At 69.6% G+C, this 57,671-nt stretch carries 46 protein-coding genes and 2 pseudogenes (1 of these 48 running past the window's edge); 30 read left to right on the forward strand and 18 right to left on the reverse strand.

Annotated features, from left to right (window positions below; genetic code table 11):
* Nucleotides 1-5,819, reverse strand: a pseudogene (locus OG245_RS37335) (RHS repeat-associated core domain-containing protein); the annotation flags it as partial.
* Nucleotides 5,820-6,678: 859 nt separating this feature from the next.
* Between OG245_RS37335 and OG245_RS37340 the strand changes: the two are divergent.
* Both OG245_RS37340 and OG245_RS37345 read left to right on the forward strand, forming a co-directional pair.
* On the forward strand, nt 6,679-12,819 hold the full coding sequence (locus tag OG245_RS37340) for an RHS repeat-associated core domain-containing protein (protein ID WP_331745235.1): 6,141 nt from the start codon (nt 6,679-6,681) through the stop codon (nt 12,817-12,819).
* Between the two features lie 913 nt (nt 12,820-13,732).
* Nucleotides 13,733-13,957, forward strand: a complete 225-nt coding sequence (locus OG245_RS37345) for a hypothetical protein (protein ID WP_331745240.1) — start codon at nt 13,733-13,735, stop codon at nt 13,955-13,957.
* Nucleotides 13,958-15,035: 1,078 nt separating this feature from the next.
* Here the strand turns inward: OG245_RS37345 and OG245_RS37350 are convergent.
* The 7 genes from OG245_RS37350 to OG245_RS37380 all read right to left on the reverse strand — a co-directional run bounded on the left by OG245_RS37350 (nt 15,036) and on the right by OG245_RS37380 (nt 23,550).
* Nucleotides 15,036-15,212 (reverse strand): hypothetical protein, encoded by a 177-nt coding sequence (locus OG245_RS37350; RefSeq protein ID WP_326621670.1) that lies wholly within the window; start codon nt 15,210-15,212, stop codon nt 15,036-15,038.
* 80 nt (nt 15,213-15,292) lie between these two features.
* Complete coding sequence (locus OG245_RS37355) at nt 15,293-16,003, reverse strand: hypothetical protein (RefSeq protein ID WP_331745247.1); 711 nt, start codon at nt 16,001-16,003, stop codon at nt 15,293-15,295.
* Nucleotides 16,000-16,524 carry a sigma-70 family RNA polymerase sigma factor gene (locus tag OG245_RS37360; protein ID WP_331745250.1) on the reverse strand — a complete coding sequence of 175 codons (525 nt, stop codon included), beginning with the start codon at nt 16,522-16,524 and terminating at the stop codon, nt 16,000-16,002. Before OG245_RS37360 ends, OG245_RS37355 begins: the two co-directional genes overlap by 4 nt.
* A gap of 413 nt (nt 16,525-16,937) precedes the next feature.
* Nucleotides 16,938-17,561, reverse strand: coding sequence for a DUF6461 domain-containing protein (locus tag OG245_RS37365; RefSeq protein WP_331745253.1), 624 nt, complete (start codon nt 17,559-17,561; stop codon nt 16,938-16,940).
* Nucleotides 17,562-17,740: 179 nt separating this feature from the next.
* A complete protein-coding gene (locus tag OG245_RS37370; RefSeq protein ID WP_331745255.1) occupies nt 17,741-18,760 on the reverse strand; it encodes a helix-hairpin-helix domain-containing protein in 1,020 nt (339 codons plus the stop codon).
* Nucleotides 18,757-22,203 carry a DNA polymerase III subunit alpha gene (locus tag OG245_RS37375; protein ID WP_331745258.1) on the reverse strand — a complete coding sequence of 1,149 codons (3,447 nt, stop codon included), beginning with the start codon at nt 22,201-22,203 and terminating at the stop codon, nt 18,757-18,759. The genes OG245_RS37370 and OG245_RS37375 overlap by 4 nt, the downstream gene beginning before the upstream one ends.
* A gap of 529 nt (nt 22,204-22,732) precedes the next feature.
* A protein-coding gene (locus OG245_RS37380; RefSeq protein ID WP_331745261.1) for an IS5 family transposase occupies nt 22,733-23,550 on the reverse strand; the annotation gives its coding sequence in 2 pieces (ribosomal slippage) (nt 22,733-23,208 and nt 23,208-23,550; 819 coding nt in all).
* A gap of 246 nt (nt 23,551-23,796) precedes the next feature.
* Between OG245_RS37380 and OG245_RS37385 the strand changes: the two genes are divergently transcribed.
* The 4 genes from OG245_RS37385 (at nt 23,797) to OG245_RS37400 (ending at nt 25,633) form a co-directional block, all read left to right on the forward strand.
* On the forward strand, nt 23,797-24,300 hold the full coding sequence (locus OG245_RS37385; protein ID WP_331745263.1) for a hypothetical protein: 504 nt from the start codon (nt 23,797-23,799) through the stop codon (nt 24,298-24,300).
* A 61-nt stretch (nt 24,301-24,361) separates the two neighbouring features.
* On the forward strand, nt 24,362-24,769 hold the full coding sequence (locus OG245_RS37390; protein WP_331745265.1) for a DUF393 domain-containing protein: 408 nt from the start codon (nt 24,362-24,364) through the stop codon (nt 24,767-24,769).
* A gap of 17 nt (nt 24,770-24,786) precedes the next feature.
* A complete protein-coding gene (locus tag OG245_RS37395; protein WP_331745268.1) occupies nt 24,787-25,230 on the forward strand; it encodes a serine hydrolase domain-containing protein in 444 nt (147 codons plus the stop codon).
* Nucleotides 25,175-25,633: a serine hydrolase gene (locus tag OG245_RS37400; protein ID WP_331745442.1), complete on the forward strand. Its 459-nt coding sequence runs from the start codon at nt 25,175-25,177 to the stop codon at nt 25,631-25,633. The genes OG245_RS37395 and OG245_RS37400 overlap by 56 nt, the downstream gene beginning before the upstream one ends.
* Before the next feature lie 447 nt (nt 25,634-26,080).
* On the opposite strand, the gene OG245_RS37405 is transcribed toward OG245_RS37400, so the two are convergent.
* The 4 genes from OG245_RS37405 to OG245_RS37420 all read right to left on the reverse strand — a co-directional run bounded on the left by OG245_RS37405 (nt 26,081) and on the right by OG245_RS37420 (nt 31,441).
* Nucleotides 26,081-26,959: a hypothetical protein gene (locus OG245_RS37405; protein WP_331745270.1), complete on the reverse strand. Its 879-nt coding sequence runs from the start codon at nt 26,957-26,959 to the stop codon at nt 26,081-26,083.
* A 130-nt stretch (nt 26,960-27,089) separates the two neighbouring features.
* Nucleotides 27,090-27,929 (reverse strand): DUF721 domain-containing protein, encoded by an 840-nt coding sequence (locus tag OG245_RS37410; protein WP_331745273.1) that lies wholly within the window; start codon nt 27,927-27,929, stop codon nt 27,090-27,092.
* Nucleotides 27,926-30,568, reverse strand: a complete 2,643-nt coding sequence (locus OG245_RS37415; protein ID WP_331745276.1) for a hypothetical protein — start codon at nt 30,566-30,568, stop codon at nt 27,926-27,928. The genes OG245_RS37410 and OG245_RS37415 overlap by 4 nt, the downstream gene beginning before the upstream one ends.
* 567 nt (nt 30,569-31,135) lie before the next feature.
* Nucleotides 31,136-31,441: a helix-turn-helix transcriptional regulator gene (locus OG245_RS37420; protein WP_124266601.1), complete on the reverse strand. Its 306-nt coding sequence runs from the start codon at nt 31,439-31,441 to the stop codon at nt 31,136-31,138.
* A gap of 114 nt (nt 31,442-31,555) precedes the next feature.
* Between OG245_RS37420 and OG245_RS37425 the strand changes: the two genes are divergently transcribed.
* The 3 genes from OG245_RS37425 (at nt 31,556) to OG245_RS37435 (ending at nt 34,108) form a co-directional block, all read left to right on the forward strand.
* Nucleotides 31,556-32,206, forward strand: coding sequence for an HAD family hydrolase (locus tag OG245_RS37425; protein WP_124266602.1), 651 nt, complete (start codon nt 31,556-31,558; stop codon nt 32,204-32,206).
* Nucleotides 32,207-32,210: 4 nt separating this feature from the next.
* Nucleotides 32,211-33,062, forward strand: a complete 852-nt coding sequence (locus OG245_RS37430) for a DUF1932 domain-containing protein (RefSeq protein WP_331745280.1) — start codon at nt 32,211-32,213, stop codon at nt 33,060-33,062.
* A gap of 92 nt (nt 33,063-33,154) precedes the next feature.
* On the forward strand, nt 33,155-34,108 hold the full coding sequence (locus OG245_RS37435; protein WP_331745282.1) for an IS481 family transposase: 954 nt from the start codon (nt 33,155-33,157) through the stop codon (nt 34,106-34,108).
* 27 nt (nt 34,109-34,135) lie between these two features.
* Here OG245_RS37435 and OG245_RS37440 read toward each other — a convergent pair whose 3' ends face one another.
* The 3 genes from OG245_RS37440 to OG245_RS37450 form a co-directional block, all read right to left on the reverse strand.
* The gene (locus tag OG245_RS37440) at nt 34,136-34,705 is read right to left on the reverse strand and encodes a guanylate kinase (RefSeq protein ID WP_030593796.1); all 570 of its coding nucleotides are present in this window, start codon (nt 34,703-34,705) and stop codon (nt 34,136-34,138) included.
* Complete coding sequence (locus OG245_RS37445; RefSeq protein ID WP_030593794.1) at nt 34,702-35,739, reverse strand: AAA family ATPase; 1,038 nt, start codon at nt 35,737-35,739, stop codon at nt 34,702-34,704. Before OG245_RS37445 ends, OG245_RS37440 begins: the two co-directional genes overlap by 4 nt.
* Before the next feature lie 182 nt (nt 35,740-35,921).
* Nucleotides 35,922-36,674 (reverse strand): GntR family transcriptional regulator, encoded by a 753-nt coding sequence (locus tag OG245_RS37450; RefSeq protein ID WP_030593793.1) that lies wholly within the window; start codon nt 36,672-36,674, stop codon nt 35,922-35,924.
* 261 nt (nt 36,675-36,935) lie between these two features.
* On the opposite strand from OG245_RS37450, the gene OG245_RS37455 reads away from it, so the two are divergent.
* From OG245_RS37455 to OG245_RS37535, 17 genes are all read left to right on the forward strand, one after another.
* Complete coding sequence (locus OG245_RS37455) at nt 36,936-37,319, forward strand: hypothetical protein (RefSeq protein ID WP_331745288.1); 384 nt, start codon at nt 36,936-36,938, stop codon at nt 37,317-37,319.
* Between the two features lie 316 nt (nt 37,320-37,635).
* The gene (locus OG245_RS37460; RefSeq protein WP_371628107.1) at nt 37,636-38,430 is read left to right on the forward strand and encodes a hypothetical protein; all 795 of its coding nucleotides are present in this window, start codon (nt 37,636-37,638) and stop codon (nt 38,428-38,430) included.
* Between the two features lie 169 nt (nt 38,431-38,599).
* Nucleotides 38,600-39,109: a hypothetical protein gene (locus OG245_RS37465; protein WP_371628108.1), complete on the forward strand. Its 510-nt coding sequence runs from the start codon at nt 38,600-38,602 to the stop codon at nt 39,107-39,109.
* A gap of 2 nt (nt 39,110-39,111) precedes the next feature.
* Nucleotides 39,112-39,339, forward strand: a complete 228-nt coding sequence (locus tag OG245_RS37470; protein ID WP_371628109.1) for a hypothetical protein — start codon at nt 39,112-39,114, stop codon at nt 39,337-39,339.
* Nucleotides 39,339-39,659: a WhiB family transcriptional regulator gene (locus tag OG245_RS37475; RefSeq protein ID WP_331745294.1), complete on the forward strand. Its 321-nt coding sequence runs from the start codon at nt 39,339-39,341 to the stop codon at nt 39,657-39,659. Before OG245_RS37470 ends, OG245_RS37475 begins: the two co-directional genes overlap by 1 nt.
* 38 nt (nt 39,660-39,697) lie before the next feature.
* Nucleotides 39,698-39,853 carry a hypothetical protein gene (locus OG245_RS37480; RefSeq protein WP_371628110.1) on the forward strand — a complete coding sequence of 52 codons (156 nt, stop codon included), beginning with the start codon at nt 39,698-39,700 and terminating at the stop codon, nt 39,851-39,853.
* The gene (locus tag OG245_RS37485; RefSeq protein ID WP_331745299.1) at nt 39,850-40,155 is read left to right on the forward strand and encodes a hypothetical protein; all 306 of its coding nucleotides are present in this window, start codon (nt 39,850-39,852) and stop codon (nt 40,153-40,155) included. The genes OG245_RS37480 and OG245_RS37485 overlap by 4 nt, the downstream gene beginning before the upstream one ends.
* 127 nt (nt 40,156-40,282) lie before the next feature.
* On the forward strand, nt 40,283-40,615 hold the full coding sequence (locus OG245_RS37490; protein ID WP_331745301.1) for a hypothetical protein: 333 nt from the start codon (nt 40,283-40,285) through the stop codon (nt 40,613-40,615).
* A 118-nt stretch (nt 40,616-40,733) separates the two neighbouring features.
* Entirely contained in the window at nt 40,734-41,273 is a 540-nt protein-coding gene (locus OG245_RS37495; RefSeq protein WP_331745303.1) for a hypothetical protein, read from the forward strand.
* 87 nt (nt 41,274-41,360) lie between these two features.
* Nucleotides 41,361-43,589 carry a hypothetical protein gene (locus OG245_RS37500; protein ID WP_371628111.1) on the forward strand — a complete coding sequence of 743 codons (2,229 nt, stop codon included), beginning with the start codon at nt 41,361-41,363 and terminating at the stop codon, nt 43,587-43,589.
* A gap of 22 nt (nt 43,590-43,611) precedes the next feature.
* Nucleotides 43,612-43,773, forward strand: coding sequence for a hypothetical protein (locus tag OG245_RS37505; RefSeq protein WP_331745307.1), 162 nt, complete (start codon nt 43,612-43,614; stop codon nt 43,771-43,773).
* A gap of 285 nt (nt 43,774-44,058) precedes the next feature.
* On the forward strand, nt 44,059-44,574 hold the full coding sequence (locus tag OG245_RS37510) for a hypothetical protein (RefSeq protein ID WP_371628112.1): 516 nt from the start codon (nt 44,059-44,061) through the stop codon (nt 44,572-44,574).
* 124 nt (nt 44,575-44,698) lie between these two features.
* Entirely contained in the window at nt 44,699-45,220 is a 522-nt protein-coding gene (locus OG245_RS37515) for a hypothetical protein (protein WP_371628113.1), read from the forward strand.
* Between the two features lie 1,332 nt (nt 45,221-46,552).
* Entirely contained in the window at nt 46,553-47,266 is a 714-nt protein-coding gene (locus OG245_RS37520; protein ID WP_371628114.1) for a hypothetical protein, read from the forward strand.
* Between the two features lie 20 nt (nt 47,267-47,286).
* Nucleotides 47,287-47,667, forward strand: coding sequence for a hypothetical protein (locus tag OG245_RS37525; RefSeq protein WP_331745316.1), 381 nt, complete (start codon nt 47,287-47,289; stop codon nt 47,665-47,667).
* A 97-nt stretch (nt 47,668-47,764) separates the two neighbouring features.
* Complete coding sequence (locus OG245_RS37530) at nt 47,765-50,104, forward strand: hypothetical protein (protein WP_331745318.1); 2,340 nt, start codon at nt 47,765-47,767, stop codon at nt 50,102-50,104.
* 1,110 nt (nt 50,105-51,214) lie between these two features.
* Nucleotides 51,215-51,409 carry a hypothetical protein gene (locus OG245_RS37535; RefSeq protein WP_371628127.1) on the forward strand — a complete coding sequence of 65 codons (195 nt, stop codon included), beginning with the start codon at nt 51,215-51,217 and terminating at the stop codon, nt 51,407-51,409.
* Here the strand turns inward: OG245_RS37535 and OG245_RS37540 are convergent.
* Nucleotides 51,369-52,103, reverse strand: coding sequence for a DUF6193 family natural product biosynthesis protein (locus OG245_RS37540; RefSeq protein WP_331745322.1), 735 nt, complete (start codon nt 52,101-52,103; stop codon nt 51,369-51,371). The genes OG245_RS37535 and OG245_RS37540 overlap by 41 nt on opposite strands.
* A gap of 333 nt (nt 52,104-52,436) precedes the next feature.
* On the opposite strand from OG245_RS37540, the pseudogene OG245_RS37545 reads away from it, so the two are divergent.
* The 3 genes and pseudogenes from OG245_RS37545 to OG245_RS37555 form a co-directional block, all read left to right on the forward strand.
* A pseudogene (locus tag OG245_RS37545) lies at nt 52,437-52,820 on the forward strand (hypothetical protein); the annotation flags it as partial.
* Between the two features lie 537 nt (nt 52,821-53,357).
* Nucleotides 53,358-53,906: a hypothetical protein gene (locus OG245_RS37550; RefSeq protein WP_331745326.1), complete on the forward strand. Its 549-nt coding sequence runs from the start codon at nt 53,358-53,360 to the stop codon at nt 53,904-53,906.
* A 2-nt stretch (nt 53,907-53,908) separates the two neighbouring features.
* Nucleotides 53,909-54,193 carry a hypothetical protein gene (locus OG245_RS37555; RefSeq protein ID WP_371628115.1) on the forward strand — a complete coding sequence of 95 codons (285 nt, stop codon included), beginning with the start codon at nt 53,909-53,911 and terminating at the stop codon, nt 54,191-54,193.
* Between the two features lie 647 nt (nt 54,194-54,840).
* On the opposite strand, the gene OG245_RS37560 is transcribed toward OG245_RS37555, so the two are convergent.
* Nucleotides 54,841-55,323, reverse strand: coding sequence for an Imm21 family immunity protein (locus OG245_RS37560; protein WP_097963367.1), 483 nt, complete (start codon nt 55,321-55,323; stop codon nt 54,841-54,843).
* Nucleotides 55,324-55,418: 95 nt separating this feature from the next.
* On the opposite strand from OG245_RS37560, the gene OG245_RS37565 reads away from it, so the two are divergent.
* Entirely contained in the window at nt 55,419-55,895 is a 477-nt protein-coding gene (locus OG245_RS37565) for a hypothetical protein (RefSeq protein ID WP_266429966.1), read from the forward strand.
* On the opposite strand, the gene OG245_RS37570 is transcribed toward OG245_RS37565, so the two are convergent.
* Nucleotides 55,882-57,671: the 3' portion of a tyrosine-type recombinase/integrase gene (locus OG245_RS37570; protein WP_371628116.1), read on the reverse strand. 265 nt of this gene lie beyond the right edge of the window; 1,790 of the gene's 2,055 nt are visible here — the last part of the coding sequence; its start codon lies off the right edge, out of view; the stop codon is at nt 55,882-55,884. The two genes, OG245_RS37565 and OG245_RS37570, sit on opposite strands and share 14 nt — an antisense overlap.

Raw genomic sequence — 57,671 nt, forward strand, 5'->3', positions numbered from 1 at the left:
TCGTCCGTCGAGGTCGTATTTGTTGAGGGGGTCGGCGGTGACGTATTCGTAGGCGTTGGCGTTGCCTCCGTATACGGGGTCGATGCTGAGGAAGCGTCCGGTGGTGGGGTTGTAGAGGCGGACGCCCATGAGTGTGAGGTTGTTGGGTGTTTCGGTGGAGCGTTGTTTGGCGCCGAGCCAGTTGTAGCGGGTGGGGGTTTGGCCGGTGCGGGGGTTTCCGTATTCGTCGCTGTCGAGTGCGACGGGGGGGTTGTTGATGTCCAGCGGGAGTTGCAGGGCGATGTCGCCGTGGATGGTTGTGAGGTGGAGGACGGTGTCGCCGGTTTTGGTGGTGGTGGCGGCGAGGTCTCCGGAGGTGGATTCGATGTTGCGGGTGAGGGTGCCGGTGGTGTCCTCGGTGATCCAGCGGGGGCTGTCGCTGTCGCTGTCGTAGTGGTTGGTCTTGGCTCCGGTCTGGGTCCAGGTGGTGCCGGTGGCGGTTTCGGTCGTCCAGGAGCGGAAGCGCAGTGCGGCGTCGAGCTGCCAGGTCTGGCGTTCGGTGCTGGTGGTGACCTGGTGGGCGAGGTCGTTGGCGTAGTAGCCGACGGTGCTGCCGGGCAGTGCGGTGGTACGGCCGAGGTTGTCGTAGGTGTAGCCGGTGTCGACGAGCCGGTCGGCGCTGTCGTAGGTGTGGGTGGTGGTGGTGCCGCCGGTGGTGGGGCAGGCCTCGGTGGGCTCGCCGGTGGCGGTGGTCAGGCCGGTGCGGTTGGTGCGTTTGTCGAAGGTGTAGGTGCGGCGGGTGCAGGTCTCGCCGGCGGTGTCGTGGACGTTGGTGAGGCGGCCGGCCTTGTCGTACTTGTAGTTCTGGGCGGACCAGCCCTGGTGGCTGGTGACCTGGCCGTGGGCGGACTCGGTGACGGTGTCGGTGTAGAGGCTCGTGCCGTCACTGTCGCGGGTGTAGGCCCGTGAGACAGCGGCTCCGGTCGGGTCCTCGGTGGCGGTCATGGTGTATCCGCCGGGCAGTTTCTCTGTGGCCAGGGATCCGTCGGCGTCGTAGGACGGGACGAAGTCACCGGCGACGGAGTCGCTGATCTTGGTGGTCAGGCCGCGGGGCTCGAGGTTGTGGTTGTAGGTGTAGGTGGTGGTCGAGGGGACCGTGTCGGACAGCTTGACGGGCCGGTCGAGCAGGTCGTACTCGGTCGTGGTCTTCCCCCGTCGGCGTCGGTGTAGGTCGCCTGGCGGCCGAGCTTGTCGTAGGTCTTGGTGATGGTGCCCGCGGTCGGGGAGGTGATCTTGGTGATCTGGCCGGTGACCGTGTCGTACTCGTTGGTCGTCTCGGGGACGGCCTGGCCCAGGCCGCCGGTGACGGTGGTCTTCAGCGGGCGGGCGGCCGAGTCGTGGGTTGTGGTGGTCGTGCGGGTGGTGCCGTTGGCGGTGTCGGTGGCCTGGGTGACCTGGCCGAAGTACCCGTACTCGGTCGTCGTGTCGGGGAGATTGGCGGGCTGGCTGCCGCCGCCGGTGATGGCGCCTGCGGGACCGGTCCAGCAGGGCTGGTCGGCCCACTCGGGGCGGCCCTTGCACCATCCGGTGCCGTCCGCTGCCCAGTACTCGGTGATCCGGGTGGCGGCGTCGCTTCCGGTGCTGCCGGGCAGCCCCTGGGAGATGACACGGCCCTGGGCGTCGTAGCCGGTGGAGGTTCCCAGGTTCAGGCCTCCGGCGTCCTGGAGGGACAGCACGGGCAGGCCCTTCACCCAGTCGTACTGCGTCTGGGTGACGCGCTTCTCACCCATGAGGGAGTAGTGGTCCCGCACCCGGGCGCCGGTGATTTCCAGGGTGACCTGGTCCTTGACCGTCGCAGTTCCGTTGGTGGGGCGGCCCTCGTCGTATTCCTTGACCGTCCAGGAACGGGCCGGAACCGAGGTGCCGGCCGGAACGACCGTGGTGGTGCCGTCCTTGAGGTCCTCGGCCAGGTCCACACGGTGCAGCGGCCCGAACTCCTCCAGCTCGCGGGTACCTGTCTCGTTGTAGAGCGAGGTGGTCGACAGCACCTGAGCACGCTCGGACGAGGACTGGGCGATGATGCCCAGGTCGGTGAGGGTCTCCTTGTGCGCGTCGGTGGCGCCGAGCGCGAGTTCCCGGTTCCCGGCCGTCAGCTCACGGACGGTGTTGCCGAACCGGTCGTACTCGGTCGTGGTGATGTTCGCACCCGGGCTGAGGCTGTTGACCTGACGGCCGGAGACGTTCAGGTAGTTCACTGCGGCCCGCGCGTAGTTGCCGGGCGCCAGGTCCTCACCGGAGTTCGAGGTGGGAACGACGTCGGCGGGAAAGACGGCGGTGGCGTCGGTCGGGGCGTCGAACTGCCCCCACGCGGCCACGTTGCCGGCGCCCATCGCCACCGGAGCCTTGGCCCCGGTCAGCGGCACGCCGTAGACGACGGTGCTGACAGCGGTGCCTTCAGTCTGGTCGAGCGTGCCCTGCTTGAGTCCGGCACGTGAGACGTTCAGCAGCATGCCGTCGTTGGGGACCGAACCGCTGCCGGCGTTGCCGTAGTCGAAGGAGTAGGGCAGCTGCCCGTCCGATTCGGTCCATGTCACCCGGTCGCCCCAGTAGGCGTACTGGGTCTGGGCCTGCCGGCCTACCCGCGGGTCCCAGGACTGGCGCAGGGCGCCGGTGGAGTCGTAGCGGTAGCCCGCCACCGCGGTCGCCGTCGCGGCGGCGGCGCCGGGCGCGGTCGCCCACAGCTTGATCTGCTTGACCTGTCCGGTGAAGTCACCGAACTGGGCGTCCGAGCCGGTGCCCGTCGCCGTGGTGGCGGTGGCGTACTCGAACTCCAGCACCCGGCAGCCCTTGGTCGCCGGAGCGGTCTCGCAGGCCGCAGTCGTGACCGCGGAGGTCGGGGCGATGACCCGCTTGGGCCGCGCGAGCTTCTTGCCCGCCACGGTCACCGTCTCAGAGACGATCTTCGTGGTGGAATGCGTCAGCCCGTCCACCAGCGTGCTGGAAACCTGCCACGTCGTCGCGGCCGGATCGGGCTTGGTGAACGTGGTCACCGAGCCTTCGGTGTCCGACAGGGTGAACGTGGTGCCTACCGTGCCCTTGAGCGTCAGGCTTTCCAGCCCCGGCTCCGATACCCAGCCGGTCTTGGCGGCGTTGGCGGTGAAGTGGAGCGCGTCGCCCTCGAGCATCACCACGTCGACCGCGGTGTCGGAGACCCTGCGGACGTGGGAGTACTCGGACTCGCTGAGCTCGGCGACCGTGCCAGCCACCCAGTGCTTGCCGAAGATCGGGGCCTGGCCCTCCTGCTTGGCCGCCTTGTCCGGCACCCGCGAGGACGCCGTACGCGTGACCGACATCTCGAAGGCGGAGGCGTCCGTCTCGGAGAGGGTGTAGTCACCGGTCAGCAGGTTCAGAGAGCCGGGTCCGACCTCGGTCGTGGCCGCACCGTCGGCGTTGCGGTCCACCACCAGGTTCAGGGCGGGAGACGCGCTGGCCGCCGAGTTGGGGCCGGTGAAGTCGGCCTTCAGCTGGATGCTGCCGTCAGGGTTGACGGTGTCGGTGGTGTTCCACACCAGCGGAGCGTTCTTCCCGTTGACCAGCGGAACCGGCCAGGCCGTCAGCGCGGTGCCTCCGGAGGTGACGTCACCTGCGGGGATCTTCACCCACGGGTCGGCCTCCGAGCGGCGCCAGGAGAAGGACACCTGGTTGTATTTGCCCGCTTCGGCCTCGGCCACCAGCGGCAGACGCCGCGCGGTGCGTTCTCCCTCCGAGGGCTGGGAGAACCCGCCCGAACCGGCGTGGAAGATGTACTCGCGGGCCTCGGACTTGTTGTCCGCCTTGTCGGCCGACCGCACCTGCAGGGTGTGGGTGCCGTTACGGGGCGGGGTCACGCTGATCGCCTTCGCCGCGGACGAGCCGCCGGTGACGACCTTCGTCCAGGTCACCCCGTCCAGCGACCACTCCAGCCAGTTGTGATCAGCGGCCGGCGGCGTCACCGTGAACGTGCCCGGCTGGCCCGCGCCCTTGACCCACTGCCCGGAGGGGTAGTCGGTGGAGGTGATCTGCGTCGGCGCCGACGGTGCGGAGGTATCGACCGTGAACGTCTTCCACGCCGACCAGCCGGTGTTGTAGTGCGCCCCGTCGTAGGGGCTGGTGCGGAACTTGTAGGTCTTCCCGTTGACCAGCACGCCGGCGGGGACCGTCACGGACGCGGCCTGGCCCGATGCCACGTACTTCGAGACGATCGGACTGCCGACCTGCGTGTTGGTGACGTTGTCGTAGACCTGGAAGGTCCCGTTGACCTTGTCACCGTTCGCGTCGACGAACGTGTCCCGCAGCGTCGGTGTGAGGGTGTTCACGACGTAGTTGCCGGCGTAGGAGAAGAACGGAGGACCGGCCTCCTGCTTGGTACCCGTGCGCGGCCGGTGGTTGTAGGTCACCGACAGCTTCGGCGGGTTCTTCGCCGCGTTGGCGGAGTTCACCCGCTTCCACTGGGCCGTCACCGTCTCGCTGGTGGCCCGCAGACCCGTGTGCCCGCGGGTCGCCTTGGCACTGGCCCACTCCTGCGCCAGCGCCGTCACATCGGCGTTGATCCAGCCGTCCGTGACCGAGCCGCAGGCAGGGTTGCCCTTTGTCTCAGTGGAGGTGGCCTTCTTCGCCGTCCAGGCCGGCTGCGCGGTCCAGCGCGACGAGGTGGCCGGAGCCCCGGTGGACCACACCTCCCACGGATACGCCTTGCAGTCGGTGTTCGCAGAGTGGAAGTTCCACAGGCTCAGCTTCGCGCTGGAGACCAGCGAGTCCGCGATCGGCGCCGTGTTCCAGGTGATGAAGGAACGGGCCGTCCGGGGTGTCCCGTTCGCGTTCGTCGTGCCCGGGTTGCCGAGGTCGAGCTCGGTATCGGTGGACAGATCGGTCGTCTCACCCTGCTGCACATAGGTGTCGAACAGGTTCCCCAGCGCCGAGGTCGAAGGATCGACCGTGACCGGGTACTGCGTCTTCGGGTCCGCCAGGAACTCGGCGTCTGGCGTGACCACCAGGTCCACACCGCCCGGCGACTTCACGACCTTCATCGCGACGGGAGAACGCCGGGTGTGCTCGCCGGAGGCCTTGTCGACGCTCGCGTCCCACATCACCGGCGCCGGCATCACGGCCGTCTTCTTCGACTTCTTGTCCGTGAAGAGGACGCTGCCGTCCTTCTGCTGCTTGACCTTCAGACCCTTGGTCCTCAGCGGAAGCGTGTAGGAGAAACCCGCGGCAGGCGGGTTCTTCAGCTCGACAAACTGCTCGAACCCGGTACGGGTTGCCTCGACAATCACGTCGGCACCGGGCACCGCGTTGACATACGTGGCACGCGTCCCGTCAAGCTCGGGCGCCGGCAGACCGCCTCGCCACTGCAGCGTGATCTGCCCGTCACCCTCGCCCAGGGTCACCAGGTCAGTAGCGGGCGCCGCCTGAGAAGCCTTCAGCGACGAAGCTCTCTTCCCAGTCTTCCCTGACAGCCGCAGCCCTTCCGGATGAGCATGCGGGGCGACCGACCCGTCGGGCAATGCCTCCAGATCCACATTCACATCGCGCCACTGATCGGAATCATCCCTGAACCGGACAGGGCCAGCCGCGATCTCCGTCGTGAGGGAACCGTCCTTATTCACCCACGTCGTGGAGGAATCGGTCCTCTCCGACAGAGCTTCCACCCGTTTGCCCGACAAGCGGGCAAGGACACGGGCCGACGAAAGATCCCCTGCCTCCGTCGCGTACTTCCGCGATTCCTTGTCCGCAGGCTGGGCACTCTGCCCGGCAGGACCGGCAATCGCCGTCTCCGCCCCCTGCAGCACCGTAACCGCCATGGTCAGCGCGATGGACGTGGCAACCCCACGCTTCCACGCACCAGGCGCAGGCCGGGCAACACGGTGCCAGGCCGTAAACCGTTGATTCATCGAGAGAAACCCCCCAAGAAAAGCTGCCTTTTGGCAGCAAGGGGAAACTAACCAACGTCAAAAGATGGCAAAGAGGGCTAACTGACCACAAAGGAGATCTTCACACAACGGTCACGAAAAACTTGTCTGGAAACAGCTCCACTCACAGGGAACTCTGAAACCAGACAACAAGCACGAAACGAACCTCCCCAAGCGGCACCCCCACCTCAACAAAACCCCACGAATGCAGGATCTGGAGTGCCGCGCGAAGCGACCGTCACGCGCATCCCCTCCCTCACACGGCCGGACCCTTTGCTTGCAAACCAAAGGTCCCGCCTACAACTGAGGGGCATCAACTTCCTTCACTCAAATGAGAGTTGACCTGGGCATGACGCTTCGGTTCGCAAGGCATCCGCGCCTCCCGCGTCGCGGGGACCCCTCGTCGCGGCTTGAGGCAAGGCCGAGCCTGCGAGCTACCTCGTGGGGTTTTGTTGAGGTGGGGGTGCCGCTTGGGGAGGTTCGTTTCGTGCTTGTTGTCTGGTTTCAGAGTTCCCTGTGAGTGGAGCTGTTTCCAGACAAGTTTTTCGTGACCGTTGTGTGAAGATCTCCTTTGTGGTCAGTTAGCCCTCTTTGCCATCTTTTGACGTTGGTTAGTTTCCCTTGCTGCCAAAAGGCAGCTTTTCTTGGGGGGTTTCTCTCGATGAATCAACGGTTTACGGCCTGGCACCGTGTTGCCCGGCCTGCGCCTGGTGCGTGGAAGCGTGGGGTTGCCACGTCCATCGCGCTGACCATGGCGGTTACGGTGCTGCAGGGGGCGGAGACGGCGATTGCCGGTCCTGCCGGGCAGAGTGCCCAGCCTGCGGACAAGGAATCGCGGAAGTACGCGACGGAGGCAGGGGATCTTTCGTCGGCCCGTGTCCTTGCCCGCTTGTCGGGCAAACGGGTGGAAGCTCTGTCGGAGAGGACCGATTCCTCCACGACGTGGGTGAATAAGGACGGTTCCCTCACGACGGAGATCGCGGCTGGCCCTGTCCGGTTCAGGGATGATTCCGATCAGTGGCGCGATGTGAATGTGGATCTGGAGGCATTGCCCGACGGGTCGGTCGCCCCGCATGCTCATCCGGAAGGGCTGCGGCTGTCAGGGAAGACTGGGAAGAGAGCTTCGTCGCTGAAGGCTTCTCAGGCGGCGCCCGCTACTGACCTGGTGACCCTGGGCGAGGGTGACGGGCAGATCACGCTGCAGTGGCGAGGCGGTCTGCCGGCGCCCGAGCTTGACGGGACGCGTGCCACGTATGTCAACGCGGTGCCCGGTGCCGACGTGATTGTCGAGGCAACCCGTACCGGGTTCGAGCAGTTTGTCGAGCTGAAGAACCCGCCTGCCGCGGGTTTCTCCTACACGCTTCCGCTGAGGACCAAGGGTCTGAAGGTCAAGCAGCAGAAGGACGGCAGCGTCCTCTTCACGGACAAGAAGTCGAAGAAGACGGCCGTGATGCCGGCGCCGGTGATGTGGGACGCGAGCGTCGACAAGGCCTCCGGCGAGCACACCCGGCGTTCTCCCGTCGCGATGAAGGTCGTGAAGTCGCCGGGCGGTGTGGACCTGGTGGTCACGCCAGACGCCGAGTTCCTGGCGGACCCGAAGACGCAGTACCCGGTCACGGTCGATCCTTCGACCTCGGCGCTGGGGAACCTGTTCGACACCTATGTGCAGCAGGGTGAGACGACCGATCTGTCCACCGATACCGAGCTCGACCTCGGCAACCCGGGCACGACGAACGCGAACGGGACACCCCGGACGGCCCGTTCCTTCATCACCTGGAACACGGCGCCGATCGCGGACTCGCTGGTCTCCAGCGCGAAGCTGAGCCTGTGGAACTTCCACTCTGCGAACACCGACTGCAAGGCGTATCCGTGGGAGGTGTGGTCCACCGGGGCTCCGGCCACCTCGTCGCGCTGGACCGCGCAGCCGGCCTGGACGGCGAAGAAGGCCACCTCCACTGAGACAAAGGGCAACCCTGCCTGCGGCTCGGTCACGGACGGCTGGATCAACGCCGATGTGACGGCGCTGGCGCAGGAGTGGGCCAGTGCCAAGGCGACCCGCGGGCACACGGGTCTGCGGGCCACCAGCGAGACGGTGACGGCCCAGTGGAAGCGGGTGAACTCCGCCAACGCGGCGAAGAACCCGCCGAAGCTGTCGGTGACCTACAACCACCGGCCGCGCACGGGTACCAAGCAGGAGGCCGGTCCTCCGTTCTTCTCCTACGCCGGCAACTACGTCGTGAACACCCTCACACCGACGCTGCGGGACACGTTCGTCGACGCGAACGGTGACAAGGTCAACGGGACCTTCCAGGTCTACGACAACGTCACCAACACGCAGGTCGGCAGTCCGATCGTCTCGAAGTACGTGGCATCGGGCCAGGCCGCGTCCGTGACGGTCCCCGCCGGCGTGCTGGTCAACGGGAAGACCTACAAGTTCCGCACCAGCCCCTACGACGGGGCGCACTACAACACCGGCTGGTCGGCGTGGAAGACGTTCACGGTCGATACCTCCGCACCGTCGGCGCCGACGCAGATCACCTCCACCGACTACCCCTCCGGGCAGTGGGTCAAGGGCGCGGGCCAGCCGGGCACGTTCACGGTGACGCCGCCGGCCGCTGATCACAACTGGCTGGAGTGGTCGCTGGACGGGGTGACCTGGACGAAGGTCGTCACCGGCGGCTCGTCCGCGGCGAAGGCGATCAGCGTGACCCCGCCCCGTAACGGCACCCACACCCTGCAGGTGCGGTCGGCCGACAAGGCGGACAACAAGTCCGAGGCCCGCGAGTACATCTTCCACGCCGGTTCGGGCGGGTTCTCCCAGCCCTCGGAGGGAGAACGCACCGCGCGGCGTCTGCCGCTGGTGGCCGAGGCCGAAGCGGGCAAATACAACCAGGTGTCCTTCTCCTGGCGCCGCTCGGAGGCCGACCCGTGGGTGAAGATCCCCGCAGGTGACGTCACCTCCGGAGGCACCGCGCTGACGGCCTGGCCGGTTCCGCTGGTCAACGGGAAGAACGCTCCGCTGGTGTGGAACACCACCGACACCGTCAACCCTGACGGCAGCATCCAGCTGAAGGCCGACTTCACCGGCCCCAACTCGGCGGCCAGCGCGTCTCCCGCCCTGAACCTGGTGGTGGACCGCAACGCCGACGGTGCGGCCACGACCGAGGTCGGACCCGGCTCTCTGAACCTGCTGACCGGTGACTACACCCTCTCCGAGACGGACGCCTCCGCCTTCGAGATGTCGGTCACGCGTACGGCGTCCTCGCGGGTGCCGGACAAGGCGGCCAAGCAGGAGGGCCAGGCCCCGATCTTCGGCAAGCACTGGGTGGCTGGCACGGTCGCCGAGCTCAGCGAGTCCGAGTACTCCCACGTCCGCAGGGTCTCCGACACCGCGGTCGACGTGGTGATGCTCGAGGGCGACGCGCTCCACTTCACCGCCAACGCCGCCAAGACCGGCTGGGTATCGGAGCCGGGGCTGGAAAGCCTGACGCTCAAGGGCACGGTAGGCACCACGTTCACCCTGTCGGACACCGAAGGCTCGGTGACCACGTTCACCAAGCCCGATCCGGCCGCGACGACGTGGCAGGTTTCCAGCACGCTGGTGGACGGGCTGACGCATTCCACCACGAAGATCGTCTCTGAGACGGTGACCGTGGCGGGCAAGAAGCTCGCGCGGCCCAAGCGGGTCATCGCCCCGACCTCCGCGGTCACGACTGCGGCCTGCGAGACCGCTCCGGCGACCAAGGGCTGCCGGGTGCTGGAGTTCGAGTACGCCACCGCCACCACGGCGACGGGCACCGGCTCGGACGCCCAGTTCGGTGACTTCACCGGACAGGTCAAGCAGATCAAGCTGTGGGCGACCGCGCCCGGCGCCGCCGCCGCGACGGCGACCGCGGTGGCGGGCTACCGCTACGACTCCACCGGCGCCCTGCGCCAGTCCTGGGACCCGCGGGTAGGCCGGCAGGCCCAGACCCAGTACGCCTACTGGGGCGACCGGGTGACATGGACCGAATCGGACGGGCAGCTGCCCTACTCCTTCGACTACGGCAACGCCGGCAGCGGTTCGGTCCCCAACGACGGCATGCTGCTGAACGTCTCACGTGCCGGACTCAAGCAGGGCACGCTCGACCAGACTGAAGGCACCGCTGTCAGCACCGTCGTCTACGGCGTGCCGCTGACCGGGGCCAAGGCTCCGGTGGCGATGGGCGCCGGCAACGTGGCCGCGTGGGGGCAGTTCGACGCCCCGACCGACGCCACCGCCGTCTTTCCCGCCGACGTCGTTCCCACCTCGAACTCCGGTGAGGACCTGGCGCCCGGCAACTACGCGCGGGCCGCAGTGAACTACCTGAACGTCTCCGGCCGTCAGGTCAACAGCCTCAGCCCGGGTGCGAACATCACCACGACCGAGTACGACCGGTTCGGCAACACCGTCCGTGAGCTGACGGCCGGGAACCGGGAACTCGCGCTCGGCGCCACCGACGCGCACAAGGAGACCCTCACCGACCTGGGCATCATCGCCCAGTCCTCGTCCGAGCGTGCTCAGGTGCTGTCGACCACCTCGCTCTACAACGAGACAGGTACCCGCGAGCTGGAGGAGTTCGGGCCGCTGCACCGTGTGGACCTGGCCGAGGACCTCAAGGACGGCACCACCACGGTCGTTCCGGCCGGCACCTCGGTTCCGGCCCGTTCCTGGACGGTCAAGGAATACGACGAGGGCCGCCCCACCAACGGAACTGCGACGGTCAAGGACCAGGTCACCCTGGAAATCACCGGCGCCCGGGTGCGGGACCACTACTCCCTCATGGGTGAGAAGCGCGTCACCCAGACGCAGTACGACTGGGTGAAGGGCCTGCCCGTGCTGTCCCTCCAGGACGCCGGAGGCCTGAACCTGGGAACCTCCACCGGCTACGACGCCCAGGGCCGTGTCATCTCCCAGGGGCTGCCCGGCAGCACCGGAAGCGACGCCGCCACCCGGATCACCGAGTACTGGGCAGCGGACGGCACCGGATGGTGCAAGGGCCGCCCCGAGTGGGCCGACCAGCCCTGCTGGACCGGTCCCGCAGGCGCCATCACCGGCGGCGGCAGCCAGCCCGCCAATCTCCCCGACACGACGACCGAGTACGGGTACTTCGGCCAGGTCACCCAGGCCACCGACACCGCCAACGGCACCACCCGCACGACCACCACAACCCACGACTCGGCCGCCCGCCCGCTGAAGACCACCGTCACCGGCGGCCTGGGCCAGGCCGTCCCCGAGACGACCAACGAGTACGACACGGTCACCGGCCAGATCACCAAGATCACCTCCCCGACCGCGGGCACCATCACCAAGACCTACGACAAGCTCGGCCGCCAGGCGACCTACACCGACGCCGACGGGGGGAAGACCACGACCGAGTACGACCTGCTCGACCGGCCCGTCAAGCTGTCCGACACGGTCCCCTCGACCACCACCTACACCTACAACCACAACCTCGAGCCCCGCGGCCTGACCACCAAGATCAGCGACTCCGTCGCCGGTGACTTCGTCCCGTCCTACGACGCCGACGGATCCCTGGCCACAGAGAAACTGCCCGGCGGATACACCATGACCGCCACCGAGGACCCGACCGGAGCCGCTGTCTCACGGGCCTACACCCGCGACAGTGACGGCACGAGCCTCTACACCGACACCGTCACCGAGTCCGCCCACGGCCAGGTCACCAGCCACCAGGGCTGGTCCGCCCAGAACTACAAGTACGACAAGGCCGGCCGCCTCACCAACGTCCACGACACCGCCGGCGAGACCTGCACCCGCCGCACCTACACCTTCGACAAACGCACCAACCGCACCGGCCTGACCACCGCCACCGGCGAGCCCACCGAGGCCTGCCCCACCACCGGCGGCACCACCACCACCCACACCTACGACAGCGCCGACCGGCTCGTCGACACCGGCTACACCTACGACAACCTCGGCCGTACCACCGCACTGCCCGGCAGCACCGTCGGCTACTACGCCAACGACCTCGCCCACCAGGTCACCACCAGCACCGAACGCCAGACCTGGCAGCTCGACGCCGCACTGCGCTTCCGCTCCTGGACGACCGAAACCGCCACCGGCACCACCTGGACCCAGACCGGAGCCAAGACCAACCACTACGACAGCGACAGCGACAGCCCCCGCTGGATCACCGAGGACACCACCGGCACCCTCACCCGCAACATCGAATCCACCTCCGGAGACCTCGCCGCCACCACCACCAAAACCGGCGACACCGTCCTCCACCTCACAACCATCCACGGCGACATCGCCCTGCAACTCCCGCTGGACATCAACAACCCCCCCGTCGCACTCGACAGCGACGAATACGGAAACCCCCGCACCGGCCAAACCCCCACCCGCTACAACTGGCTCGGCGCCAAACAACGCTCCACCGAAACACCCAACAACCTCACACTCATGGGCGTCCGCCTCTACAACCCCACCACCGGACGCTTCCTCAGCATCGACCCCGTATACGGAGGCAACGCCAACGCCTACGAATACGTCACCGCCGACCCCCTCAACAAATACGACCTCGACGGACGACGTTGGGGATGGATCAGTCGCGGCTGGAACGCTGCCAAGCGGTACGGTTCCCGGGCCTGGAACAGCAAGCCAAGAAAGTGGGGATGGAAGAACAGGTGGCGTGCGGTCGACTACGGCCGTAAGTACGCCAGCCGAGGAGCCTTCGTCGGATTCGGCGCCGGCCTGGGCTACTGCGCCTACAAGAGGGCCTGGAACAGCTGCGGAAGCTACGCTCTTCAAGGTGCAGCAGCTGGTGGATTCTGGGGGTCAGGGTACGGATTCGCGCGAGGAGGATGGCGCGGCATCAAGCGTACCTACAGGTGGTACAAAAGCAGAAGATAGACCCGGCGGACACGTTTAGCTTTCAGGTGAAGTAAGTCCGCAACGCGGTGAGGGGGAGAGGCAGTCAGGCCTCTCCCCCTCACTTGTTTTGATCTCCTAAAGCCTACCTTTCGGTAGTCACGCGAGCGAATCAGGAACGCCCGGATCCTTGGTGTCGGCTACTATCCTCGCCATCTGAATAAAGTGCTCGACTTCCGACATTCTGCCTGACACCCTTACGAGGTATGAATTTTCCGTAAACTTGAAAATCTCGCGTCGAATGACTTTGGATACGCCTCGATCGTAAGTGTTGAGTATCTCGAAGAACTTCCTTTTGGCTTCCGCTTCGTCGCATTCTAGATTGGCAAGATTTCGGACTCTTGTCGACTCGGCATCCAGTACTGTTGCAACGACTATCCAACGAGGCAAGACATCTCCTTATGTGATTTCGGTATATCGGGTGGGCGCGTGCTGGCATCATTATTGTGCAGCCGAACCCGGGCCGTCACTGCGTCAGTCAGGGTCTTGCCTGCTGGGTCTACCAGGAGACTGGCCACCGCGCCAGCAAAACTGGCAGTCACTGGGGTGGACGAGCCGCAGGAACAAACGTCCGCTGCACACCGACGCGGATGATCGTCGGCGGCCCCGACCTCGGCGCCGGCCCCGCCGCCCCCGGCGGCCCGTTCAGCGTGAACGTCTCCACGGAGCGGCTGGTGCCCCCAACTGATCACCGGCGAGCAGCACAAGGGCGCCCAGCACCTCGTCGAAGTCGCCGTCCGGCGGGCCCGCGCACTGCTCGATCGGTACGCGGACAACGCCGCTGCCGTCGTAGCGCACGTCGGCTGACGGGCGGGGCCCGAGACCGGACAGAACGCGCTGCGGTGGGGCACTGGTCCGACTCGCGTGTCGAACTGGAGCGGGCCAGGCTGGAGGCGTGACCCGTGCGCCGATCGTCGTGCACCGGCCCTCTGTCTCGGGTGGTCAGCGGGTCGCCGTGCACGGCAGAGGCCGGGACGAGATCCTCGGTACCGCATACGGTGACCACGACCTGGTCGTGTTCCTCGAAGGTGCCGGCGTTGCCGAACCGGAAGAGATTCTGGACGGCCCGCAGTGGGTGGTGTGGCGCGACGGCCCCGCCCACGTGTTCAGTGCTGCGTGAGCTCAGCAGGGACGCTACCGGGCCGGATGGTGGACGAGACAGGATGAGGTGGCGGTGGTGCGGTGGAACACCCATCGGAAGCTCGTGAAGCGGGTGCAGGCGACGGTCCGGGATCTCCGGATCCCTCCCCTGGACCCTACGGATCCGCTCGGGGACTTGGTCGCCGTGTTCGAGGAGCGCCTGGGCTACTCCATCACCGTGGTGACCACGGAGAACGACAGCATCATCAACGGGGCGCTGGAGTCCCGGCCCGGCGGCGGCACCGCGATCGTCGTCCCGGCCGGCACCACAACCCCCAACCGGCGCCGTCATCTCGTGTGCCGGGGCCTGGCCCGCTGCCTGTACCGCCAGCCCGGTCAGCACCGGCCGCATCGACTACTCCACCACCACCGAGCAGGAGATCGAGTACACGGCCCTCTTCCTCGGACGCCACGTCCACACCGCCCAGCAGTGACGCCGCGGCGCCCCGGAGGACAGCTCCGGGGCGCCGCGGCGGTCGTTCAGGAGGCGGTGACGCCCCATCCGGGGTCCTGGCTCTGTCGGGCAGTGTGCGGGGTCGGCATGGTGGTCATGTCCCGCAGAGCACGTCCGCGCCTCCCTCCAAGGACACCCGTCTGCGTTCACTCTCGAACGCCCGCACGGAAGGGTGGGCGCATACGCTCGCTCGTAGACCGCACCGACATGGAGTGTGTGGAGTAGGGCTGGTGCCTTACAGGCTTGGTCCTGGGATGGAGTACGACCGGTCCGCGGCGGCCCCGGCAGTCCACTGGACCGCCGGGGCTTTCCCGTAGCGCGCCGAAAGCGAGCGCGGCCGCCGATCGGGTCGGCGTCCAGCTCGCCGAGCGGTGCCGAGTCCAGAAACGCCCGCCGGGCGCGCTCGATATCGGCCGCCGGCGAGGCCCGGACATCGGCGGCGGCGGCATCGATGTCGGCCTGGTGGGGAGGTCGGCCGACCACCGGCCATCCTCCCGACCAGCAGGAGGCCCTCACCGATCGCGGTGAGGGCCTCCTGCTGGTCAGAGTGCGAGGGTGAAGCCCCAGCCCGCGGTGGTCCGCCGGGCCCCGGTGCCAGCAGGGGTTACAGGTTCTGCTGGATCAGCCAGAAGCCGAGTCCGACGATGCCTGCTCCGGTGGCGTAGGCGGCGCCGCGGAGGGCGCTGGAGAGCAGGGCGTGGCGGCGGCGGGCGAGCCAGGTGGGTTCGGGACGTTTCTGCGGGGGCTCGTCCGCGGGTTCGGATCGGCGGTTAGTGTGCATGGTGGTGCTCCGTTCTTCGGGTGCTTGCGGAGTTCGGCGGGGTTGGGCGGCTAGGAACCTTCGGCCCCGTCGGGCTCTGGTCAGGGGCGGCCGACGAGTGTGTGGATGTGGTCGGCGATGCGGGCGTCGGGGCGGCAGACGAGGCCGTCGGTGTAGCGGTCGACGACGCGCTCGACGTCGGCCTCCAGGTGCCCGGTGGTGATGGCCCGGCAGGTGGGGTTGCGGACGAAGTACCCGGTCAGGGAGTCCAGGGCCTTGAGGAACTCCTCCGGGTCGGGGGTTCGGCTCGGGCCGGAGGAGAACAGGGTCGTGGTGACCTGCTTCTTCCAGAACCGGGCTTCGCGTTCTTCGCCGAGGCCGAGGTGGTCCAGGTAGAGGCAGTACGCGGCGCCGTTGTGCCCGGCGCCGGCCGCGAACCTCCACCAGAACCTGGCGCTCTCGGGATGGCGGGCGAGGTAGAGCGTGCACGCGAAGACCTGCACGCCGTCGATGTCGACGCCATTGGTCCAGCCGTCGAACTCGGTGACGCTGTCCTCGTTCTCGTCGGGGCCCAGGAGCGCGGTCAGCTTTTCCACGTGGGCGGCCGCCCCGGCCTGGGTGACGGCGCACCGGGCCATGGCGCCGAGGCGGCGGCGGGCGTTGGGGCTCGCGGGCGCGACGGGGGTGGGGGGCACGTAGCCGATGTCGTGGGCGAGGCGCCGGAGTCCGGCGCCGACGTCGAAGGGGCGGCGGGGTTCACGGACGCGGGCGTCGGCGTCCGCGAAGAGCTTCTCCCAGGGGTTGGCGGTCACAGGGTGTCCCTTCGCTTCATCGGCCGCGTGGCGCGGCGGTGGATGGGGGCCAGGCGCTCCAGGGCCTTGCGGCAGTGGTGGCGGACCGTGCTGGGGGTGAGCCCCATGTACCAGGCGATGTGCTTGGTGTCGTACTTGCCGATGAACTTGAGCACCACCACGTCGAACTGACGCGAGGGCAGCTTGCAGAGCGCCGGGTACAGGCCGATGCCGCTGTCCATGGCCGTCATGTTCTCGCGCAGCGTGCCGAGGAGTTCGTCGATGACGACCCTGCGCATGATGTTCCAGGCCTGCTCGGGGAGGTCGGGCTCGGTGAGCAGGTCGTCCCAGTGCCGCAGGAGTTCCCGGAAGGCGCGGTGCACGGCCTTCTCCGCGAGGTCGTTCGTCCCGAGGACGAACAGGGCGAACTCGTGGAACGCCTCCTGGTTGGTGAGGTAGTAGGCCTCGAACTCCAGCGGGAGCGGGAGCGGGGCTTCGGCCACGGGAGTGCGGCCGTCCTCCTCGCATACGTCGTCGGTCATGGATCCTCTTCGTTGAGGCTGGATGGTTCCGGCTTTGAGGTGCCGTCACGGATCACTCAACCGGCCGAATCCGCCGAACGCGCATGCGCACCCGCACGAATATTACGTTCAGAGATCAACGAACCCCGGAGCGTAGTGATGTTACGTGTGGTGTGCGGGTTCTGACCTGGGGTAACGGTGGGCTTCGTGTGGCATGTCATCGACAGGGTGACCCGTGGGCGTGATGATCCTCACGTTTCCTTCGCTGCCTGCTGGGCGGCCTGCCGTCACGAACGAGTGAAAACGGCCAACCCGGTTGCGGCGTAACCCCGCTGACGGGCAGCCGGGCGCCCGCAGTGCCCCCACGTCGGGCCCAACCGGCCATGGCGCGCGCCTTCGGCCTGGGCGCGGACCCTCCGCCCTCCGGGCGCGGCCTACGCGAAGGCGGCGGTGGAAAGCGGGGCCCGGAAGTCCTCCCACGAGACATGGATTCCGTGCTCGCGTTCGAGGAAGCGGAGGAAGGCGACGTCGGGTGGTTCCTCGCCGGAATACTCGAACCCCGGCACCCCTGGCTCGCCGTCGGCACTTCCCGGATGGCGCACGTGGGGCTGGTAGTAGGCCAGTACCCGGCCGTCGACGGCGTAGCCGACCTCGTGTTCGCCGTTCACGCTGCGGAAGACGGTGTACGCGCGAGTGCCTTGCGACAGTGCCGCCAGGTGGGCAGGGGCACGGCTGGTGATGTTCTCGATCGCGTAGGCCCAGCCAGGAACCGCGCCCGCGCGAACGAGTACCCCCGGATGCGAGAGAAACCCAGCCTCCGTCAGACGGGCCACCAGGCTCTCGTCCTCGCAGTCGAGAAAGTCCAGGTCACTCAGATGTCCGTCCTCCGGCCGCATCTGGAGATCGGCCACCACATCATCGGCCAGCTCGTGGAGGTGATGCGGCTCCGCGCCCATCCGCACCAGCAGATCCTGCGGCCCGATCCCTTCGCACAGCGTGAAGGTGTAACCCAAGTCGTATGCGGTCGATATCCACCGCAACCCGTTCGCCACGTCCACCCCTCCTCGCACCCGCCAACTCACCTGGCAACGTAGCCCAGTCACCGCGTGGCGACAGCAGGTTCTCGCTCTGATCGGTGAGGCGAGGCCCTTGTCGTGTAGCCCGGCGCGGCCCATCGGTGAGGCGAGGCCCCTGTCATGTAGCCCGGCGCGGCCCACTGCTCGGAGGAGACTGCAGTTCACCCGGCCCGGGGGAAGGTCGATGCGGCTCCGGTGATGCCGGGGCCGTAGCGGGCTGCGGCCCTGTCGAGGGCCGTCTCAAGGCGGCGGAGCTTGTGATCCCGGTCGTCGAAGGTGAGCTGGTGGACTGTGTGCTCGGCGGGGCGGAGGCGTTCTGCTCGTAGGGCGAGTGTGCGGACGCGGGCGCGTTGGAGGCCGAGGCACGTGAGGAGTTCGCGGGCGGTGGTGGCCAGGGCGGGGGTGTGGGCGGTCGCCTCGGTGAGGGTGCGGCTGCGGGTGGTCTGGGTGCGGTCGGCGTAGGTGACGGTGAGCGTGAGCGCCGGGGTGATCTCGCCGCTGGTGCGCAGCCGGGCGCCGAGCTCCTGGACGAGGCGGAGGACGGTTCGGTGGTGCTGGTCGGGGTCGAGTTCGTCGCGGTCGAAGCGGTGGCCGGCGCTCATGGTCTTGGGTGCGGCGCCCGGGACGACGGGGCGCTCGTCGATGCCATGGGCGAGGTCGTGGGCCTGGCGTGCGGCCGCGGTCCCGAGGATGCGCTGGAGTGTGGGGAGTTGGGTGTCGGCGATGTCGCCGATGGTGGTGATGCCGTAGCGGGCCAGCGTCCGGGCGGTCTTGGGGCCGATGCCCGGCAGGGCGGCGGTCGGCTTGGTGCGGAGGAACGCGGCGATCTCGTACGGGTCGTCGCGGACCACCGTGGTGCAGCCGGGCGGGGTGACGTCCGCGGCCATGGCCGCGACGGAACGGGTGGGGCCGGCGCCGGCTGAGCTCTGGACGCCGTGGAGCGCGAGCAGGCGCAGGCGGAGCACGGAGACGAGCCCCTCGACGTCCTGGCCCCAGTAGGTGAGGGCGCCGGTGAGGTCGACGTAGGCGGACCAGTCGGCGGGCAGGGGTTCGACGCGGGAGCTGATGCCGTCGACGACGGTGAGCAGCTGTCCGTACAGTTCTTCGCTCCGCTCGGCGGGGTGGAAGTGGATCCGCAGGATCGCGCGGGTCCGTCGCGGGGAGGCGGGGTTCGCGGTCATCCGGCGCTCCCTGGGCTCTTGTGTCCGAAGCGGGTGAGGTCGGCCGAGCGGGTCCCGGCGGGCTGGAGGTCGCTCCAGGGGTGCAGGCGGGCGCCCGCGGTGCCGTCGGGGATCGTCCGCCCGGGTGCGGGCTGGGCGGGTGTGGGCGCGGGGGCCTGGCCGAGGAGGTCGAGGACGGCCTGGGGTCCGTGGGTGGCGCGGGCGGTGGCGAGGTGGTCGAGGTCCCAGGCCATCTCGCCGACCACGGTGCGCCGGGGTCCGCGGGCTTCGATGGTGCCGCGGACGAGGAGCAGGCCGTGGTGGAAGACGGTGTGGGCGCACCGTTCGTGGGAGTTCTCGAAGAAGGCGAGGTCGACGAGGCCGGAGCCGTCTTCGAGGGTGACGAAGATGATCCGTTTCCCGGACGCGATGGGCGGGGTCTGGGTGGAGGCGCGGACGCCGGCGACGAGGACGCGTTGTCCGGGGTGCATGGCGCGCAGGTGTTTGGCGTCGGTGGCGCCGATCTCGCGCAGCAGCCGGTGGTGGTCCTCCATGAGGTGCCGGGTGACGTCGATCTTGAGGACGCCGAGCTCGGCATCGAGCCGTTCGCGGGCGGTCATCTCCCGCAGCCCGGACGGCCCGGCGGCGTGGAGATTGGCGGCGAGCGGAATCTGGCCGGGACCTGGGCGGGTGCGGGCCTGGCGGTGGAGCTCGGTCGCCTGCAGCAGCAGGTCCCGCCGCGTCGCCTCCCCCTTGAGCTGGTCGAGGGCGCCGATGCTGATGAGGCGTTCGACGGTGGGGAGCTTGGGGTGGGCGCGGGCGTAGAAGTCCTGCAGGGAGGTGTACGGCTGGCCCTCCGTGATCCGGGCGACCTCTTCGTCGGAGATGCCGTGCACGGTGGACAGGGAGATCCGCACGCCCCACCCGGATCCGGTCTCCTCGACCGCGTAGTGCGCCTTGGAGGTGTTGATGTCGACGGGCAGGACGGGGACGTCGTGGCGGCGGGCGTCGGCGACGATGACCCGGGCCGGCCACATCCCCGGGTCGTGCTCCAGCAGCCCCGCGTACAGGGCGGCCGGGTGGTGGGCCTTGAGCCACGCGGACTGCAGCGCTGGCACCGCGAAAGCGACGGCATGCGCTCTGCAGAATCCATAGCTGCCGAACGAGGCAACGATGTCCCAGACGTCGTCCAGCGCCTTCGGGCTGTATCCGCGGGCACCGGCCAGTTGTCGGAACCATGCCTCGACCTTGGGCAGGCGCTGTTCGTTGCTGAGGGCGCGGCGGGCGACTTCGGCCAGGGCGCGGTCGCAGCCGGTCATGACCGCGAGGATGTCGATGATCTGCTCGTGCCAGATCGTTACCCCGTACGTGTCGCGCAGGACCGGTTCCAGGTCGGGGTGGGGGTAGGTGGGTGCGGCGCCGTGGCGGGCGGCGATGTAGAGGGCGGGCATGCCGCCCTGGACCGGGCCCGGGCGGAAAAGGCTGATGTCGGCGATGACGTCCTGCGGGTCGCGGGGCTGGAGCCGGCCGACCAGGTCCTGCTGGCCGGGCGACTCCAGCTGGAACATGCCGATGGTGTCGGAGTTCTGGATGAGGGTGAAGGCGAAGCGGTCGTCCAGCGGGACGTGGTCGGGGTTGTCGAGGTCGATCGCTCGTCCGGTCGTACGGCGGATCTCGGTGACGGCGTGCGCCATCGCGGACTGCATCCGCACACCGAGCACGTCCAGCTTGAGGAGGCCCAGGTCCTCGACGTCCTCCTTGTCGGCCTGGACCATCGGGTACTCGCCACCGGGGGTGGGCTGGACCGGCAGCCGGTCCAGGAGGGTCGTGTTGGAGAGGATCACTCCGCAGGGGTGCATCGCGATCCCGCGCGGCAGCGCGTCCAGCCCTTCGGCGAGCTCCCACAACGGCCCGAACCGCCCGGCCTCGGCCGCGAGGTCCCTGAGTTCGGGCAGTTCGGTGAGTGCGGAGCGGATGTCGCAGGCCCGGATGTGGGGGAAGGATTTCGCGATCCGGTCCACGGTGGCGGGCGCGATCCCGAGTGCGAGGCCGGTGTCCCGCAGGGCGTGCCGGGCGCGGTAGGTCTCGGGCATGCCGGTGACCGCGACCCGATCCCGCCCGAAGCGGGTGATGATCCGGTCGTAGACCTCCAGGCGCCGCGCGGACTCGACGTCGATGTCGATGTCCGGCAGCGACGACCGGCGCTCGGACAGGAACCGTTCGAAGAGCAGGTGGTGCTCCAGTGGGTTCGCGGTGGCGACGAACAGGCTGTGGTTGACCATGGAGCCGGCTCCGGAGCCGCGGGCGGCGACCCGGATGCCCATGTCCCGCACATCGGCGACGACCTGGGCCACGGCGAGGAAGTACGGCTCATAGCGCAGCCGGCCGATGGTCCCGAGCTCATGGTCGAGCTGGTCCATCGCACTCCGGTCACGGTCGAGACCGCGGGCGGCCATGCCGCTCTCGCACCGCTGCCGCAGCAGCCGCATCGCCCCCTCCGGCCCCGGTTCGGCGCCGACCACGGACGGCTCGGGGAAATGCGGCACCCCGAGACCGAGGTCCCGGACCGGGTCGACCTCGCACGCCTCCGCGACCGCGACTGTGTCGGCGATCAGCTGTACGGCGCGAGACGGGGCGGCCCCGGCGGCGGCCGCCACCCGCCCGGCGATCTCGGTCATCGCGGGCCCGTCCTTGAGCCAGCGCTCCCCGCAGTCCAGCCGGCGCCGGTCGACGGGCCGCATCAGCCGGGCCGCGTCCAGCACGTCCGCGACCCGGTGCTGGGACTGGTCGGCGTACCGCACGGCGTTCGTCAGCACCGCCGGAATGCCGAGACGGTCCGCGAGCGCGAGCGTGTGCGCGGCGAGGCGGACCGAGCCCGGGCCGGTGCCGGACAGGCCCCAGCACACGACCTCCAGCCGCAGCCCGCCACCGACGACCCGCTGCCACGGCGCGAGGAGCCGCTCGGCGATGTCCGCACGACCGGCAGCGAGAGCCCGCAGCGGCTCCGACGCGGGGCCGAGCAGCACCATCAGGCCGTCGTCGGCGTACTGGGCGAGCATCTCCCACGATGCTGCTGGCGGCGCGCTCGCGGGGAAGGCTTCGGCGTGCGCGGCGGACACCATCCGGCAGAGCCGCGCCCAGCCCTGCGCGTTCCGGGCCAGGAACGTCGCCCGGAACGGTGCTTCCGCTACGTGCGCACCGCCGCGCACCGGGGTGCGGCGGCGTACGTCGGTGGGCGGCATGTGGGGGGCGGCGCCCAGATCGACGCCGAACACCGGCTTCACCCCGGCGGCCGCGGCGGCCTTCGCGAAGCGCACCGTGCCGGTGACCATGTCGCGGTCGGTCAGCGCCACCGTCCCGATCCCGCGCTCGGTGGCCCGGGCGATGAGCGCCTGCGGATGCGAGGCACCGTAGCGGGCCGAAAAGCCACTACTGACGTGCAGGTGAGGGACGCTTCCTCGCATGACACCCTCCGCCCAGATACCCCCAAAGTAGTACCAATCGACCCACCTATACCTCGACTGTATCGAACATTAATTCGAACACGCGAGCTCGATGCATCTCATTTCGGCCTGAGGTACACCTCGGGCCCCGCTACCTCCGGCTGGGGACTCCCGCCCTCTCAGCGAGAGCTGGTGGTGCCGGCGGCCCGTTGGCGTTCCGGGGTGCGGGGTCGTCGTGGTTGGTGCCGTAGAGACGAAGCACTGGCGCGGCCGCGTGCGCGTCGTGGGCGGGCCACTAGCGGGACCTGCGGGTCTGGCACCCGTGGCCCCGCGCCGCCCGTACGGCGGTTCGCCTGGCCTCCCTCCCGATCGCGTGGGGAGTGTGGCGGCCCCCGGCGCGACGGCGGCGGCTGTGCTCGTCGTCCTGGCCGTCGCCGCCGCGCTATCCGGGCTGCGGTGGTGGACCGACACCCCTGTGCGGAGCGACGGACAAGCCTATGGGCCCGGCATCTGGGAGGCCGTCCGCCCGTGTCGCGCCTTAGACCGTGTCCTATGTGGTGAGTCGGAGGAGTCGTTTGTAGCAGCAGAGGGTTGCGGCGAGGCCGAGGAAGGCCAGGTAGTTGCGGGGGTGGCGTTCGTAGCGGTGGTTAAGTCTGCGGTATCCGGTCAGCCAGGACATGGTCCGCTCGATCACCCATCTGCGGCGGCCTAGCCGTTCGCTGGACTCAACTCCCTTGCGGGCGATGCGCACGCCGATGTGCTTGCCCCACAGCCATTTCCGCAGGTGAGGAACGTCGTAGGCTTTGTCCGCGTGCAGGCGCTGGGGCTTGAAGTAGCGCCCGCGGTGGGGGTCGTGTCTCGTTTGGTGGCCCTGGACCATGGGCTTCAGCGCGAGGCTGTCGTGGGTGTTCGCAGCGGAGATCCCGACAAGGAGGGGCAGTCCGTTCGCGTCCGACAGGACGTGCATCTTGGAACCCGGCTTGCCCCGGTCCACGGGGCTCGGACCTGTGAGTTCGCCCCCTTTTTAGCCCTCACGTGCGCGGAGTCGAGCACGGCCCGGGACAGATCGAGCAGGCCGGCGTCGTCCAGGCGGTGCAGGATCTCCTCGTGGAGCCGGCCCCACACACCGGCTCTCGACCAGATCAGGAACCTGCGGTGGGCTGTCGACTTCGATATCCCGAAGCACGGCGGCAGTGCCCGCCGGGCGCAACCGCTGACCAGCACGTAGATGATCGCGGCGAACAACGTCTCATCAGGCGTGTCCTGCGTCCCGCCACCCTGCGGCCGCACCTTCGACGGCGGGATCAGCGGCTCCGCGATCTCCCACAACCCATCGGGAACAATCCAACTCCAAGTACCCCGCCCCATGATGAGCCCAACGATCGACTCACCACATAGGACACGGTCTTAGTGTCGGTCCACAGCGCGGGACCGAACGCTGGTTCACCTGACCGCCGAGCGACTCCGGTCGGCGAAGAGGAGCCACCGGCGTTCGGTCTCATCGGACGGCGATCCACCGCCCACGATGAGCCACCCGCGTCCGTGACCGAGAAACGGAGTTGAAGAATGGAAACGCCATCGCCCCAGGACGCCGGGCCCAACCGGCAAGGGTGCATGATCGGCCTGTTCTGGATAGAACAGGACAGGGTGTGCCTGGGCTCGCCTCCGACCGAGGAGGACCCCGGCGTATTCCTCTTCCCGGCCCGGCTCTCGATCGGTGAAGGCGTCCAGCAACAAACATGGCCCTGGACCGATATCGCAGACCTGCAAGTCCTGGATGTTCCGGTCCGTTCATCCGCCGCCCGGTGGGCGACCCGAGTGACGAGCGTCGTCGCCGCAGCACTGAACGCCTGGGGCCCCGGCGGCCCGTCGATGATGACCGCAGTGGTGTGCGCCCGGGACGACCAGCGCGTCGAAACGCCGGTCTTCTCCGGCGCGGCCACCGCGTACACCCAGCGAGAGGTCGACCTCTCGCTCGGTCTGCTCTCCCACTTCGTGCGGGGCAGCGCCACACCAGCCCTGCTGACGCAGTGGTGGCAGGACAACCAGCCGTCCGACGTCCTGCACTCCCATGAGCGCGAAGCAGTCCTCGAAGACTGGATGTCACCCTTGATGTGAGACCCACGTACCCGCCGGCGCTTCCACACCCCGAGAACGGCCCAGCGATGAAGGGCACGTCATGAACAACACCGCGACCAGTGACGCAGAAGGACGCACCGTGCTCGCCTTCGACGGTGACTGCGGCTTCTGCCAGGCCGCTGTCCGGCAGATCCAGCTGCGGACCAACCCCCGCACAGCGGCGGTCGCCTGGCAGATGCTTCCACCAGAGCTGACCGAACCGCACCTGGAACGCCTGGACCGGGAAGTTCTCCTCTTGGACGGAGACCGAGTACGCGCCGGCGGGGTCGCCGCCCTGGCCGGTCTTCTCGCATCTTCCCCAGCCCGCGCCTACCGGGGCGTCGGACGGTTCCTGCGGCTCCCCCTGATCCGCCCGGCGGCGAACCTGATCTACCGGTGGGTGGCCAGGAACCGGCATCGGATGCCGGGCGGTACAGCAGCCTGCGCCGTGCCCCGCCCCCACAACTGAAAGCACAAGCACCCCCCATGCCCCAAGTACCCCTCTGCATACTCAGCAGTTCCCACACGCCGCAGGTCAGCCACGGCCACGACCTCGACCGTTTCGTCCAGATCGGCTCGCTCACCAAGCCACTGACCGGAACCCTCCTCGCCCAGCTGGCCTCCACCGGAACCCTCCAGATGGACGACCCCCTCGAACAGTTCCTTCCCGCCCCCGCCGGGACCGGCATCACCCTGAGACACCTCGCGGAACACACCGCGGCCCTCCCCCGCATCCCCCCCCCGCCTACGCAGAACCGACCCCTACGCCGACTTCGACGCCGGAGCCCTGGACTCAGTAGTACGGAACCTCGACTCCTTCACCACAGGCAGCCCCGGCCGGGAAGCGGAGTACTCCAACCTCGGCTACGCCCTCCTGGGCGCCGCCCTCGCCTCGGCAGCGCGGGCGGAGTACGAGGAACTGCTCCATGAACATGTGCTCGCGCCCCTGGGCCTCACCGCGATCACCTCGAACCCACCACCGGACAACCAACTGGCTGGACGCGGCTTCCTGGGCCGGCGCTTACGCCCCTGGACCATGAGCGGCGCGATCCTCCCGGCAGGAGGGCTGTGGGCGACCCCTCGTGATACCGCCCACCTCGTCACCAGGCTGCTCGTCGAAAGACGCCTGGGCGAACCGGCGCCATCCTGGCAGACGACCGGACGGCTCCACTGGCACGACGGTGCCACCCGAGGCGCCTCCGTCTTCGCAGGTGCCATGGACGACGGCACCTGGGTCATGGTCCACCGCCTATCTGGACACGCACTGCCAACGGAAGAGACGGCCGCCCGGGTCCTGAGAGACGCTGTGACTGGATCAGCCGGCGAAACCTGAACCGAGCCCGCTTCCCACCCTCCCGTACCTGCCCAGGCGGGTGGTCGCCGGCTGATGCCGGTCGAGCAGGGTGCCGACTTCCGCCAGCCGCCCGGCGAGACCGTACCCGCCCCGGCTTGATGTCCGCTCGCCCCCGGCGGCCCTCGGACCGCCATATCCGAGCTTGTTTTTAACCCGCTGCGCCCTCAAGGGGTGCGTGGTGTATTGGTCGGCCGTCCGGCTTGTTGATGAAGGCGGCGTGAGACAGAGCGCTACGGAGTGAGCATGTGAGACGGCCCCTTCTACAGAGTCAGACCTGACGGATACGAGATCTGCTTCGTGCCCGGTGCCGGAGAGGACCTCGACGAGGTCGATCACCAACTGCCGCCGCAAGTCATCGTCAAACGCTGTCGCTGGACGGCTGGGTCCAGCACCGACGGCAGGCACGCGAGCAGCAGGGCCGTGTTCTCAGGCGGGGCGGTGCGGGCCGCCGCAGTCCTGGTCGGTGAGCGTACCGAGCAGAGGCTCCGCAGCGGCGGGAGCGGCGTGGGGCTCTCCGCACACAGGGCCGTGCTCACTGTCGGGAGTGACCCAGACACCGGTCCAACGCGGGTGGCGGTCGGTGATGGGTTGGCCGCAATCCGCACAGAGCACGACGGGAACATCGTGCTTGCGCAGCAGGTCGGCAAGTCCGGCCTGCTGGAGCTCGGGGACATGGTCGTAGTAGCCGAGCCAGCTGACCATGGTCTGGGAAGTGTTCCAGGCAGCGGTATCGCGGGTGTCCTCCCACGTGGTGTCCGGGCCGACCGGGTGGAGAAGGCGCCATCCGAACACCGGCAGGCCCGGCCCGTGCGGTTCCGGCTCCTCCCGGAAGGGCTGCGGAACAGCGGCGGTGTAGTCGGGACGAACCTTGCGGATCTCAGCCTCCAGGACCGGCCGGATCACCGTGTGAAGGTCGTCCAGGGCGGCGAGGACTCCGGCCTCCAGCGCATCCCGCCTCTGTTCCCCGGCCTGGTGCCAGGCACACAGCAGGAGCTCCTCAAGTGAGCCGCCGACGAAGACGGCCTGTTCAACGGCGGCGGTACCGTCGTCGGCCAGGAGGACACGATGGCGCATCGTCGACCCGTCGATGCTGCCCGTCCACTCCACGGGCTCGCCAGCCTGTACAGCCTTCACCCCGTCGGCAGGAGTGGGGAATCGTTCAGCCATGACCTCGGGCATGTCGAGGTCCTCCTGCGGGGCGTCGTCCCAGTCCACCAGCCCGAGGCCCGCGTGCTGGGCGGGAGCGGTCCGGACCGGGGTTTGCTTCCGAGGCGCCCTGCGGTCCTTCTTGCGATTCTTCGGCATCGTCGTGGGTCTCCTTCACCTTCGCGGCCACCTGGCCTCGATCCTTGCATTCGCCAGCTGGCCCTATACCTCGGTCACCGAACTCAGGAGTCCATGCGCCGGCAGAGCCCGTTGGCGCGAGATCCTGACCTCACGCCGTACGGTCCAGACGCTCGGGTGCGGCCGCCGCCGAGGTGATGGTGGCCAGCCCGGAGCGTTCGGCGGCGAGGCGGTGCAGCGCCCGCGCCCGGGACACGTCGCTCGGCCGGGTACGTTGCTGGGCTGCTGCTTTGACGCGGAGATCCTGGAGGGCCTGACGGCCGTCGGCGAAGCACTCCTCCGGTTCCCGGAGCCGTTCCCGGAGCTGCCGTTCGGCGGCCGCCTGGATCTCGGGGTTGGTGTGCTGCTGGGTGGTGTTCCAGGTGGCGCGGTGGGCGGCGATGGTCTCGCGGTAGCCCTCCGGCGGATCCGCGCGGTGCATCGGTGCGGCGGGTGCGGTCGGCTGCGGGGCCGGTTCGGCGGCCGCCGTGGCGGGGCTGGCCTTCATGGGTGCGGGTGTCAGGATGTGCAGGGCGCGGACGTTCGCGCTGGGCACCGCCTTGTTGGCCGCCGCGATCAGCTTCGGGGCGCTCCAGCGCAGCTGCGTCCCGGCTGCCGGAAGGTCGGGGGTGACGTCCAGGCGGCCGGTCTCCGCGTCGAAGGCCACGGCCTTCACGCGCCCGGCGAGTTCGGGCACAACCGCGGTGAGGATGGTGTCGAATTCGGCGAGGACGCCTCCGCCGGCGGCCGGGGCGGCCATGCCGCGCTCGGTCATCATCATGCTGATCGCGCTGCCCAGCCCGAGCGGCTCACGGCCGTCGCGCCGTACGACGGTGGTGGTGCGCCGCTTCGGCTTCTGCCGGGTGGCACCGCTCTTCCTCGCCGCTTCCCGGGCCGCGAGCAGGGCCTGGCGTGCGAGGTCGACGCCTCTCAGCTCCGGCTCGGTGGTCATGCGATCACCGCCCCGGCCGTGTCGGTGTGCAGCGGGCGGGCGGCGAGCTCGGGCAGCCGGTCCGTCCACGGCACGGCCGGGGCCTGTTCGGTCCGGGCGGCGGTCTGCTCGCGCAGCTGCTTCAGCCGCGTCGTGAGCAGGTACTCGGCAGCGCGCTCCCGGGCGGTGGCGGCGGCCTTCGTCGCCGCCGCGATGGCGTCCGCACCGGTCGGGTTGTGCCGGAACCAGCGCCGCCCCTGCTCGGTGAGGAACGCCCGGCGGGCCTCCGCTTCGGCTTCCTCGGTCCGCCCGAGCCGCTCCAGGGCGTTGCTGCGGTAGTCCGACAGCGCCGCTTCCACCGTCTGGAGCGCGGCGAAGGCCAGCACCGCTGCTGCACCGGTCGGGTCCGTGTCGAGCTCGCCCGGCTGCACCGGGTCAAGGAACTCGCGCTGGGTGTGCTTGATATCGGCTTCCAGCGACGCCCGGACACCGGCGGTGACGGCGTCGATGTCGTCCCGGTCGTCCAGTACGGCCGCCCAGGTCGCGGCGAGCAGCCCGGTCTCCACCGTCAGGGTCTCGGTCCGGCGCCGGTAGCCGCACGCCTCGCACAACCCGCCGGCCTGCTGCTGCCCGCAGTCCTCGCACGCCAGCGCCTGACGGACCGTCTCAGCGGCAGCCGCGGCCGCACGCTCGTCCTTGGCCCGCTCCTGGTCAGCCGCACGGACCGCAGCACGCCGGGCCTTCTCCGCACGGGCCTGCTCCTGCCGCCACACGAGGTCCTGCGCCTCGGCAGCAGCGTGTTCGCGCAGCCGCTCCTCGAGGACGCGGCGGCGCTCGTCGTCGCCCAGGTGGGGCAGCTCCCGGTCGATCTCCGCAACGGTCCGAGCACGGCGAGCGCGCCGGAGGTGGACCACGTTGCCACAGTTCCCGCACTCGCCGCCGGTGTCCAAGCGGGTCCCGTCGTCGCAGCGCCGGTCCGAGCACGACGGCCGCCGCACCAGGCCCCGGCCGATCAGCCACCCGAACGGCTTTTTGATCAGGGCCTCGCCGCCGGTTTCCTCCAGGCGGCCGGTGAGCCGGTCGGCCAGCAGCCGCGGCGCTCGCTCCGCTGCCACGCCCAGACCCGCCATCTGCGAAAGCTCCGCCTTCGCTGCCGCCGCCACCTGGTCCTGCTGCCAGCCGGACAGCCCCGCCCACAGCCACGACACCGGCCCCAGAGCCACCCGCAGACCAAGATCAGCCGGAAGGCCCACCCTCCGCTGCTGCTGCGCCTTTCCACCACCCACAGCCTTCGGACGGCCACCTGCCCCAGCCCCGGCAGCACGCTTCTCCACCCGCTCATCGACCGGGGACTCCTTCGGCTTTTCCCCGCGAAGCGGGCCGCCCGCCGCCACCGGCGACCCGGTCCCGGCAGCGGCGGTCTCGCCGTCGACGTCCTGGTCCTCGCGCACGCACACGCGCTCCGGCCGACGGCCTTCACCCCCACGGCCTTCGCCGGAAAAACCACAATCAAGCCGCGGAGGAACTACCGGAGTAACCACAGAAGCGTGGACTGTGTGGAGCTCTGCACCAGTGGAACGCGCCGGAATCTCCGCCTCGGAGGCCCTCTCAGCCTCCGACTCCCCAGACGCCCCAAGGGCCCCGGCCTCCACGGCCGGAGCAAGATCTCCGCCTGCACCAGCGGGACGGGCCGAAAACACGGCTTCGGAGCTCTGAGCGGCCTCCACAACAGCCAGGTCCCGGCCGTACGCGCGGGCCACCGGCAGGACCATGACCCGGCCCCTACCGTCCATCCCCGTGCCGGTCCCCTTCCGTCCATGAGCGGCGACACCGGCCTCCGTCAGCCGCGCCAGCACCTTCTTCCCGCCCGCCGGCGAGCAGCCCAGCAGCCGCGCCATCGTCGCCGCCCCGCGGCCCTCGCGCTTCTTCACCGAGCCACCGCGCAGCTGCAGCCAGCCCGACGACCCGGTATTCAGCACCATCAGCAGCAGTCCGAGCCGGTCCGTCGCAGCCCCGCGACCCTTGCGGGCCGCCAGCAGCCCCGGCGGCGTCGGCTCCTTGCCCTCCGGAGCCCAGCCGTGCCCGAACAGCGCCTCGATGAGATGCAGCAGCGTCGCCAGCTCCACCTTCGACAACGCCAGCGGGTGTCCCGCTCCCCCGCCCTTGCGGGCATTCCACAACGGCATCACCAGGCACCTCAGCCCGGTCGGATGCCCCTGCGCGTCCGGTACCACCTCGGTACGCAGCCCACCAGACTTCTTCAACGGGGCCAGTCCCCGGCGGTGGACCGTGGACTCCCCCACACCCATCCACCGGCCCAGCTCCGCGACCCAGATCGACGTCACGTTGTCGTACTTGCCGCCCTTCGGCGCCCGCGACTTCGCGTACAGCACCACCGCGGCGAGCCTCGCCACGTCCGGCTGTCCCGCGATCGACGGATCCGCCAGCAGCGCCTGGAGCGCGTCCCGCAGCCGCAACCGCATCCTCCGGCCCAGACGCAGCGGGTTCTCCGAGCGGTCGCCCGTCTGCTCGGATGCCGGCACCGACCGCAGCGCGGTCCGCTGCCCGGGAAGCCCTGCCCGCAGCTCGTCGACCGAGTTGTCGACGTCCTCAGGCAGCGGGACGTCCAGCACGGTGGCCGACGCCGCGCCCGCGCTCACAGGGCACCACCGCTATACCGGGTGACTGACCGGTATGCCGCCGAAAACCTCTGCGGCGCACAAGGTGCAAAGCCTGACGAATCGACGACCGATCCCGTCACACGGGAAGATTCGGACACCCAAACCGGATCGAAATGGACATGGGTCGGCTTTTCATAAACCGGGAGATCGGGCACTATGACGTTGACCAGCTTTCAGATGCGCGGACATACCAGAGCCCTCGGGCCCGGTCTGGATGTGCAGATGAGGTTGGACACCGGTCAGGCGAGTAGAGATCACCTCTCTTCCTTCGTTTGGCCGGTGGACCGCGAAGCCCCTGTGGTGGGGGCTCCGCAGTAACACCAGCGGTGCTGATCTGTGGCTGTGGTGGCCGTGGTAAGCGGCCGGTGGTGGGTGGCCCTGGTAAGGGGCCGAATAAGAAATGAGCGGCTCAGTGAGCCGCGGCTCAGGACCAGCGCGAACTGGGACCTGAGCGACCGACACGGCGGTACGCCGGTCGGTAGACGGGCCGTGCGGCCAGCGGATTGGTAGTCCGCTTCCTGGCGCGCGCGACCGATGGCCACTAGGTCATCCCGACCCCCCTTCGGAGGCCGGCGTCGGCATGCCCTCATCCAGCTCAGCGGCTTCGGGGAAACGCTCCGCGAGGCGCTTGAGCAGGTGAATGTAGGCAGTGCGCTGCGGACGCCGAGGGTTGCTCTTCCCCAGCTCCCAACGCACGACGGCGAGGCGCTTCACACCGACCGCGTCCGCGACGTCCTGCTGCGTGAGGTTCGCGGCGAGGCGCAGCTGAGCGCGCACGCGCGGCGGTGGCAGGACGTCGTCCAGGCCGTCCAGCAGGGCATCAACCCGCTTCAGGCGGTCCGGGTCGGACATAGCGCAGGCTCCCGTGATCGATGGATCTCCGAAACATACACCATTTGATCCGGAGTGGGGGTGCGCTGCTGCCGTGAACGGCGATGCGCCCGACGCCCGGTAAGGTCCGGGACCGTGCACCGACTCGCGCTTTTCGATCTGGACGGCACGCTGACCGACCGACAGGCGGCGCTCAGCGACGCGTTGACCTTCCTGTGCCGCTCCCGCGCGCTCTCCCCAGACGCCGAGCGGTGGCTGCGCATCGAGCTGGCCGACCGCGCGACCGTCAACGACTTCGCCCGGCTGCGGAACGCCTTCACCCTGAAGGCGTCGGCTGCGGACCTGTGGGAGGAGTACGTCGACCTCATGTCGTCCGCCGTCACTTGCCGCCCCGAGGTCATCGAGGGCCTGGTCCGCCTGCGCGCGGCTGCCTGGACGATCGGCATCATCACCAACGGGGCCGGTGACATCCAGCGCGCCAAACTCGCCGCGACCGGCCTCGACGTCCTGGTCGACGGCCTTGCGGTCTCGGGCGACCTGGAGGTCCGCAAGCCGGACCTGCGCCTCTTCCAACTCGCAGCCGCCCATTGCGGCGTGAACCTCGCGGATGGCGGCTGGATGGTCGGTGACAACCCGACCGGAGACATCGGCGGTGGCCACCAGGCTGGCCTGCGCACTATCTGGCTGCGCGGACGCCCCTGGCCTGACGGACTTCCCGCCGCGCACCACGTCGTCGACGACGTCACCGACGCCATCACCATCCTGCTCAACGAGAACTCGGAGTAGCACTGTGGACCAGCCGACTGTCGGTATCCTCCACCCCGGCAGCATGGGCGCCGCCGTCGCCGCCTGCGCCGCGACCAACGCGACCGCGGTCCTCTGGTGCGAGACGGGGCGCAGCACCGCGTCGGCGGCGCGCGCCGCCCAGTTCGGCCTGACACCGGTGGTCGCGTTGGCCGAACTGCTGGACCGCAGCGACATTGTCATCAGCCTCTGCCCGCCGGCCTTTGCCGAGGACCTGGCCCGCGACGTCGCCGAGCACCGCTTCGCCGGGGTGTACGTGGAGGCGAACGCCATCAATCCCACGCGCGTGCAGCGAACCGCCGCCCTGCTCGCACCGACCGCGACCGTCGTGGACGGCGGCGTAGTCGGTTCCCCGCCGGTCGGAGGCAAGGCGCCGACCCTGTATCTGTCCGGGCCCGCTGACGCGACCGCCCGCATCGAGGCGCTGTTCACGGACACCGCCGTCCAGACTTCGGTGCTGGGCACGGAGGTGGGGAAGGCGTCCGCGCTGAAGCTGTCGTACGCCAGCTTCCAGAAGACCTCGCGGGTGCTGGTGGCGCTTGCGGTCGGGATGGCGCGCGAGCACGGCGTCGACCAGGAGCTCATCGAGGTCGCCTCACGGCGCACCGACTCGTACCTGTCCGAGCCGCAGTACGTCGCCAAGACCGCAGCCCGCGCCTGGCGCTGGGGGCCGGAGCTCGAGGAAGCCGCCGACGCCCTCGCGGCCGCCGGCCTTCCCCCGGAGATGCTGCGCGCGGCCGCGTCCACGCTGGCACGGTGGCATGAGGTCAAGGACGACAGCGCGCTCACGCTCACCGACGCCCTAGATGTTCTGTCCAGGGAGGTTGTGGACGGGTGAGGCAGGTCTCGGCTGAGGGGTCTTGAACGGGTGAGGACCTTCCGGGTTCGGTGTGGATTGCGACATCTCCACCAAACGATCAGAAGGCCCTCATGCCCCACCGTAATGCACCCTTGACCGAGACCGGACGCCTGCGTCTGGCCCGCTGCGTGGTCGAGGACGGCTGGCCTCTGCGCCGGGCCGCCGAACGCTTCCAGGTCTCGCCCACCACTGCCCAGCGGTGGGCCGCCCGCTACCGGGCCATGGGCCAGGCCGGCATGAGCGACCGTTCCTGCCGTCCGCACCGCAGCCCCCGCCGCACCCCGACCCGCACCGAACGCCGGATCATCAAGGTCCGCATTACCCGCCGCTGGGGGCCGGCTCGCATCGCGGGCCTGCTGAACCTGCCCGCCTCCACCGTCCATCGCGTGCTGACCCGCTTCGGCCTGGCCCGCCTCGCACACCTCGACCGGGTCACCGGGACCGTCATACGCCGCTACGAACGCGACCGGCCCGGCGAACTCGTCCACGTCGACATCAAGAAGCTGGGAAACATCCCCGACGGCGGCGGCCACAAGACCCTCGGCCGCCAGGCCGGCCGCAAGAATCGCAAGAACGCCGGCTACAGCTACATCCACACCGCCGTCGACGACCACTCCCGCCTCGCCTACAGCGAGATCCACGCCGACGAGAAGAAGGAGACCGCCACCGCCTTCTGGACACGTGCACACGCCTACTTCACCAGCGTCGGGATCACCGTCGAGCGGGTCCTGACCGATAACGGCGCCTGCTACAAGTCCCACGCCTGGCGCGATGTGCTGGCGGCGGCCGGGATCACCCACAAGCGAACCCGGCCCTACCGGCCCCAGACCAACGGCAAGGTCGAACGCCTCAACCGCACGCTCCTGGACGAGTGGGCCTACGCCCGCGCCTACCGGTCAGAACAGGAACGACGCGACGCCTACCCTGCCTGGCTGCACACCTACAATCACCACCGCGGACACACCGCACTCGCAGGCAAACCACCCGCCAGCCGCGTCCCCAACCTCACTGGGCAATACACCTAGACCGACTCGCCCACCCGTAGCCCACGGTCATACCGACGCCGCCCCCGCCCGCTGCGCCAGCAGCTGGTCGATGAGTCGAGCCGCGTCCTGCGGGGCCGCCGCCGTGGTGTCCACGGTCAGGTCCCAGGTCGCACCCGGGTGCGCGTCTAGGTCTGCACGGGTCGCGTCCCACGCCGCCAGGCGTGCTGCGGTGTCGCTGTCGCCGCGCCCCGCCGACCGCTGCGCGGTCACCTCGCGCGGGCACCACAGCAGCACCACCGACCAGTCGGCCGGGTAGCCGTCGACCAGCGCGCGAATGCCGTCGATCTGCCCGAGGTGCATCACCGGCACCCCGGCCGCGAACGCCGCGTCGACGCCAGGCCGGTCGATCGCGTACGTGTTGCCATACCGGGAGTTCGCGTAGACGACGTCGCCTACGGACTCCAGCTCGTGCAGCTGCTCGGGTGTGCCCATTCGGTAGCCGGTGGCCTTACCCGTCCCCACCTTGAGCCGCGCGAACTGCGCGTACTTCGGGTCCAGCTCGGTGAGCGCGGTGGTGACAGTGTCCTTGCCTGATGCCGGCGGGCCGTACAGGATCACGCCCAGTTTCGGGGTCACGTGTACATCGCTCCCATCGCCTGCCGGGCCTGGTCTGCGAGCGTCACCGCTGTGCCCAGCCGGTTGTCCACCACCAGGTGCGGCACCGCAGGGCGCAGGTCTAGGTCGATGGTCGCTATGTACTCGTCCCAGCGCGCCAGCTTCCACGCATCGCGGGCCGCGGACCGGAATCCGATGTATTCGCGCATCGATTCTTCGTCGCAACGCACCCACACGGGGAAGACGTCGACGCCCATGGAGCCGGCCCGGTTGGTCAGGCGCTGCATCCAGGCCGGGTCGGTCATCTCCGCAATGAACGGTGCGGTGAGCACGGTGGAGATGCCGCACCTGATGTTGGCCATGGCCGACTGCATCAGGCAGTCGTACTCCACCGGCCGGACTTGCTCGCGGTAGAGGTCGGTGTGCCTGTCGTTCGCGTCGCCGCCCAGGGCGACGAGGAGGCGCTCAACGAGCGGGCGGGTGAGCGGGTCCTTGTCGAGCAGCGGCCAGCCGGTGAGCTGGACGAAAAAGCGGGCGAGCTCGGTCTTTCCACTGCCGGCGAAGCCGCCGACCAGGATGAGCACCGGACGGTGAGGGTCTCCGCCCGTGTGCCGACGCTTCCACGCATCGATGATCCGCTGCTGCAGGTCGAAGTGGTCAGCCTCGTCCGAGCCCGGCGCGATGCGGTGGATAGCGCGCTCAACAGCCAGGACGTGTGATCCGTTAAGGCGGTCGTCCAGCGGCGTGAGCTTGAAGGAGGACTCCTCACCGGGCAGGGCCGTACGGAATCCCAAGTCAGGTTCAGTGGCCCGGTAGAGGAGGCAGTAGGCCCGCCGGTAGTGGGGGCCGGGGAAGACCTCGCCCTGCTCGTGCTGCCATAGGGTCTGAGGATTTGCGGCGGGGATGCCCTTGAGCTTCGCTTGCTCGGCAACCGCCCGAAGACGCTCGCCAGCCTTCTCCAGGGTCAGGCCGTGGGCCTCACGCTGCTCCCGGAGCCGGTCTGGCCTCCACCCTGCTCGCTGCTTCCCCACCCTCTGCTCCTCCGTCATCGTCATGGCCGCGAGCCTAGAGCTCACGCTCCAAATCCCATGTGTACGTAGATGTTGAAAACCCGTGAACACGGGTGTGCACGAGCTTCGACAAGGCTTTGTGATGTTGCGGAGCGGCGCTCGCGAGTGTGATGGCCCCCACAAGACGACCAGTCATCAGGGGGCACGACATGGACGAGCTGAGCCGCTTAGGCATCGAACGCGTACTCCAGCACGTAGGCCGCGCTGTCCATGGTCATCTCGTTCACTTCGACGGCCTCAAGCCCGGCGTCGAAGGCGGTGCGACACAGCTTGATGACCGGACGCTCCAGGGGCATGGCCAGCCCTTTGGCCTCCCCAGCGATGGGCAGGCGGCACCGGATCTCTTCGCGGAAGTGAGCGGGCGCGTGCCCGAGCTCAGCGAGCCGGGCGTACGTGCCGCCCTCGCCGGTGTCTACGCGCATGATCGCTGTGCCTTCGGCCAGGCTGAGAGGCAGGTACGAGGTAGCGAGCATGACGGGCCTGTCAGCCAGCACGAAGCGTCGGGACCGAGCGCAGAGGAGTTCGCCCTCCTCAATGTCCAGCATCCGGGCGATGTGTGCGGGCGCGGCCACGGTGTCCACGCGGACATCGATCGTGACCGGGCGTTCCTCGTCGGCGGACCAGATGGACTTGCCAGCGCCCCACTGCTCGCGTGCGAGCCGCTGGATGCCGTGACGCCGGATCGGGCGGAACTCGATGACTCGAGCGCCGGCACCCTTCTTCGTCTCCACCAAGCCTTCGATCCGCAGGATCTTCAGCGCCTGGCGGGCGGTAAGCACAGCGACCTCGTACTTGGCGGCAAGTGCGCTCTCCCCCGGCAGCCGATCGCCGGGGCCGTACGCGCCGGACTCGATCGCCGCTTTCAGGTCGTCGGCAATCCGCTGGTACTTGGGCCGCTGTTCGCCCGTGTCCTTCGCCATGCATCTCCCTACCTCGTTAGCGATCCTACGGCCGCTGGCTATCGAGGAACCGGCAGGGCACCCCGGTGTGTGAGGCAGCCACCGGGCGAGCGTACCTCGTTAACGTACTTCTTGACATCGTTAACGAGGATAGGTGTACTGAAGACGCACCGAACCTCGGTAACGAGGTCCGGGCGGGCGCCGAAGAGGTGCTGCTTCGCCCTGCCCACACGCCATCGGGACGCCTCCCGAGCTCAGCACCTCCGAAGGGAGCACCACCTCATGAACACCACCAGCCGCCCCGCCGCCAGCCTTACCACCGAGACCTCCGACGCGGAGACGCTCGCGCTCCTGGAGGCCGTCGAAGTGCCGCTCCCCGACTTTGCCGACCTCGACCTGGACGTCGCCTTCGGTACACCGCTGGAGATGTACGAGGCCGGCCCCCTCCCCCACGAGCGGCTGGACGGCCTGGACATCACCGCCGCCATCGCCGCGATCGCTGCCCGCGAGAACCGCATGCTCGCCGCCCGCGACATCGTCGCCGTCGATCCGACCACCACCGAGTTGGTGCGCGAGCGCCTGGTCGACGTCCTTCTCCCCTACGCCGAGCAGCTGCGCATCACGCCGCCCGTCACCGCCACGGAGCCCATGCCTCTCGCGGCCTAGCTCCAGCCGGGTCTTCACGGACCCGGCTCCCCCACCCGGACGCCGTCTAGCACGCGGCCGGATGAGGGAGCCGGAACCTCGGTCCCCTGCACCACCCACAACCGAAGAGCACTACCGCAGAGAGCTATGTGGATGCCCGCCTCAACTGGCGGGATGCCGGGTGACGAACGACGAGGTCCCCGTGCCGGCCCTTTGCGCGCACCACCCACAGCAGTTGCGCTGCCCCCTCTCCACGGCCCCTCGTACGCCCGTGGCGGGCGGAGAACGCAACCAAGTTTGAACCCGAGCTTCTTTCTTGTTGACCAGGGAGTTCCTGATGCGTCCCAGCCGTCGGCCCGCCCTCAAGGCGAGCGAGATCCCGCCCCAGAACCTCAACCTCCGCGAGGGCGAGCGCCAGTCGATCGTCTGTCCCGACTGCGACTCGTGGCACCCGCTCTACCGCAAGATGATCAAAACCCACCACCTGGACCGAGAGGTCTGCGGCGGCCGCGCTCCCCGCTGCCCCGGCAGCGCGCAGCTGATCGACATGGACATCAGCGTCGAGCAGTGGGGCGAGAGGATGCTCGCCGCCGACAGCACGGCAACAGGCCGCCGCTCCGCCCGCCAGCACTACAAGCCGCTGGCGCAGCCGCCCACCCCGATCTACCGCCTCGCTGACCGAGGACCGCAGGGCACGCCGACCCTGCACCGCCTGCTCCCGCTGCTTGAGCACGCCCGCCACGCCGTCGACCAGCACCGCGCCGCCTGCTCCCGCTGCACAGCTGGCGGACGGTGCGAGACGGGCCGCGCCCTAGAGGTCCGCGCCGCTGAGACCCAGGCGTCCTGCGCGATCGCCCGCGAGCAGCTGAAGCACCAGGAGCGCCAGCGGGGCGGTCGCGCGGCCGCTCGGAAGCGCGAGGCCGGGTGGGCCGCCGTACTCCCGGCGGTGCAGGATGCCGACACCCGCCGTGCGGTCGTTCCCGTTCCGCCCGCCCGGACCGAGGCGCCCGCCCAGGCCGAGGTCCCCTGCGTGCCGACGGAGCCGTACGACTTCGAGACCTTCGACCGGCGGCAGGCCGAGCTGGGCAAGCAGTACGCGCAGCGGAAGACCACGGCGGCTCTGCCCGCCTGACCTTGCGACGAACGACCGAGGCCCCGGCCGACCCGATCACTCGGGTCGGCCGGGGCCTCGGCTGCTCGTACAGCAGTCGACTCCCCTCACTGGGGAGTGAACGGCGACAGCCCCAGGGATCGCACCCCCGGGGCTGTCCAGGACCTGACTGGAGGACCTGATGCACAGCATGACACGAACGATCTCCACCTCTGCGAACAGTGTCTGCCCGACCTGCCAGCTGATCATGGAGGCCTGCACCTGCACCGGCGTTTCGCAGCTGCTGACCGCGCTGGCCCCCCGTGCGGGCATGGCTGACGAGATCGGCGCCCTGGACGACCGGAGCGGCGATGACGGCCGCGGCTACGAGCGGGACGAGACCGAACGCTGCTTCCGTGTGCTCGTGGAGCAGTTGGTGGCCGAGGGCGACTACCGTGCGGCCGTGGCCGGCCGCCGGGCGCGGCGCACGCTTCAGGAGGTGGCCCCCGGCTATGTCCGGCAGCCGGTGCTGATCCTGCACCGGCCGGTGATGGGTCAGTGCCCGCTCTGCGAGCGGTGGAACTGCGGCGGGCACGACTGCCCGCCCGGCGTCACCGCGACCAGGCCGGAGTGCAAGGACCTCTCCGACAAGCAGGACCGTGACGACCTCTCGCGCAAGGTCGGCGAGGCCAACAAGCGCTCCGAGTCCCGCCCGAAGTAGTGGTGCTCATACGCGCCGCCCGGACCGCGCAGCACCTCGCGGTCCGGGCCCTCACCGCGCACGGCCTGGCCCACCCGCTCACCCTCGCGCTCCTGGCGGCCGCCTCCACGGCGGCCGCCAGGGCGTGGGAGGCCGGCCACCGCGTGACGGACATCCACCCCGCCAACACGGCGAGCAGCCCGGGAGCAGACGCTCCGTGCTGTTCGCCGCACAACCTCCGGAGCCCTTGATGCAGAACACCATCGGCAACGCCGTCTACGCCCCCTCCTCCAACCTGCCGGTCAACACCAACTGGCGGATCGCCGCCGCGTGCCGGGAAGAGGACCCAGAGCTGTTCTTCCCGATCGGCACCACCGGCCCGGCCGTCGTCCAGGCGGAGGAGGCCAAGGCCGTGTGCCGCCGCTGCCCGGTCATGGAGACCTGCCTGGACTGGGCCCTGGAAACCGGCCAGCAGGACGGTGTCCTGGGCGGCACCGACGAAGAGGAACGGCGCCGGATCCAGCGGCGGGCCGCTCGCCTCCGCCTCAAGAAGCAGACGGCCGCTGCGTGACGGTCCCCGGCAAGAAGCGCAGCTTGTACGACCTCTACATGGCCGCAGCAGCGGCCGTCCGCGAGCACGACGCCACCTGCACCACGTGCTCGCCGACCGCCCGCTGCGCCACCGGCCGCCGCCTGTTCAGCGAGTTCGCCCGGCTCCAGGACGACTACCTCACCCGTTTACGCGCCAAGAAGGGCACGCCATGACCTGCCTCTCCATCCTCACGTTCGCGCCCGCCCCTTCGCCCGCCACCGTCACCTCCATCGCCGCCTTCGCTGCTGCCGCTGCGGCGGAAGAGGCGTACGTGTCCCCGCCCGCCCCGGTGCTCCTGGCCAGCATCCCGACCGGGGCCGGGACCGACGTGCACGTCTACCAGGACTCCGACGGCTCCCTGAGCAGCGACTGCACCGGCTGCGGCGAGTACGCCTACACGCTCCGAGTGACCCCGGAGTTCGCTGAGGAGCACGCCGCTACCTGCCTCCGCCCGCCCCGCCGGCGGGCGGCCTGACGGTCTGCCTGCTTCCTCCCCTGCCCGTCCCGGCCCTGTGCCGGTACGGGCCGGGCCGGGCCGAGGGGAGCCGGACAGCCCGGCCGCTCCATCCGTCTGCTGACCCGACCTTGCTGAGGAGTACGCAATGACGCGCACGCTCACGCTCACGACCGACGCCTTCCGTGACCAGCACGGCGACCCCGCCACCTGGAGCCCCGCCACCCTGGACAGCTACCAGGTGATCGGGGACATCGCCCCGCCGCCCCCGCTGCCCTATACCCACCGTGAGATGCAGGCCGAGGCCGACGCGTGGCAGGCGTCGGCGGCCGGGCAGCAGCGTCTGGCCGACGAGCTGGCCCGCAAGGGCCGCACCATCGCCGCCGGTATCCACCGGCGCGGCGCGCAGGACGCCCGGCAGCACGCGGAGGCTGCCCGGCTCGGCTGGCCCGCCTACGAAGCCTTCCTCAAGGGCTGGTGACGGCCGGCCTGGCGGTTGCCCGATCCGGCCGACCCGACCGCCCACCCCATCGGGCGGCCCGGTTCGGGCGGTGAAGGGGAGCCGGACAGTCCGGAGCCATCGACCGTGAGGACTCACCATGTTCGAGCTGCACCGCCGTACCCCGCAGGACCTGGAGCGGACCGGGCACGAGTTCGTCCGGGACATCGAGGCGTTCGTCGCCGGAACGATCGCGGCCTCCACCCCGCTCTCCACCCCGGCCTCGCTGATCGAGCGCGCCTGGGAGCTGAACGACAGCTACAGCGACTGGCTCTTCTGGGGCGCCAGCGGGATGCCGATGACCGGCGAGCAGATCGCCGCTCACGCCGAGGCCGCCGCCGACTACCTGCGCACCGCAGGCTGGAACCCCTCCTACAAGGCCGGCCGCGGCATCAACGACGCCTTGACCTACGCGGTGAACACCGACCCTGGCAGCCGGTTCAGCACCGACACCCGGCTGGCTCTGCGCAGCATCTTCGAGCTCCTCATCCGAGCTCTGACCGGGGCGCCCTTCGCCGATAGCGTCATCTGGGACCAGCACCCCGCCCGGAAGGTCGAAGAGGTCTTCGGCCTCCTCGCCGCCGCCGCCGTCCTCGCCCGCACCTATGGCCCGGCCGTCGTGCCCGCGCGGGCCGCCTGACCCTCACCTTTCACCGCACACCGGTCGGCCCCGCCAGCACCACGGCGGGGCCGACCGGTGTGTTCGGCCCTCGCGAAGGAGTTCCCCGTGGCAACCGCCGCCCGCCCGAAGCCCGCCCGGCGCAAGCCGAACCGGGCCCGCAAGACCACCGCCCCCCAGACCCTCGCTCCAGCCCCGGCCGCTCCGACAGCCGAGGTACCCGCGCCGACCGGTCCGGCGGAGGTGCACGTCGAGGCGCCGGCCCGGGTCGCGGACGCCCGCGACCGGGCCGCCGACATCATCGAGACCGCCCGCGAGCAGGCCGCCGTGCTCCAGGCGGAGGTCGAGAGCGCGGCCGCGCGCACCATCAACGACACGCACGAGCAGGTCACCGTGATGATGGCCGAGGCGCAGACCCGCGCCGACGACACCCTCGTCAACGCGGGCAGGGACGTATCCATCCAGCGAGCGGCTGCGCAGGCCGACCTGGAGGCAGCGCGCGGCGAGGCCGACCGGCTGCTGGCTCAGGCGCAGACCCGTGCTGAGCAGTTGGTGAGCGAGGCCCGTACTCAGGTCGGCGAGCTCGCCGAGCTGGCCGCCACGGAACGCGAGGCGACCGCGACGGCGGTTTCCGAGCTGCGGCGCCTGGCGCAGGCCGACCTCGCCGAGATCAGCGCGCTGGTCGACCAGCGCCGCACCGACGCCGGTGCGATTCTGGCCCGCGCTCAGGAGCAGGCCGACGAGCTGGTCGCCGCGGCGCAGCGGGAGGTCGAGCAGGCCCGCGAGCGGTTCGCCCGGCTCGCGGCGACGGCGGCCGAGCAGTACGACGGCCGCCGGGCCGAGGCGGAGCAGCTCTACACCGGTGCCGTCGCGGCGGCCGATGAGCGACGCCGCGAGGCCGATGCCCACGTGGCCGCCGCGCACACCGAGGTGGAGGCCGCCCGCACTGAACTGCGCGAGAAGCTGCGCGAGCTCACCGACCAGTTCGACACCGCGGCCGCCGAGAAGCGCACGGCACTGGCCGGTGAACTCGCGGGGCTCAAGGCAGCGTGCGACAAGCAGCGCGAGCGCCTGCGCGACGAGGCCAAGACCGTCGCCGTGCAGCTGCGGGCGGCCGCCCAGACCGAGGCCGCCCGCATCACCGCGGAAGCCGAGCGTAAGGCCAAGGGCATCACCGACCGGGCCGAGGCCGATCAGTCCCGCGCCCGCCGGATGCTGGAGGAAGCCCGCGAGGCGCAGAAGGCCAGCTCCCGCCGGCGTGGCTGGCAGCAGAACTTCAGCGCGAAGGCGTGGAAGGGCGCCCCGTGGGTCGCGCTCGCCGCCGGCGTCGGCCTCGCCGCCTCCGGTGAGTACGAGCTGGCCCGCATGGTCGGCATCAGCGAGTACGTCGCGCCGCTGCTGCCGGTCAGCATCGACGTCTACTGCGTCACGGCGTTCCGCGCCAAGCGGGACATCCCGGCGGCGCTCGTCCTCATGGCGTCGGCCAACGTCGTGTACCACCTCTCGGAGCAGGCCCACCTCGTACCAGAGGGCGAGTCGGCCCCGTGGCAGCTGACGACGTTCGTCGTACTGATCTTCGTCGCCGTCATCTGGCGCGTCCACGCGCTCATGCACGACGACACCGGTACGGACGGACACGGTGGTACGGACGCGGCGACCGCGACGGGCGGCCGTACCGGTACAGCAGCAGAGGCTGGTACGGACGCGGCTGCTGGGACGGACCGGCGTACCGGTACGGACGCCTGGACAGACGGGCATGCCGCTTCGCCGGACGCCCGTACAAGCCGCGCCGGTACGGACTTGTACAACGGGGCGACCGGTACAGCGACTGCTCGCACCGCCCACGGCGCAGCTGGTACGGAACCTGTGGACGGCACCTCGCACCACACCGGCCCCGGCGGGGCGAATGCGGGTGTGACCAGCGCGTACGGCGACCGTACAAGCGGCGTACAGGGCACCCGGAACGGGGCGGCGCGCACTGGTACGGACCGCTCGGGACGTACCAGCGCCGCCGCGTACAAGGGCCGTACCCGTACCGGTACGGTCACCGCCCGCACGACGCCGGCCGACGGTGTCCCGACCGCCCGTACCGGTACGGCGGGCAGCCGCCCGCGTACCACCGCGAGCACCACCGGCGGGCGTACCGGTACGGCGACCCCCGCCCGTACCGACGGCGAACTGCTCCCGCTCGTACAGACCCTGGCCCGCGAGCCGGACGGCTTCGTCAACATCAGTCGCGTCCGTACAACCCTCTCCGTCAACCAGGACCGCGCCATCCGGCTGCTCTCGAAGGCAGGCCTGCTGCGGCCCGAAGACGCGGACAAGTACCTCACCTGACACCACGAGATGAGAGGAACCTATGAGCAACCTGGAGTACGTGATCGGCATGATCTTCGTGCTGATCACCATCGCGTTGATCGTGGCCACCCCGTTCGGCCTGGTCCACTCCCGCACACTGCACGACCACGGCCCCGACTGCTGGTGGTGCCACCCCCGCCTGCGGCCCCGGAAGCGCCGCTGACCAGCAATTTCGCAACAATCCGGGGCACCAGTGAGGGCCAGCCCGCAGCAACCGGGCTGGCCCTCACCGCCACCGAGTACAGCAGATCCGTCCCGTCCCCGGGGTACTTCCGCACGTCCCCGGGATCCGGCTTCTTCACCTGCCACCAGCACCTCTGACGAAGTCCTGGTGGCAGACGAAGGTGCCCGATCCGCGTACGGACACCGCCGCCCGAACCGATCAGGCGCGAAGGCCCCGTTGAGCGGGGCTTTCGGCTTCCCCCACCGAAGTACGGAAGGAGCGCACATGGCACCCACGACGAGCGGGGCCGCCCCGGCGTCGGGGCGCTTCACCCGCACGACGGCCCCGCCGGAGTCCCCGCCAGCACCGCCCGCCGTGATCCCGCAGGCCCTGGAGATCTGGGCACCCGAGCCCCCGACCTGGGGACAGCGGATGATCCCCCGCAGTGTCCGGTCCGCTATGGCTGACCTGGGGCTCTGGCAGGAGCCGCGCCCGTTGAAGCCGTCGTTCCACCTGACCCAGGTGATCGAGGTCCTCACCCGCTATGGCTGGTGCCAGGCCTTCGATTTCTCCCCCACCGGACGCATGTGCATTAGAGGTGCCCAGACCTTTCTGGAATCCACCGGGCATGTGACCGCGATCGACCGTGGAAAGGCCGTGAATTACCTCCAGAGCCAGCTGTCCCGCCAAGGCGTGACTATGCGGTTCTGGGAATGGAACGACCTCTCCCACAACACCTTCCGGGGTGTGGAGGCTACGATTTCCGCAGCCTCTGACATGGCACGAAAGAACGGAGACTGAAATGACACCGGAAGAAGAGAGAGCTTTCGAAGGAATTCAGGCCGGAATGGCGGCCGGAATGAACTTCGGAAACAGTAATCCGGACACCTCTCCGTATGCCGATGAAGGGCCGTACGGCACCCCGGTGGAGAATCGCAAGAAGGCCGGTCTGACTCGCCGTGGAAAGGTCGCGGTCGCGGTGGTCTCGGTCGCGATCGTCGGCAGCGGCGCCATCTGGTTCCAGGCTCATTGCGCCGCTGTCGCAAAGGACGAGAAGGAGGCGGCCGCGCTCCAGCTCCAGATGAAGCGACTGGAGCTGGAGGAAATGAAGATCCGGAACGACAAGGCGGTCGCCGACATGGAGGCCGCGTCCAGCTCCGCCGCCAAGGTCCAGGCGGCCCTGGACCAGTGCGTGAAGGACACCTTCGCCGTGGTCCACAAGAAGTACGGCACCCCGTCGAAGAGCGCGGTCGTGGCGGACTGCAAGCGGCAGTACGAGACCGACGGCTCCGGCATGGCGGCTGCCAGCAGTGCCCGCGACACGAGCGGCGAAGGGGACGCGGGGGGCGGCGGCGGGGTCAACTCCCCCGCCCTGCTCGGTCTCGTCGCCGGCGGCGCCCTTGCCCTCGCGGTGTTCGCACGCAAGGGCAAGAAGGCCGACGCCTAGTCACTCACGGTGATTCATTACTCCTTCCTTCCTGGCGGAGAAAGCCGCAACCATACCCCTGAGGGCCTTTGAACGGCTGTTCTCCGCTGGGAGGTAAGGAGTGAGGAACCATCAATGATCACAGAATGTGAGGAAGAGATGGCGACCGACACGGCGCCCCCGCTCCCCGCCGGGCCCCCTGATCTGCCCGCCCCGGCCGCCGCCGGCAGCGTCCCGGCACCGGCCGGAGACACCGGCATCATGGCCGCCCTGATGGCCGCGGTGGAACCGGCCCGGCCCGTTACCGCGCCCGGGGCCGGGGCCCGGCCTGAGGGTGACGACCCGGCCGCGAAGGCAGACCCCGACGGCGCGGTGGACCGCTCCTCCCCCGGCTACACCAGCGCCGCGGTCAAGGCACCGGAGGACCTCGTCGGCGCCGACTCCGACGCAGCCGGCGCCCGGCACAAGGAGGGCGTGATCAAAACGCTGCTTCGCGCAGGGGCCACCCGTTGGGCGAAAGGCGGCGGAGCGGCCAACAAGCGGCTCGACGTGGCAAAGGCGCAGGCTGCCGCACATCAGGTGAAGGAAACCCGGACCACCACGGTCATGAAGTCCTCCGGAATGCCCACCCGAAGCAGTTCCGGAGGGACCAGAGGCGGAGGTCAGGTATCTACCGGGAAAAACACTGGTGGTTCGGGTAGGAATTCCGGCGGAAGCGGCCCCGTAGGTGCCGGGCGTGGCGGAAGCGGTGCCGGATCCGGAAGTGGAGGGCGGGGCTCTGTCGGATCCAATAGTGGCAACGGCTCCGGCGGTCGTGGCTCTTCCGGTTCGAACGGTGGCGGTGAATCCGGAAAGGGGCGCGGATCTGGCGGTAATTCCGGCGGTCCTTCGCCCAAGAATTCCGGCGGTGCTTCGCCCAGGAATTCTGGTGCTCAAAAGCCGGAGGAATCGGCGGGTAAGGGAAAGGGGGGCGGTTCTGCGGGGAATTCCGGAGCCAGCGGAAAGGATGGCGGCAACGGAAAGTCCGGGGGGAACGGAAAGTCCGGGGCTTCCGGAACCGGCGGCGGATCGGGATCGGGCGGCTCATCCGGCGGTCGCTCCCCCGACTCGAAGACCAAGGACGGCAAGGACCAGAGCCCGAAGGCCGACCTGGAGAAGCGCGGCGGCAGTAGCCCGGGTTCGGGCTCTGCGGGGAGCGGCGGTAAGTCCGGCTCCAGCGGCGGCACCGGCAAGTCCGGCACGGGCGCCAACGGCGGCGGTCCCGCCGGCGGTAGCTCGACCGGTACGGAGAGCCGGACGCCGCTGCAGCGGTCGCGGGAGACGGGGCACGGCGACGGCTCCGCGGTCCGGAACGTGGTCGACCACGTGCAGGCGTACGCGAAGGGCGCGAAGGACGGCTACCAGGACAAGCGCGAGGAGAACGGCAAGGAGCACGCCCGACTCGACAAGGCCCACGACCAGCACAAGGCGAAGCAGCAGGACCCGAAGAAGGACGACCCGCAGCAGCAGGGGACGAAGGTCGCCGGACCCGATGGTCAGACGCTCGTCATCGCCCCGCCGGATGAGAAGGACGACGGCATGAGCACCGACGTGAAGCCCCTCCTGGTCAAGGAGATCGACCCCAACACGCTGACCCTGGGCACGGACGGCGCAGCCGGGGCGGTCAGCCGGAAGGAGCTGCGGAACTTCAAGCAGTACGAACGGAAGCTGGAGGCCAAGGAGAACCACCTCGTGAAGGTGGCCGACGCGTGCAAGTCGCTGGAGGCCGCCGCGGAGGACGAGTCGAGGGACTGCCAGCAGCTCGCCGAGCAGGCGAAGGCCGTCAAGGGCGGGGAGAAGCTCGCCGCGAAGCTGTCGCGGCTCGCCGACAGCGCGAAGGCCCAGGCGACGGAGGCCGCCGAGCTCCGCAAGCGCGCGCAGCGCGCGGCGGAGATGTGCCGGGTCGTCCTGACCAACATCGGTACCCGGTACGCGCCGCTGTACAAGGCCGTGGTGGACAGCGACGAGACGAAGCCCGCCGAGCTCCGGTTCTACAACGACAAGGGCTCCTACGCGACCGCCGCGTAGGACCAGAAGGAGAGCCGATCATGGCGGAACTGACGTACAAGGCCCTCGTCCGGAAGACCGAAGCCAAGGAGAAGGCCCTGGCCAGAAACGCCGAGGGCGTCAAGAAGGCCGCGGAGAACATCAAGGAGCTCGCCGACGACACCGCCTCCGACGCGGACGCGCTCGGAGCCAAGAGCGTCGACCGCGACTCCCTGTCCGAGTGCCAGGAACTCGCGAAGATCATCCGCGGGGTGTCGGACGGCGCGATCACCTACGCATCGCGGACCGCCGACACCGCGAAGGCCGCGAAAGCAGCCGGTGACCAGGCCCGCACCACCCACGCCGGGTTCCAGGAAGCGTACGACCGCTCCGACGTCGACGGCCTGGAGAAGGTCTCACGCGACTGGTTCGAGCAGGAATAGCACCACCCACCACCGGCGCGGCCGGCCCGGGGACCACATCACTCCGGGCCGGCCGCGCCCCTGTGCACCACCCAGAACTCAGACAGGAGACTCCCTCATGTCCACGCCCACCCTCACCAGGACGGTGCCGAACGCGGAGCCGGCGGAGCGGGCCGCCGCAGCACTCCAGATCGCTCTCCCCGTCGGGGTGGGCCTCCTCGCCCCCCTCCTCGACCCGAGCGCCGCGGCCTACGCCGGAGCCGGGTTCCTGGCCGGTGCCACGTTCACCGGCGCCAACTACATGAACCGGCTCGGCCGCTGGGCCTCCCAGCTCCCCGGGATCGACATCGCGCGGGCGCACCGCGACACCCTGGGGATCTCCACGATCACCACCGGGATGAGCCTGGCCCTGGGGCAGCTGGGCGGCGCCGACGCGTCCGAAGCACTGATGGCCGGGTTCCTGGATCCAGTGACCGTTCCCGGGATCCTGTCGCTGGGGTGGTGGGCCGCGGTCGGCTTCACCGGATGGCGCCTGCGCCGCGTCTTCGGCCACCACACGGTCACGGTCCAGGGGCAGGCGGCACCGGCCGTATCCGGCCCGGCGAACGGCGGTGCCCCCGCCCCGGTGTCGCTCGCCGACAAGATGATCGCGGCCTGGGGCCGTGTCATCAGCGACCCGAAGACGGGACGCCACCGCAACCAGGTCCTCTCCGACGTCGTCATCTACCCCGACCGCTGGGAGGGGCGGATCACCGCCGCCCTGGGCGACTCCGTGAACGTCTCCAAGGAGTCCGTCTCCAGCCTCTTCGGCCGCTCCGTCGACCACATCAACCTGAAGTTCGGCACGCACTCCGGAGAGGCCCTCATCACCGTCTGGTACACCCAGCGCGCCGAGCTCGACCCCTCCACCCTCGAAGGGGCCTGGAAGCGGGTGAGGGCGCGGATCCTCCCGAAGACCCACCTGGAAGAGGTCGGCGCGGACGTGAACACCGGCGGCCAGGTGGCGCGCGTCGTCGCCGACGACGACCTCGACGCACTCCCCCGCGTCGTCAACCTCGGGGAGCTCGCCGGGGCGCTGCGCCGGTCCATCGACCTCGTCTCCTACGAGCCGGGACGCCGCGACCCTCGGCGCGCGATCATCCGCGTCATGGACCACAACCCGCTGGAGGCGGGCCACGACTTCCCCGGCCTGGACTCCCTGATCGCCACCCCCGGCGGCTGGGTCAACATCGGGAAGATCGCCTCCGGATTCCCCGCACGGATCCAGCTGTTCGACCCGAAGCTCGGCGCCCTCCACGTCGTGATCGCCGGTACGACCGGCTCCGGCAAGGGCGGCACCGCCCAGATGATCAGCCTCGCGTACCACGCGAACAGGATGGCCCAGATCTACGGCGACCCGAAGGGCGCCAGCAACCCCGCGATCCCGAAGATGGCCGCCTACAGCGGCCTGACGAACCTCGGTGCTTTCGGGGCCATGCGGCTGTCCTGGTGGGTCCTCCAGCACCGGATCGAGGAGGCCGCCCGCCTGGAGCTGAAGAACTTCGTCCCCACCGCGATGCGGCCGTACTGCGCCACCATCCTGGACGAAGCCGCTCAGATGCTGGCCCCGGGAGCACCGAACCGCAAGGAGGCCGTGAAGATCGTCAAGGACGGTGCCTCCCTGACCCGCTCCCTGGGCATGCCCTGGGTCCTGATCAACCAGACCGTCAACCTCGACCAGCTCGGCAGCGAGCAGGCGATCCGGGCGAACCTCCTGGCCGGCGGGACCTGGATCATCCTGCGCACCGACAGCGACCAGGTGAACCTCGGCGATCTCCCGCCGGGCTTCGAAGGCCTGGACCCCTCCCTGATCCCGGCGGTGTGGGCGGAGGAGGACGACTCGCTGGTCTACGACCCGACCGTCGAGGAGTCCGACCCGCGCCGCACCTTCGGTCTCGGCTACGTCGCCGCACCGGGCGGCCGCGCGGGCATGATGCGGATCGACAACCTGGAGGACGGCACCGAGCACATCCGGCCCGAGAACCTCACCGCCCCGGTGGATGTGCCCTGGTGGGGCGACGAGGCGTACATGGAGGAGCTGGCCCAGACCCCGATCCCCGGCTTCGAGGAGAAGGACGGCGAAGGCGGGACGGGCGAGGCGGGGACCTCGTTCCCCGGCATCGACCTCCCGAAGCCCAGGGAGCGGACGTCGGAGGAGAAGGTCCTGGCCGCACTCCGCGACGAGTCCGACCCCTTGTACGTGAGCATGCTCGACGAGGGCGACGAGATCACCTCCGACGACATCGACTACGTCGAGCGCGGCCAACTGCTGGCCGCCAGCGGGGTACTGGAGTCGACCTTCGCCAACGTGCTGAACAAGCTGGAGAAGAAGGGGCAGATCCACCGGGTCAAGGACGGGAAGGCCTCGAAGGTCGCTCTGGGTTGCCGACCGGACGAGACCGGCGACGAAGCGCCCTGACCGCTGGTCACATCACCGCGCGCTCCCACGGGCGCCCCGCTTCCGGGTCCTGCCCCAGCTGCCTGCCGCGCGCACTGCGGGCCACTGAACGCCCGGGGCGGCCGCCGGTACTTGGCCCGGCCGTCCCGGGCCTTCGGTGGCCACGTCACCGCCCGCCCGCACCACATCGATCTCTCTGGAGGCTCTTCGTGCTCATCCCCCGCCCGCGTCGCCGGATCGGACGGCCCCGCCCGCAGCGCCCCGGAACCCGCTACCCGCAGCGCCCCGGCCGGCTTCCCGGTACCTGGAGCCGGTGATGCCGCGCACCCGCCGCAGCGAGGTGACGCGGGTGCCACGCAGCGACGCGATGCTGCCCGAGTACGACCGCAGCACCGTGCCCGAGGGCCTCGTCACGCGGCGTGCTCTGCGGGATATGGGGCTGAGCCCCGGTGACAACCGGGGCCCGGTCGCGATCCTGCGGTGCCGACTGTGCGGCACCCGCCCGCAGTGGTCGTGCCGCCACCCCACCCGGGGCTTCCTGCTCCGGGTCGACCTGGCCGGACCCAAGCGGATCCCGACGCTGGCTCAGCTTGTTCTTTATCTTCGGCGGTCTCCGGCTGGGTCGGGCGGGCCCATGAAGGCGTCGAGCTCTTCGATGATCTTGCGGAGCTCGCGGGCTCCGCGAGGCGACATTGCTCGGATCACGCCGTCGAGTAGGGCACGGCCTTCGAGAGGGTTGCCGCAGCAGTACCAGTGCACGTTGCCGAACTCGTCGTCGTGCCAGAGCTCGCGCGCGGGCCTGTGAACGTAGTCCTTCCACAGGCGCAATGCCGCACTGATGTCCCCCGGTTGGAGGTAGTTCCGGCTGTATTCAAGGCGCACGATCTCGGACAGCGCTCGCGAGGAGAGGCGGTCAATGGCTGGCCTTGAGCGCTGTGACTGCCGCCGGTCCGGGCGCCCGGCCCGGATGCGTCCTGGCCGTCTACGCGGCATGGACCTTTCGGTTGGTCGTCATGCCGCACATGGTGCCACAAAGTCGAACGGTGTCTCGAACGAGTTCGCTCGCCTGGGGATTCGCCGGACGTGGGGGGCGGCCTTCGCGTGATCATGTGCTCCGACCAAGGAGTACACGTGACCACGACGAAGGCCGCGAGGGTGCGTCTGCTGCACCACAATGTCCGGCGGGAAGCGTTCGCGGAAGCGTCACGCTTCCGGGGAGACTTCTACGAGTGCCTGACCGCTCGGCGCGACGAGTTGTTCGAGCTGGCGGACGCGGTGCTGTACTTCAAGGCCGTGAGACAGCATCGTCCGGAAGTCCCGCGATGATGGCCGCGACGGCCTCTGCCGCACTGTCCAGCTCTTGCAGCCGTCCGTCGGGGAATCGCACCTGGTAGCCGCCATTTCTGAGCGGCATGGCCGCCGGCAGGTCATGGCAGGTGGGCGGCGCGGCCCGGCGGCTGAAAGTGACCCAGTACATGCTCCGCCCTGGCGACAGGACTCGAAGCCGCTGCTGTTCGAAGGCGGCCTCGACGAGCTCGTGGAGCGCAGTGTCCGGCCTGCGCGCGGCGGCCTCGCGTAGCTGGCGCCATCGCACTGCAACAGCCTCTCCACGCTCATGGGCCTCGGCCAGCTCCCAGGTCCGCAGGAAAGGCCACTGGGCGACGAGTCCCCGGACCCCGGGTTCCTGCAGCCACGAATGCAACGCCCCGACAACCGCGGACAAGTCCGGGGTGCTGCCGGTGGCCATGCGGACACGGTTGGTCCAGCAGTCGACGACGAAGCTGCGCTCGCTCTGTGCCATCAGCACATTCGCCGAGTGGCCGTCGGCTTCCACCCGTGCGGCCACCTGGCGCCAGCCTGGTGAGGATGTCAGCTCGACGGCAAGACCGTAGCCTGCACGATCGGCCACCACTTGCAGGGCATTCTGCAAGGATCCCGCCTGGACGACCTCGGGGTACAGCGTCAGGTACTCGTGCATCGGATCGTTCGGCGCTGCGTCGCCGGCGAGTTGTTCGGGCATACGAGCGAGTCTGCCAGGCCAGTGCATCGGCATCTTCGCTGCCTACGTCCGAGACCCTGCCCGGAACGCTGAGCGGGCTGGCCGACATGCCGCCGAGCCGCCGGCCTGGCCGCCCGGCATTCAGCGCTTCCGCTTTCGCCGCCCCGGGTGGGGCCGTGCGTAGGACCGGCCAGCCCGCTCGCCGAACGGCGGCTCGACGGCCCCTGGCCGCCCCTCTGGCCGTGGACCAGCGCCAGGAGCGGCACGCCGAGGCCGACACCGACCGGCCCCGGCCCTGACCGATCAGCCCGTCGCCGCGCTCGCGCGCTGCGACCAACACATACGGAGCACCCCATGTCTCACCTGCCGTTGCGCACCCCTGAACACCGTCTCTCCGCTGCGAAGCGGGACCTCGGTATCCCGGTCATCGTCGCCATCTGCGGCTCCACCCGCTTCATGGCGCAGATGAACGAGGCGGAGCTGCGCGAGACTTTCGCGGGGCGGATCGTCGTCAAGCCCGCCTGCGACCTCGAGAACCCCCACCCCCTGTGGGCCGACCCCGCCCGGGCCGAACGCCTCAAGGCCGACCTGGGCGAGCTGCACCGGGCGAGGATCCGCCTCGCCGACGAGGTCCTGGTCGTCGGCGACTACGTCGGGGACTCGACCCGCTCCGAGATCCGCTACGCCCGCGCCCTGGGCATGCCGGTGCGCTTCACGCACCCCGAGGTGGACCCGGACCCCTGCCCGCTTCCGGCCGCCCCGTACGAGATTGCGCTCAACGGGGCGGGCGCCACGATCACGATCTCGCTGATGGCCGTGGAGCCGGTGCCCGGGCTGCACGTCTACGAACTGCCCGTCGAGCACCGCGAGGAAGGCGACGGGGCGGCCAACCCGTGGCGGCTCGGCCACCACTCCGGGCGGGTGCTGGCCGCTTTTCCCTCCGAGGACGATGCCCTGCGCGCCGCCCGCGAGGTCGCCGACCTGACCGACTGGACCCGCCCGGCCGAGGACCTCTCCACGAACGAGGACCTCGACCTGGACGAGTACGTCGACCGCATCGAGACGCGCGCGAACTGCCTGCTCATCACCCCGCAGACGGAGACGGCACGGTGAGCGATCCCGTCCAGGTCGCGACTGCCTCCCCTTGCACACCGTGGGCTCCTGTGACCCCTGCGCCCAGGGATACGAGCCGACCCCCGGTACCTACGTCCTCACCGCCGCGCCGGTCACGCACCGGCTCGCCGCCTGATCAACGAACCCTCGAAGGAGATCACCATGGCTCTGTTCACCCGCACCCTCCCCGTCCCCGCCTCCCCGCCCGTTCCCGCCCCCGAGACCTGGGCGCCGGAGGGAACGCTCGTCTCCCAGCGCTACCGGGCGCTGGAGGGCGCGACCGTTGTCGTCTACACCGCCGACGCCGACCGGGGCACCGCGTACTACGCCGCCGCCTGCCTGGGCTGCACCTACCGCGTGGGCGAGAGCACCGCGGACAGCCCGATGTCGGAGGCGGAGGCCGCCAAGGCCGCCAACACGCACGCCTCGGCCTGCCGGGCGATGCCGCGTGGTGTGCCTGCCCGGCCCGAGGACCCCGAGGCCGTCGAACTGGTCCGCTCCCGGCTGTGGCGCCACCGCTACGGCACCAGCCCGCGCCTGGTGCACCTCTCCGACTTCAACGCGCTGCGCGTCGACCTTCAGCGCTCCACCCCCTGGATCAAGGCGCTGCTGGAGTCCCTCACGCAGGCCGAACCGGGCTTCCTCACCGCGACGCCCACCAGCGACGGGCAGGGCACCCGCTTCACCGTCCAGCCCTTCGGCCGGCCCTGACCGTGCGCGCCCGGACCGCTTTTTTGGTCGCGGCCGCCGTGCCCGTCACGCTCGCCGCGGCCGCCGTCATCCTCAAGGCCAACTGCTGGCGGCTGTACGCCGACCGGCACCGCATCCACCTCACCCCCGCCGCCCGCCGCTCCTGCCCCGACTGCCGGGGCGCGGGCGGCTGGTGGACCGGCGGGCCGTTCCCGGAGATGGAGGCGTGCGGCTGCTGGTCCGAGCGGCCCGAGCTCCACATCCGGCTCCTGCCCATCCCGGACCGGTCGGACGGACCGCCGTTCTGAAACGGCTTCCGCCCCGGCCGCACAGGCCGGGGCGGAAGCCGCACACGGGGCCGACCGCAGCATCGGCAAAGAGCCGGCCGCCCCCGCTCCCATCACCCGAATCCGAGATCAGGAGACCTACCAGCATGCCCCACCGCCTCACCACCGAGCGCCTGGCCCTCTTCGGCACTCTCCTAGCGACCTTCGGCGAGCTGCATCCGGCCTGTGACCACTGGGCGCAGGGCTCGAAGACGGCCTCCCGGAAGCGGAAGTACGGCACCGCCCTGGTCCACGCCGACGGCACCCCAGCCACCCCGAACTCCACCCGGCCGACCATGACCACCAGCACCCTCGGCAGGCGTGCCGTCGCCTGCCACGTCGCCTCCTACACCGCCGTGCAGCTGGCCGCGACGATCGGCATCACCCGGGCGTTCGGCTACCGGATCACCCCGGCCGCCCTGCTCGCCGGTGCGGCCATCAACGCCGGTACGCACGCCGCGATCGACCGCGGCGCGCTGCTGCTGTGGCTGGCGAAGATGACCAAGAAGACCGGCTACATCGAGCACTGCCAGGCGGTCCGCATGGACGACAAGGGCGCGCTCACCCGGGAGGTGAACGGGCCGGGCAGCGCGTGGATGGAGCTGGACGTTCTCTGCACCAACGTCGGGTCAGGTCAGCTCAACGAATCGGTGGACGCGAAAGGACGTCAGCTGGTCGGGTTCGATGCTTGCCGAGTCCACCCGGTAGCGGCCGGCGCCGAGTTCGAGAACGGTGCTGTCTGTGAGTGTCCCGACCTCAGTGCCGAAGTAGGCGGCGTCGAACATGACCAGCTCGCCAGTGGTGCTCAGCACGGGTCCTGCGTCCCACTCGGCGGTGGGAATCCCAGCCAGGATGATCTCAGCGACGCCCTCCTCGCTCTCCGCGTAGCACCAGCGGACGAGCACTCGGTGCTCGGGAAGGTAGGCGGTGGAGAGCGGTTCGTACCCGAGGACGAGCGCCTCGGCTCCGTCCGGCAGTTCGAGGACGCCAACGAGGTCCATGACCTCGCAGGCCCGGTCGTAGTCGCCCTCCGTTCCCGACCAGTGCGACAGCGCGGTGCGTGGAACCACGATGAACGGGCCGCCCTCCGTCTCCAGCCACGTCAACGACATGTCGCCTCCAGCTCCGAGATCTCAGTTCCGACGCGACAGCGTATGCGCCGGGTCGGACAGGTCGGCCTCGTGCCTGTGGTGGTCGGGGGTGCCCGGTGACGAGCATCGAACAGGTCGCGACGCTGGCGACGTTCGGGGCGGTGTGGGCGGTCCTCGCGGTCGGGCACAACCTGGCGGATCACGTAATCGGTCAGACCGACCGACAGGCTGCGGACAAGGGTGCGCCGTCGGCGACGGATGTCGCCGACGGCGTGAGCCCTCGGAGGGGCTGGGGTGCGTGCTTGGCTCACGTGGCCCAGTACCACCTGGTCATGATCGCGCTGGTGGCTCTGGTGTGGGCCGTTCTGCCGCTGGAGCTCTCATGTCCCGGCCTGGTGGCCGGGTTCGCCGTCTCGGCGGTCACGCATGCGTTCTTCGATCGCCGGTGGCCAGTCAGGTGGCTCCTGGAGCACTGCGGGTCGAAGGGCTTCGCGGAGCTCAAGGCGGGCGGGATGAACGGCATGTATTTGACCGATCAGGCCCTGCATCAGACCGCTCTGCTGGTCTCCGCGTTGCTGATCACTGCTCTGTGAGAGGGGGCCGGGGATGAGGAAGTCCCAGGTCAACGGTTTCGACTCGCTGGAAGCGGCTGGTCTGCTCGCGTTTGCTGCGGAGGAAGTTGAGCGTCAATTCGATTTCTTTGATCTCGCCCTGCCAGTCCTCGGCGAGGGCCCGCTTGCGGCGGGCCAGGAGGTCCTCCTCGATCTCGTTGAGGCGGGGCAGCATCTTGGGGTTGATGCTGAGCATTGGGCAGCGGATGCAGGCGTGCTCGTGTGCGCAGGGGGTTCCGTAGGGTCGGCCGCAGGAGCCGAGTTCGATGCGGCGCTTGTCGAAGTGCTCCTGGAAGTCGGTCCACTCCTCCGGGGTGGGGTCCCGGTACTCCTCCTTCGGCCGTTCGGCCCGGCGCCGGGCGAGGAACTGGTGGTAGTTGCTGATCACGTCCTCGTTGAAGACCGCGACGTAGCCGCGGGTGGTTCGGATATCTAGGTGGCCGAGCAGAGCGGCGCCGATGTGGATCGGCAGGCCGTTGTTGACCAGCTCGGTGGCGAAGAGCCTTCGGAAGTCGTGGGGTGCGAACCTGATGTCCTTGAACTGCGGGTGTTTCAGTGCGAGTTCGTCGCATGCTCTGCCGATCAGGCGCCAGACGGTGATGCTGGCCATGCCGCGCTGAGTGCCGCCGTGGAAGTTCTGGAACAGGTAGGGCAGCGGTTCGCTCCAGGTCCTCTCGTGGTTGTCGTAGCGGACGCAGACCGGGACGGTGCCGTGTTCGTTGCGGTGGCGCCGGATGACCTGGGCGACCACGTGGAAGAGCTCGGCGGACATGGGGATGATCCGTTCGCGGTCGCTCTTCGAGGGAGTGACAACAAGCAGAGCCACGACCTCGCCGTTCGGCCGCTGGTACTGCCGGACGCTGAGATGCGTCAGCTCGATCAGCTCCTCGGCCCGCAGGCCCGCCAGCCGCAAGGTCTCCACGATGGCCCACTGCCAGAAGGCATAACCCTCGTCCCGCGAGACGTGGACCAGTTCGCCGGTGGCGCGGTTGACCGCGCGGACCGGCGGGCGGTTGTGCCGCTGGTCCTTGGTCGAGACGCGCAGCCAGGTGACGCCCTCGGCAGCGAACTCCTCGCCGATCTCGACCGTGAGGGCAGCGTCCAGCAGGGTCCGCAGGCGGTGCCATCTGTCGTTGACGTACTTGGAGAGGATCGGCAGGAGGGGCTGGCGGTCGCGGGTGCGGTTGGCCATGCGTTCTTGCAGGCGGCGTCGGCGGACCTGGAACCATCGCAGGTCGGCGTCGCGGATCGGGCAGGGGGCGACCCACTTCGCCCAGCGTTCCGGCTCGGCGGCGGCCCAGCTTTGCAGGTCGAGGTAGAGCGCGCGGACGGCCATCAGTGGCCCGTCGACGTCAAGCCGTGGCTTGCCGTCGGGCAGGACCATCAGCCATTCCTTCCACTGCGTGAACGTCTCCTCCGTCAGCTTCAGGTCCTTCTGGTCGGGGTTGATCTTCTCGATCTGTTTCCAGAAGGTCCTGACCAGGAGGTTTGTCAGCCCTCGCAGGGTCGAGTAGTCCAGGTTCGCCGAGCGGCGGCGGATGTACTCGACCAGCAGGTCTCTCATCTCGCCGTTGTGCAGCTGGTGGCGGTCGACGGCTTCCTCGACGGAGACCTGCCCACGGGTGACGGCGCCGCGCAGGCTGCGGGGTGCCGACGCGGGGAAGTGGCCCATCTCGTGGAGGATCGGCCAGGCCAGGGTGCCGGCGAAGCTGGTCGTATCCCCGGCCAGCTCGTGCTTGCGGGACTCGACGGCGTAGT

It is taken from the genome of Streptomyces sp. NBC_01116 (assembly GCF_041435495.1).
GTDB lineage: Bacteria > Actinomycetota > Actinomycetes > Streptomycetales > Streptomycetaceae > Streptomyces.

Excerpts from the sequence above, each read along its gene's own strand:
- OG245_RS37410 (WP_331745273.1), bottom strand. The coding sequence starts at position 27,929 with ATGACCACCGAGCCGGAGCTGAGAGGCGTCGACCTCGCACGCCAGGCC.
- OG245_RS37435 (WP_331745282.1), top strand. The coding sequence starts at position 33,155 with ATGCCCCACCGTAATGCACCCTTGACCGAGACCGGACGCCTGCGTCTG.
- OG245_RS37350 (WP_326621670.1), bottom strand. The coding sequence starts at position 15,212 with ATGCACACTAACCGCCGATCCGAACCCGCGGACGAGCCCCCGCAGAAA.
- OG245_RS37505 (WP_331745307.1), top strand. The coding sequence starts at position 43,612 with ATGAGCAACCTGGAGTACGTGATCGGCATGATCTTCGTGCTGATCACC.
- OG245_RS37540 (WP_331745322.1), bottom strand. The coding sequence starts at position 52,103 with ATGCCCGAACAACTCGCCGGCGACGCAGCGCCGAACGATCCGATGCAC.
- OG245_RS37490 (WP_331745301.1), top strand. The coding sequence starts at position 40,283 with ATGACGCGCACGCTCACGCTCACGACCGACGCCTTCCGTGACCAGCAC.
- OG245_RS37530 (WP_331745318.1), top strand. The coding sequence starts at position 47,765 with ATGTCCACGCCCACCCTCACCAGGACGGTGCCGAACGCGGAGCCGGCG.
- OG245_RS37460 (WP_371628107.1), top strand. The coding sequence starts at position 37,636 with ATGCGTCCCAGCCGTCGGCCCGCCCTCAAGGCGAGCGAGATCCCGCCC.
- OG245_RS37360 (WP_331745250.1), bottom strand. The coding sequence starts at position 16,524 with ATGACCGACGACGTATGCGAGGAGGACGGCCGCACTCCCGTGGCCGAA.
- OG245_RS37510 (WP_371628112.1), top strand. The coding sequence starts at position 44,059 with ATGGCACCCACGACGAGCGGGGCCGCCCCGGCGTCGGGGCGCTTCACC.
- OG245_RS37375 (WP_331745258.1), bottom strand. The coding sequence starts at position 22,203 with ATGCGAGGAAGCGTCCCTCACCTGCACGTCAGTAGTGGCTTTTCGGCC.
- OG245_RS37495 (WP_331745303.1), top strand. The coding sequence starts at position 40,734 with ATGTTCGAGCTGCACCGCCGTACCCCGCAGGACCTGGAGCGGACCGGG.
- OG245_RS37465 (WP_371628108.1), top strand. The coding sequence starts at position 38,600 with ATGACACGAACGATCTCCACCTCTGCGAACAGTGTCTGCCCGACCTGC.
- OG245_RS37390 (WP_331745265.1), top strand. The coding sequence starts at position 24,362 with ATGAACAACACCGCGACCAGTGACGCAGAAGGACGCACCGTGCTCGCC.
- OG245_RS37420 (WP_124266601.1), bottom strand. The coding sequence starts at position 31,441 with ATGTCCGACCCGGACCGCCTGAAGCGGGTTGATGCCCTGCTGGACGGC.
- OG245_RS37450 (WP_030593793.1), bottom strand. The coding sequence starts at position 36,674 with ATGGCGAAGGACACGGGCGAACAGCGGCCCAAGTACCAGCGGATTGCC.
- OG245_RS37395 (WP_331745268.1), top strand. The coding sequence starts at position 24,787 with ATGCCCCAAGTACCCCTCTGCATACTCAGCAGTTCCCACACGCCGCAG.
- OG245_RS37480 (WP_371628110.1), top strand. The coding sequence starts at position 39,698 with ATGGCCGCAGCAGCGGCCGTCCGCGAGCACGACGCCACCTGCACCACG.
- OG245_RS37340 (WP_331745235.1), top strand. The coding sequence starts at position 6,679 with ATGGCGGTTACGGTGCTGCAGGGGGCGGAGACGGCGATTGCCGGTCCT.
- OG245_RS37560 (WP_097963367.1), bottom strand. The coding sequence starts at position 55,323 with ATGTCGTTGACGTGGCTGGAGACGGAGGGCGGCCCGTTCATCGTGGTT.
- OG245_RS37385 (WP_331745263.1), top strand. The coding sequence starts at position 23,797 with ATGATCGGCCTGTTCTGGATAGAACAGGACAGGGTGTGCCTGGGCTCG.
- OG245_RS37405 (WP_331745270.1), bottom strand. The coding sequence starts at position 26,959 with ATGCCGAAGAATCGCAAGAAGGACCGCAGGGCGCCTCGGAAGCAAACC.
- OG245_RS37525 (WP_331745316.1), top strand. The coding sequence starts at position 47,287 with ATGGCGGAACTGACGTACAAGGCCCTCGTCCGGAAGACCGAAGCCAAG.
- OG245_RS37455 (WP_331745288.1), top strand. The coding sequence starts at position 36,936 with ATGAACACCACCAGCCGCCCCGCCGCCAGCCTTACCACCGAGACCTCC.
- OG245_RS37370 (WP_331745255.1), bottom strand. The coding sequence starts at position 18,760 with ATGACCGCGAACCCCGCCTCCCCGCGACGGACCCGCGCGATCCTGCGG.
- OG245_RS37475 (WP_331745294.1), top strand. The coding sequence starts at position 39,339 with ATGCAGAACACCATCGGCAACGCCGTCTACGCCCCCTCCTCCAACCTG.
- OG245_RS37485 (WP_331745299.1), top strand. The coding sequence starts at position 39,850 with ATGACCTGCCTCTCCATCCTCACGTTCGCGCCCGCCCCTTCGCCCGCC.
- OG245_RS37550 (WP_331745326.1), top strand. The coding sequence starts at position 53,358 with ATGGCTCTGTTCACCCGCACCCTCCCCGTCCCCGCCTCCCCGCCCGTT.
- OG245_RS37445 (WP_030593794.1), bottom strand. The coding sequence starts at position 35,739 with ATGACGATGACGGAGGAGCAGAGGGTGGGGAAGCAGCGAGCAGGGTGG.